We start from the raw sequence: 56145 nt of genomic DNA on the forward strand, positions 1-56145 counted from the left end.
CGAAGTCGAGCACATCGCCGGGCAGCGCCGTCGCGGGCACGCCCGCCCGCAGCCGGCGACCCGCCAAACGCGCCGATTGGCAGGCCCCTGCGACGGCGACCAGCGCGCGATCCCGGAACACCACCTGTGGGCCTGTTAATACCGCTTCGAGCGCGGCGGCACCGGGATCGTTTCCCACGGCCAGATTGGCCAGCGCGCAAGCGTAGTCGTCGAACGCCCCCGACGGTGGCACTCCGACGCCCCAAAGGCCGCGCCGGCCGGCCAAGTCCTGCACGGTGGTCTGCGTTCCGGGATCAAGGATCTCGATGGCCCGACCGCCGATTCCGACCGCCTCGGGCCGCGTGGGCGCAGCGGATGTCCGGCCGGAAGGCGAGGACGCGTACGTCAGCAACGTCACGGCGCGGCCCGGCCGGTGAGCTGAATCGGCGTCGGGTTGTAGCCGTTGCACGGGTTGTTCAGCTGAGGGCAGTTGGAGACCAGCACAAGCAGGTCCCGTTCGGCGCGCAGCTCGACGTACTTGCCCGGCGCGGAGACCCCGTCCTCGAAGGTCAGACCGCCTTCAGGGGTCAGCGGTACGTTCATGAAGAAGTTGACGTTGTGGGTCAGGTCCCGCTTGTCCAGACCTTTACCCCAGCCGATCGCCTGACGCAGGAACGTCGCGCGGCACGCGTGCTGATGCCTGGTGTGCTCGCCGTAACGCACGACGTTGCTCTCCTGCGAGCACGCGCCGCCGATCGTGTCGTGCCGTCCGCAGGTGTCGTCGACGATCGTGGCGAGCGCGTCGCCGTTGACCGTGCGCAGCACCGATCCGGTGGTGAGATAGACCGCGCCCTGCTCGCGGATCGTGTCCACCGCGCTGTACCGGTTGGCGTAGTCGCGGGCGTCGTAGAACAGCGTGTCTACCGCCTGATTCCCTTCCAGATCGGTGATCCGGAACGAGCCGCCGACCGGAACCTCGCCGATCCAGCCGTCTCCGGCGGCGACGGTCAGGTCGAACAGCAACTCGGCCTTGGTCACAGCAGGCTCCTCTCGGTGACGGCGAGGGCTCGGGCGGACTCGGCGCGGAACGTGCGGCTCGGGTCGCCGTCACCCGGCGCGGCGGCCTGCTCGACCGTCACGCGCACCGCGGCGGGCTGCCAGTGCTCGGCCGGATCGAGCGGATGCGGTGACGTGGAAAGCACGACCAGCAGGTCCTGTTCGGCGCGCAAGGTGACCCAGTCCCCCGCGACGGCGTGGCCGGGCACGAACGCGAGGGTGCCGCGCTCGTCTCCGGCCGGCTCGACCTTCGTGAACCAGTTGACGCTGGCGTGCAGGTCGCGCGCGCCGAGCCCGTGCTTCCACAGCTCGTCGAGCAACCCGGCGCGGGCGCTGCGCCGCCAGTCGTTGCCGTGCGCGGCGTAGTTGGAGGGGCCGTGCCGCTGCTCGACGTGCGCGTCGAGGCCGTGACCGGTGACCGCGTCATGCCAGTCGAGGCTGGAGCCGGTGACGCTGGCCAGCGCGCGACCCATGTCGGACATCAGCACCATCGGCGCCGTGATGCGCGCGGACATCTGGGCCTTGAGCGTGTCCGGGATGTTGAGTCGGTCCAACGGATTCTCGGCGCAGTAGATGAGCATTGACACGTTGGCGCCGTCGGCGAGGCAGGTCAGCGTCAGCGCCCTGTGACGCCGCAGCCGCAGCGAGTCCGCCGCCCCGCCGGGGATCTCGAAGCTGCGCGTCACTCCGCTCCCTCCAGCGTGGCGTCGCCGATGGCCAGCGGCGATACGGCTGCGGCCGCGGGCGTACGCGAGGCGTTGACCGCGCGGTACATCAGCCAGCCGATGAGACCGGCGCCGGCGCAGAACAGCAGCGCGAAGTACTTCAGGTACCAGTGGCCGCCGGCCGGGTCGTAGACCTCGGCACGCGGCCAGCCCATGTTGACCACCATGAACGCGCCGTAGGCCACGGCGAGGACGTTGACCGGCAGTCCGAGGCGGCCGAGCGAGAACTGGCCGGCCCCGGCTTCCGGCAGCCCGCGCAGGCGGCGCACCAGCAGCGGAACGGTCACCAGCAGGTAGGCGCAGTACACGATCACCACCGCGACGCTGGTCAGCGCGGTGAACAGCTGCGCCTGACCGACGTTGACGCCGAGCACCGCGATCGCGGCGACCCCGACGATCACGGTCGGCAGCACCGGCGTCGCGGTGCGCGGGGAAACGCGGGCCAGCCGCGTCGATCCGGGCAGCGCGCCGTCGCGGGCCATCGAGTACATCAGCCGCGACGCGGCGGTCTGGATCGCCAGCGTGCACACGCAGATCGCGATCGCGACGTCGACCAGCAGCGCCTTGCCGGGGCCGGTTCCGAGCCTGCTGGTGACCACGTACGGCAGACCGCCGGTCGCCAGGTTGCCGTCCGTCAGGGAGGGCGCCGCCATCAGCGCGCCGATGAGCAGCAGCGCGCCGCCGACGCCCGAAGCCCCCAGCGCGCGCAGGATCGCGCGCGGAGCGGTCTTGCGCGGTGAGCGGGTCTCCTCGCTCAACTCGCCGGCGCTGTCGAACCCGTACATCACGTATGCCGCCATGAGCGCCGAGACGAGGAACGGCCAGACGTACGCGCTGTGCCCCTGGACGCCCTCGGTGTGCAGCACGACGCTGGGCCCGCGCTTGGCGTGCGCGAACAGCATCGCGATCAGCACTGCGACGCCGACGAGTTCGCAGGTGACGCCGATGCTGTTGATCAGGGACATGACGCGCACGCCGATGGCCGAGATCACAGTGGTCAGCGCGATGAGGATCGCACCCACCAGAACCGCGTTGGTCGCGCCGGTGCGGGTCGTCAGCGTCGGGTCGCCGCCGACCAGCTGGAAGCCGGACCAGACCGATGGCAGCACCACCTGCAGCGCGATCGCCGCCGCCGAGACGCTCACGATCTGGCCGATCAGCATCGTCCAGCCGGCGAAGTGGCCGGTCAGGCCGGTGGAAAGCCGCCGCGACCACTGATACACGCAGCCCGATATCGGGTAGCGGGCGGCCAGTTCGGCGAAGCACAGCGCGACGAGGAACTGCCCGGTGAACACCAGCGGCCAGGTCCAGAAGAAGGCCGGGCCGCCGAAGGAGTAGCCGAAGGAGAACAGCTGGAAGACGGTGGTCAGGATCGAGACGAAGGAGAAGCCGGCGGCGAAGGAGGCGTAGGAGCCGAGCCTGCGGCGCAGCTGCTGCGGGTAGCCGAATCCGGCGAGGTCCTCGGCGTCGTGGACGTCGGAGGCGCCGGACGCCGGGACGCCGCCCGGCGGTTGGAGGGAGACGGTCGCGGTCACGGCGTTCGCCTTTCTGAGCGCAGGGCGGAAGAGGGCGGGACGTGGAAGAGCGGTGCGACGCGCGTCACTGCGCGCTCGGAGCGAGGGAGGAGGGGCCCGGCTGCCTGTGCGTCATCGACAGCACCGGGCCGAGTATCAACTTGTTGCAAATGTGCGAGTGCTGCGGATGCTGTCACGGCACGCTCCGGGACCGGGATCCGGCGTGCCGGATCGACCTGGCCTCCCGGGCTTTTCTCCCGCCGTGGAACGACACGCAATGTGCCGCCTGCGTCTCTCGGACCAGGCCCGGCTGCGGCGGTGTGCCGTGCGCCGGCGGAACCCTAGACGCGCCCCGCCTGACTAGCGGGTCGCCAGTGAGCAAAGCGCCGGTGCGTCACCGTCGTCGAACGAGTCTGTTACCGCGAGGTCAATCCGAGCGCACAGGTAAACGGAAACGATGCGCGTTCATAGAGCGGACCGTTGGTGAGGTAATTGGTGCAAGCCGGTAGCATTCCGTACCATGCCCACCTCTGCCGCTGCGCCAACAGCAGAGATACCTGAACCGTCGGCTCACACCGCTACCGCATCAAGTGCTGCGTCTGCCACGGCGGTCGCCGACGCGCCCGGCCGCCCGCGCCGCGCGTTCTCCCGGTTCGCCATCGATACTCGGCCGCTGCGGCACCCGGCATATCGGCGGTTGTGGTCGTCGAACGTGATCACCAGCGTCGGCAGCCAGCTGACCGCGGTCGCCGTACCCAAGCAGATCTATGACGTCACCGGTTCCTCGACTTGGATCGGCATCGCAAGCTTCGCCGCGCTCGCGCCGCTGGTGGTCTTCGGGCTGTGGGGCGGGGCCGTGGCCGACGCGGTGGACCGGCGCAAGCTGCTGCTGACGACCAACGTCGGCATCGCGGTGACCTCGATCGCGTTCTGGGCGCAGGCGGCCGCCGGGCTGCACTCGGTGTGGCCGCTGATCGTGCTGCTCGCCGCGCAGCAGGGCCTTTTCGGCGTCAACTCGGCGGCACGCGGCTCGGCCATCCCGCGGCTGGTGCCGGAGGAAGAGCTGCCCGCGGCTAACTCGCTCGGCGCGACGGTGATGCTCGCGGGCGCCTTGTTCGGACCCATGGTCGCGGGCGCGCTGATTCCGATCATCGGCCTTTCGACGCTCTACCTGCTCGACGCGGTCGGGCTGACCGCGACGCTGTGGGCGGTCTACCGGCTGCCCGCACTGCCCCCGTTGAAGGCTGGGGACTCCCCCACCTCCGGCGCGGCAGAGGCGAGCGCGCCGGTCGAAGCCCGCCGCACCGGCTGGGCCCAGGTGGCCGACGGCTTCCGCTTCGTCGCGGCGAACCGGCTGCTGCTGGGCTCCTTCGTCGTCGATCTGATCGCGATGGTGTTCGGGATGCCGCGCGCGCTCTTCCCGCAGATGGCCGCGACCACCTACGCCTCCAACCATCTCGCGCTCGGGCTGCTGTTCGCCGCGATGCCGGCCGGCGCCCTGGTCGGCGGGCTGCTGTCCGGGACGTACACGCGCGTGCGCCGGCACGGAGCGATGACCATAGGCGCGGTCACGGCGTGGGGTCTGGCGATGCTCGGGCTCGGCCTGTCCGGCTCGATCCTGCTGGCCTGCCTGTTCCTGGCGATCGGCGGCGTGGCCGACTTCGTCTCGATGGTCTTCCGCGGCTCCATCCTGCAGATGGCGGCGCCGGACGAGATGCGCGGGCGGATGCAGGGCGTCTTCACCGTGGTCGTCGCGGGCGGTCCGCGGCTGGCGGATCTGGTGCACGGCATCGCGGGCGCCGCGCTCGGCACCAGGACCGCGGTCGCGGCGGGCGGGCTGGCCGTGGTGGCGGGCGTAGTGATTCTCGCCACTTTCTCGCCCTCTTATTGGCGTTACCGCGCAAATTCCTAGCGTTATAACACGACGTCAGATCGCCGCGCCTGCTCCCGCGCGATGAAACGATCGTAAGAATTACCCCGGAACCGTCCCGGAAAACTCTTCGTTCTGTCATGGTGGTCGGTGTGCACCACTCGGCACGCGTTTCGCCGGGTGATCACCTTTTGTCCGAAGTCCATGAAACAAGGCCTCGTACATCAGGCTGCGCCGAAACGGCCGGCCCGCGCTGGCGCCGCGAAGCGCCCGCCCGTTCAACCGAATAGACCGCCGTTCTTCGCACAACAGCACGTTTCCGCACCACGCGCGACACTCGCTGTTCGACCCCGGGAGACACCGAGTGACCGCACTCGCGCGGTGGTGCCATCGGCACCGCCTGGCCGTAGTCCTGCTCTGGATCGCCCTGCTGCTCGGCCTCGGCGCGGCGGCGGTGGCCTCGGGCAGTAAGTACTCGAGTTCGTTCTCCTTGAAGAACACCGACTCGGCCAAGGCGTACCAGTTGCTTAGCGCGGAGTTTCCGGGGCAGAACGGGGATTCGGCCACCGTCGTCTGGCACGACTCGGCCGGCTCGGTCCGTTCGGCCGCGGTGCAGACGCGAGTCAATTCGGTGCTCAGCGCGATAGCCCGGATGCCCGGCGTGAACGCGGTGTCGAGTCCGTACGCGGACACCGGCATCGACAGCGGGGGCAGCGGCCAGATCAGCGCGGACGGGCACACCGCTTACGCCTCGGTCCAGCTCGCCGACGGCAAGGCGGCCCCCTCCGCCGCCGGGCTGCGCGCGCTGGTGCAGACCGCGCAGCGCGCCTCGACCGGGAGCCTGCAGGTCGAGGTCGGCGGCTCGGCGGTGCAGGGCACCGAGCAGAGCCCGGACTCCAACAGCGAGCTGGTCGGCATCATCGCCGCCGCGATCGTACTGTTCGCGGTGTTCGGCTCGCTGTTCGCGATGGCGTTGCCGATCCTCACCGGGGTCGCGGGCGTCGGCGGCGGCATCCTCGCGATCGGACTGCTCAGCCACGCGATGAACGTCGCGGACTTCGCCCCGACGCTGGGCGCGCTGATCGGGCTCGGCGTCGGGATCGACTACGCCCTGTTCATCGTCACCCGGTTCCGCTGCGCGCTGCGCTCCGGGCTGCCGGTGGGCGAGGCGATCGGCACCGCGGTCAACACCTCGGGCCGCGCGGTGCTGTTCGCGGGCGGGACGGTGTGCATCGCCCTGCTCGGGATGATGGTGCTCGGCCTCGGATTCCTCGACGGGGTGGCGCTCGCCGCCTCGGTGACCGTCGGGTTCACCGTGCTGGCCTCGCTCACCCTGCTGCCCGCGACGCTCGGCCTGCTCGGGCTGCGGGTCTTCGGCAGACGTGAACGGCGGCGGCTTGAACTCGGCGGCTGGAGCGAGGACACGCACGGCACCGAGGACAAGCGCGGGTGGTGGCGCCGCTGGGCCGGCTCGGTGGAGCGGCGGCCCCGGCTGATGAGCCTGCTCGCCCTGGCGATGATGGTGGTGCTCGCGGTGCCGGTGCTCACCCTGCGGCTCGGCGCTTCCGACTCCGGCAACGACCCGGCGGGCACGACGACGCGCAAGGCGTACGACCTGATGGCCGAGGGCTTCGGCCCGGGCGTGAACGGTCCGCTGACGCTGGTGGCCGACCTTCCGCCGGCGACCGGCGCCGGCGCGGTGAGCCAGTCGGCCCTGGCCGACGACAAGGCGGCGCTCTCGAACCTGGTGGTCGCGCTGGAACGGACCTCCGGCGTCGCGGCCGTCGAGGTCGGAGCGCAGTCGGCGGACGGCCGCGTGGAGGTGATCAATGTGGTGCCGGCCAGCTCGCCCGAGTCGAAGCAGACCACGGGTCTTATCAGCACGCTGCGCCAGCAGGTGATCCCCAAGGCCGAGGCCGGCAGCGGCCTGAAGGCCTACGTCGGCGGGCTGACCGCGGTCTACGCGGACTTCGCCGCGGTGCTCGGCGGCAAGCTGCCGCTGTTCGTCGGGCTGATCGCCGCGCTCGGCTTCCTGCTGCTCGTGGTCGCCTTCCGCTGCCTGCTGGTGCCGCTGACCGCCGCCGTGATGAACCTGATCGCCGCGGCCGCCTCCTTCGGCGTGGTCACCGCGTTCTTCGAGTGGGGCTGGGGCTCCGACAAGCTCGGCATGGGCGGCGCGGGACCGGTGGAGGCCTTCCTGCCGGTGATGATGGTGGCGATCCTGTTCGGCCTGTCGATGGACTATCAGGTCTTCCTGGTCTCGCGGATGCACGAGGAATGGGTGCGGCACCGGGACAACGCCCGCGCGGTGAAGATCGGCCAGGTGGAGACGGCCCGCGTGATCACCGCCGCCGCCACCATCATGATCTGCGTGTTCTGCGCCTTCGCCGTCGGCAGCCAGCGGGTCATCGGCGAGTTCGGGATCGGCCTGGCCACCGCGGTCGCGCTGGACGCCTTCGTGCTGCGGACCGTGCTGGTCCCGGCGGTGATGCACCTGTTCGGCCGGGCCAACTGGTGGCTGCCGGCCTGGCTGGACCGGATCCTGCCGCATCTCCACGTCGAATGTGACCCACATCACATCCCGCTTCCGGCGCCGCGCCGCAAGCCGCGGGTTGGAGTTATCGCCAACGGCCCGGCGCCGGCCGCGAGTTACGACTGAGCTAAGGCAGCATGCGGGCCGCGGCGCGCGGGTTCGCGCGGGCCGCACTGTAGAAACCGACGAATTCTCCACGCGGCGTATCGCCCTGGACACGAACCGTTCGCGAGGTCCGCGGGGGCCGTCAGGAAGATTTAGCGTTCGGCGTGGTTCGCCGATCTGCGGGATCGGGCATCATCTTGCCCTCCACCAGCAAGTTCGGCGCCGATCCGACCAGCGCCCCGGGCGAGCCGCCAGGGCGCCGGCCGAGCGCGCGCCGGGACGCTGGAGGTGACGGCTCCCCCGTCCCACTCGCGATCGGAGCACCCGCCGTGGCTTCTCTCCAAACCGAGGGCCAGGTCGAGCTCGCCGACCCGGGCGAACTCGCCGACAGCCCGTACGCCAACCCGGAACTGCTGCCCGTCCCGCTGGCCCAGCGCACCTGGTCCCTCTACAACTACGCGGCGCTGTGGATCGGCATGTCGCACAACCTGGTCACCTACACCCTGGCCGCCAGCCTGATCGCGGCCGGGATGAACCCGGTGCAGGCGCTGATCACGATCGCCCTCGGCAATCTGATCGTGCTGGTCCCGATGCTGCTCAACAGCCACGCCGGGACCAAGTACGGAATCCCGTTCCCGGTGTTCGCCCGGGCCTTCTACGGCCTGCGCGGGGCGAACCTGGCCGCGCTGCTGCGTGCGCTGGTCGCCTGCGGCTGGTTCGGCATCCAGACCTGGATCGGCGGCGAGGGCATCAGCGTCGTGGCCGGCAAGCTGTTCGGCTCCTGGTGGACGAACGCCTCCTCCGTGCTCGGGCAGCCGTGGACGCTGTGGGTGGCCTTCGCGGTCTTCTGGGTGATCCAGATGGCGATCATCTGGCGCGGCATGGACACGCTGCGCCGCTTCGAGAACTGGGCCGCCCCGTTCGTGCTCGTGGTCTTCCTCGCGGTCCTCGGCTGGGTGATCTATCGCGCCAACGGCGTCGGATCGCTGCTCTCGCAGCCGGCCGCGCTCGGCTGGGGCGGAAAGTTCTGGCCCGTGTTCTGGCCCTCGCTGATGGCGATGATCGCGTTCTGGGCGACGCTCTCGCTCAACATGCCGGACTTCACCCGCTTCTCCCGCTCGCAGCGCGGCCAGGCCTGGGGCCAGGTGCTCGGCCTGCCCACCACGATGACCTTCTTCTCGCTGATCGCGGTGATGATCTCCTCGGGCACCGCGATCATCTACGGCAAGGCGATCTGGGACCCCACGCAGCTGGCGGCCAAGTTCTCCAACCCCTTCGTGGTGACGCTCGGGCTGGTCACCCTTCTGGTGGCGACCGTCTCGGTGAACGTGGCCGCGAACGTGGTCAGCCCCTCCTACGACTTCTCCAACCTGGCGCCGAAGGTGATCTCGCGGCGGGTCGGCGGCCTGATCGCGGGCGTGGTCGGCGTGCTGCTCATGCCGTGGAAGCTGCTGAGCGACCCGCACGTGTACATCTTCGACTGGCTGGACTTCTACGGCGGCGTGCTCGGCGCGGTGGCCGGGGTGCTGGTCGCAGGGTACTGGTTCGTGCGGCGCACCCGGCTGGACCCGGCGGACCTGTACCGGCGCGGCGGCAAGTACTGGTTCGCGGCGGGCTGGAGCTGGCCGGCGGTGACCGCGACCCTGATCGGCGCGGTGCTCGCGGTCGGCGGGGCGAACACGGCGCCGGGCACCTCGGGGCCGTTCCCGGCGAACGGGCTGATCCCGTTCCTCAAGCCGCTGTACTCCTACAGCTGGGCGGTGGGCTTCGGCGCCGGCCTCGTGCTCTACCTGCTGCTCGCGGCCCTGCCGGGACGGGCCGGGGTGGCGGCGCGGCCAGCGGTGGCGGCGCAGCAGTGACGAGCTTTCCATGTAATGAGTGCGGACAGTACGGAAGGGCGTGGTGAGGGTGTCGGAGATCGTGCGGGCGGCGCTGGTCCAGCAGAAGTGGACCGGCGAGAAGAAGACCATGATCGAGAACGCGGTGACGCACGTGCAGGCGGCCGCGGCGCAGGGCGCGCAGGTGGTCTGCCTGCAGGAGCTCTTCTACGGGCCTTACTTCTGCCAGGTCCAGGAACCGGAGTACTTCGGCTACACCGAGGCGATCCCCGACGGGCCGACCACACGGCTGATGCAGGAGGTGGCGCGGGAGAACGGCGTGGTGCTGATCGTGCCGATGTACGAGCACGAACAGCCCGGCGTCTACTACAACACCGCGGCCGTGATCGACGCGGACGGCAGCTACCTCGGCAAGCACCGCAAGAACCACATCCCGCAGGTGCGCGGGTTCTGGGAGAAGTTCTACTTCCGGCCCGGCAACCTCGGCTACCCGATCTTCGACACCGCGGTCGGCCGGATCGGGGTCTACATCTGCTACGAGCGGCACTTCCCCGAGGGCTGGCGGGCGCTGGGCCTGGCCGGCGCGCGCATCGTGTTCAACCCCTCGGCGACCAGCAGGGGCCTGTCACAGTACCTGTGGCGCCTGGAGCAGCCGGCCGCCGCGGTCGCCAACGAGTACTTCGTCGGCGCCATCAACCGGGTCGGCGTGGAACCGCTGGGCGACAACGACTTCTACGGCCAGTCCTACTTCGTCGACCCGCGCGGGCAGCTGGTCGGCGAGGCGGCGTCGGACACCGAGGAAGAGATCGTGGTCCGGGACCTGGACATGGGCCAGCTGCAGGAGGTACGTGACCTGTGGGCCTTCTACCGGGACCGACGTCCCGACACCTACGGCCCGCTGACCGAGGCCTGACGGGAAGGGGTCTAGATGAGCATCCTGATTCGCGGTGGCACGGTCGTTTCGGCGACCGGTTCGGCGCTCGCCGACGTCCTGGTCGACGGCGAGAGCGTCGCCGCGCTGGCCGTCCCGAGCACTCCGCTGGCCGAGTCGTGGAGCGCGGTCGCCGGTACGGTGATCGACGCGACCGGGAAGTACGTGATCCCCGGCGGCATCGACGTGCACACGCACATGGAGCTGCCCTTCGGCGGCACCTTCGCCTCGGACACCTTCGAGACCGGGACGAGAGCGGCGGCCTGGGGCGGAACCACGACGATCGTGGACTTCGCGGTGCAGAGCAAGGGCGCCTCGCTGCTGGCCGGGATCGAGGCCTGGCACGCCAAGGCGGACGGCAACTGCGCGATCGACTACGGCTTCCACGCGATCATCTCGGACGTGAACGAGGCCGCGCTCAAGGAGATGGACGCCGCGGTCGAGGCCGGGGTGACCAGCTTCAAGATGTTCATGGCGTACCCGGGCGTGTTCTACTCGACCGACGGCGAGATCTTCCTGGCGATGCAGAAGGCCAGGGCGAACGGCGCGGTCATCATGATGCACGCCGAGAACGGCATCGCGATCGACCAGCTGGTCGCGCAGGCGCTGGCCGAGGGCCGCACCGATCCGGTGTACCACGGGCTGACCCGGCCGCCGGAGCTGGAGGGCGAGGCGACCAGCCGCGCGATCCAGCTGGCGAAGGTCACCGGGGCGCCGCTGTACATCGTGCACCTGACGGCGTCGCAGGCCCTGAACGCGGTGACCGAGGCGCGTGACGGCGGGCAGAACGTCTTCGCCGAGACGTGCCCGCAGTACCTGTATCTGGCCCTTGATGACCTGGCCAAGCCGGACTTCGAGGGCGCGAAGTACGTCGCGTCCCCGCCGCTGCGTCCGCGCGAGCACACCGAGGCGCTGTGGAAGGGGCTGCGCACCAACGACCTGTCCGTCATCTCCACCGACCACTGCCCGTTCTGCTTCAAGGACCAGAAAGAGCTCGGCCGCGGCGACTTCTCGAAGATCCCCAACGGCATGCCGGGCGTCGAGCATCGCATGGACCTGATCTACCAGGGCGTCGCCGCCGGGAAGATCAGCAAGGAGCGGTGGGTCGAGCTGTGCTCCACCACCCCGGCGCGCATGTTCGGGCTCTACGGCCGCAAGGGCGTCATCGCGCCCGGCGCGGACGCCGACATCGTGGTCTACGACCCGGACGCGCACCAGACCATCAGTGCCGCGACGCACCACATGAACGTGGACTATTCGGCGTATGAGGGGATGGAGATCACCGGCCGGGTCGACACCGTGCTCTCGCGCGGCTCCGTGGTCATCCGCGACGGCGAGTTCCACGGCAAGTCGGGGCACGGACAGTTCGTGCGCCGCGGCCTGTCCCAGTACCTGGTCTGAGAGGAAGCGTCATGGATTTCGGCGTCGTCCTGCAAACGGACCCCCCGGCCACCAGACTCGTCGACACGATGCGGCAGGCCGAGCAGCTCGGTTTCGGCTACGGCTGGACCTTCGACTCCACGGTGCTGTGGCAGGAGCCGTTCGTCATCTACTCGCGGATCCTGGCCGCGACCGAGCGGCTGCGCGTCGGCCCGCTGGTGACCAATCCGGGCACCCGCGACTGGTCGGTGCTCGCGTCCCTGTTCGCCACGCTCAACGACATGTACGGCAACCGTACGGTCTGCGCGATCGGCCGGGGCGACTCGGCGCTGCGCGTGATAGGCCGCAAGCCGGAGAGCCTGGCGACGGTCGGCGCGTGCATGCGCGCGGTGAAGGATCTGGCGGAAGGCAGGGAGACCCAGCTCAACGGCGTGATGGTCAAGATCCCGTGGGTGCGCGGCGGCCGGCTGCCGATGTGGATGGCGGCGTATGGGCCCAAGGCGCTCAAGCTGGTCGGCGAGCAGGCGGACGGCTTCGTGCTGCAGTGCGCGGACCCCGACATCGCGCGCTGGACGATCGGCACGGTGCGCGACGCCGCGAAGGAGGCGGGCCGCGACCCGGACACGATCACGATCTGCGTCTCAGCACCCGCATACGTCGGCGAGGATCTGGCCCACGCGCGCGAGCAGACCCGCTGGTTCGGCGGGATGGTGGGCAACCACGTCGCGGACCTGGTGACGCGCTACGGCGCGGACGGCCCGGTCCCCCGGGCCCTGACGGATTACATCAAGGGCCGTGACGGCTACGACTACTCACACCACGGCCGAGCCGGCAATCCGTCGACCGACTTCGTCCCCGATGAGATCGTTGACCGCTTCTGCCTGCTCGGCCCGGCTTCCGCGCACCGCGACCGCCTCACCGAACTGGCCGAGCTCGGCGTCAACCAGTTCGCGCTGTACCTGATGCACGATCAGCCGGAGCAGACGCTCTGGGCGTACGGCCAGGATGTGATCCCCGCCCTGAGGTAACTCGACAAGCAGCAGGCAGTAGGCGGCAAGCGGCGAGCGGCTGCACCTTGTCTCGCCCAGCTGGACAACAGCGCGGCCCGGCGGGCGAAGGTCGGCGGTTGTCTCGCCCAGCTGGACAACCACCGAACTGTCCTGTGCAGCGAGACAGACCGTTGACTGTCTCGTTGAGCGGGACAGCCGTGTAGTTGCCGCGTGCTCCGCCGCCTCGCACTTCGCTCGGCGTCTCCGCGCGCTGAAGAGCACCCACCCGCCCACCCTACTCCGCGATCGGCGCCCGCCTTTTCGCCGCGCCTTTCCTTCCCAGACGCAGACCAGCGCCAGCCCGCGCGCGGTGCGCGAGCGTCGAGGACCCTGTGGTCACAGTGCACACTTCGGCCCGACGGGAGAGGACAGCGATCGGGTCGGCGACGGGTCGCAGCCGCCGAGCGTCAGCGAGGCGGCGTGCGCCGCAGCGCAGCGCAGCGTCCCAGAGGATCCGCGCGGCGTTCAGCGCGCAGCGCGTGCGCGGCAGCGCCCTGATTCGCGTAGCGGCCGAGCGCCAGCGAGGACGCGGAGCAGGGTGGGCGGGTGGGGGCTTTTCAGCGCGAAGCGCGTTAGCCGTAGACGTAAGCTTAATTCGGCGAACCGCGCAGACCGGTTGTCCGCTCAGCGAGACAGGTCAGGCGCGCGACGAGTTCACTGCGTCGCCGGGGCGCCCGGAACCATGCCGAGGCCGGGCAGTACTTCCGCGCCCGGCAGCAGGGTGAGCGCGAGGCCCGGCAGCCAGAGCTTGGAGCCGCGGATGCCGGAGCCGACCACGACGCGGGGCGCGGCGGCGACGGCCGCGTCGATGAGGATCGGCCAGTCGGCGGGCAGGCCGACCGGGGTGATGCCGCCGTACTCCATGCCGGTGAGCTCGACCGCCTCGTCCATCGGCGCGAAGGAGATCTTGCGGGCGCCGAGGTGGCGCCGGGCCAGCCCGTTGATGTCGGCGCGGGTGGTGGCGAGCACGAGGCAGGCCGCGTAGGTGGTCTGGCCGGCCCGTTTGGCCGCGACGACGACGCAGTTGGCGGACTCGTCGAGGCCGACGCCGTACTCGGCGCAGAACGCGGCGGTGTCCGCGAGCGCGGGGTCGATCGCGCCGACCTGGATCTCGGGCAGCGGGAGGGTGGCGGCGTGCTCGGCGAGGGCCTTGGCGGTCGGCGCGGCGAGCAGCTCGGGGTGATCGGCGGCGGGTTGCAGGACGACGTTCACGGTCACGGGTCCCAGCATGCCACGCGGCGGCAGGCGGATATTGCGGCGGCGGTGTCAGATCGAGCGACGGTGAGATTCGGCGACTGCGCGAGGGACTCGTGACGGGTGACGGGTGAGATCGAGCGACGCGGTGAGATCGCGGGACGGGGTCAGAGCTTGCGGAAATCGCGGGCTTCCTCGGCCGCGGCGCGGACGGCGTCGAGGTCGGCCCCCGAGGCGGCCGCTACCGCCGCCGAGACCGCGCCCTCGACCAGTGGCGCGTCGGCGAGGACGACCGGACCGGGCAGGTCGGCCGCGTCGTCGAGCAGGAGCTTGACCGTGAGCACGGCGCTGCCGAGGTCGGCGAGTATCACCACGCCGGCGCCGCGATCGGCTGCGCGCACCGCCTGCTCGATCAGCTCGATGCTGGTGCCCAGGCCGCCCTCCGGCAGGCCGCCGGCCGGTTCGACCGGGGCCTCGCCTCCCAGCTGCCGCGCCAGCTCAGCGGCGCCCTCGGCGAGGCGCGCGCTGTGTGAGACCAGGACGAGTCCGACGACCGGCGCGGACGCTGCCGGGCCAGAGTTCTGCTGGTCAGTCACCGCTTGGCTCCTCCCGGCCGTCGGTGGGGCCGCCGCTCGCCGCTGAGTGGCCGTCAGACGCCGCGGCGATAGCGGCGTCGAGCAGCGCGGTGAGGATCACGACCGTGGACGCCGCGCCCGGATCCTCGTGGCCGATGCTGCGCGGGCCGAGGTAGCTCGCGCGGCCCTTCGAGGCCTGCATCGGGATCGTCGCCTCGGCTCCCGCGCGCGCCGCGTCGACCATTGCCGAGAGCGCGTCGAGCAGCGGCGTCGCCTTCGACGCCGCGTCGTTCAGCGCGGCGACCGCCGGGGCGAGCGCGTCGACCATGGTCTTGTCGCCGTCGCGGGCCGCGCCGAGCTTGCGGATCGCGGCGAGCGCCGCGTCGAGGGCGGCGGCGAGGCCGGGCAGGTCGGTCTCCGGGGTGTCGCCGAGGGCGCTGCCCGCGCGGCGGAACGCGGTGCCGTACAGCGGTCCCGAGGCGCCGCCTACCTTCGAGATCAGGGTGGTGCCGGTGAGCGAGAGAACCGTGGCAGGCGTGCGCGGGCTCGTGGTGTCGAGCACGCGCATCACGCCGGCGAAGCCGCGGTCGAGGTTCGTGCCGTGGTCCCCGTCGCCGATCGCCGCGTCGAGTTCGGTCAGGCGAACCCGGTCGGCCTCGATCGCGGCGGCGGCGCGGGTGATCCACGCGGTGAAGAAGGCGGTGTCCAGGGCGGGCGCGGCCGGTGATGTGGTCACCGGCTACCGTCCCCAACGCAGCGCGGGCGTCTGAACCGGTGCGTCCCACAGCTCGGTGAACTGCTCGGTGAGCCGGCAGACCGTCAGCGAGAAACCCTGCATCTCCAGGCTGGTGATGTAGTTGCCGACCAGATTGCGCGCGATCGTGACGCCCCGGGCCGCCAGCAGCCGTTGCACTTCGCGGTAGACGATGTAGAGCTCGATCAGCGGGGTTCCGCCCATGCCGTTGACCATGACGAGCACGTTGCCGCTCAACGGCATGTCGTCGCTGATCGCGTCGAGTGCCGTCTCCGCGAGCCGCGCGGCGGAGGCGATCGGGCCGCGGCGGCGGCCGGGTTCGCCGTGAATGCCGACGCCGATCTCGATCTCTGATTCGTCGAGCGTGAAGCCGGGCTGGCCGGAGGCCGGAGTGGTCGCGGGGCTCAGCGCGATGCCGAAGGAGCGGCTGCGGGCATTGACCTCCTCGGCTACGGCGGCGACGGCGGCCAGGTCCGCGCCCTGCTCGGCGAGCGCCCCGGCGATCTTCTCGACGAACACGGTGGCGCCGGTGCCACGCCGCCCGGCCGTGTAGAGCGAGTCCTCGACCGCGACGTCGTCGTTGACGAGGACGGAGCGCACCTCCACGCCCTCGTCCGCGGCCAGTTCCTCGGCCATCTGGAAGTTGAGCACGTCGCCGGTGTAGTTCTTCACGATCTGCAGCACACCGGCGCCGCTGTTGACGGCCTTCGCGGCGGCGAGCATCTGGTCGGGCACCGGGGAGGTGAACACCTCGCCCGGGCAGGCCGCGTCGAGCATCCCGTAGCCGACGAAGCCGGCGTGCAGCGGCTCGTGCCCGGAGCCGCCCCCGCTGACCAGGCCGACCTTTCCGGGACGCGGCCCCTCGGCGCGCGTGACCACCCGGTTCTCCAGGTCCACGGCGAGCGAGGGATGCGCGGCCGCCAGGCCCTCGAGCGCGTCGGCGACTACCTTGTCGGGCGCGTTGATCAGCTTCTTCACGCCTCCAGATTATGCCCGCACCCGATCGCCGCGGCGTGACGCGGGCCCGATGCGGGGGTGGCGCGCGCCGGTCGGGGATACGGCGGCGCGACGGTATTGTCTGGGGATTGCTACTTCCCGCTGGTGACCACCGCCGAGGACTCCCGTTGACCGATTCGCAGACGCCGCATGCGCCCGCTCCGGCCAGCGGCGGGCCGCAGCGCCCACCCGAGCGGGTGGGTCTGGGCACGATCGCGCGCGAGTGGGGGCGGATCGGCTGCATCGGCTTCGGCGGCCCTCCGGCGCACATCGCGCTGCTGCGGCGGCTGTGCGTCGAAGAACGCTGCTGGATGGGCGCGGAGGAGTTCGAAGACGCGATCGCCGCGACGAACCTGCTGCCGGGACCGGCCTCGACGCAGCTGGCGATCCTGTGCGCGTGGCGGCTGCGGCGCGTGCCCGGCGCGATCGTCGGCGGGCTCTGCTTCATCCTGCCGGGCCTCGCGATCATCATCGGGCTCTCGGCGCTGTTCCTGTCCGGGCATCCGCCGCTGTGGGTTCGCGGCGCGGCAGCCGGCGCGGGTTCGGCCGTGGCGGCGGTCGCGCTGAACGCGGCGGCGATGCTGCTGCCGGCCAGCCGGCGCCGGACGCATCGTCCGGGGCAGCGGCGTCGGTGGACCGCGTACCTGGTGATCGGCGCGGCCGCAGCGATCGTGCTCGGGCCCTATCTCGTGCTGGTGCTGCTCGGGTGCGGCATCGTGGAGACGCTGTGGCGCAGGCGGGCCGCGCTGCCGGCGCAGGTGTCGTTGTGGCCGCTCGCTGCCGGTGCGGTGCCCGCGGCCGCCGGGCTCGGCGGGCTGATCTGGACCGCGTTCAAGGTGGGGGCACTGTCGTACGGCGGTGGGTTCGTCATCATCCCACTGATGCAGGCGGACGCGGTGCACCGGTATCACTTCCTGACGGCCCTTCAGTTCACCACGGCGGTGGCGCTCGGTCAGATCACGCCGGGGCCGGTGGTCCAGACGGTCGCGGTCGTCGGGTACGGCGCCGCCGGGGTGCTCGGCGCGCTGCTGGCCGCGGCGGTCGCGTTCTCGCCGTCGTTCCTGTTCGTCTTCTTCGGCGCGAGCCGCTTCGACCGGCTGCGCGGCAGCGAGTCCGTCCAGGCGTTCCTCGACGGCGCCGGCCCGGCGACGATCGGCGCCATCGGCGGGTCGGCGTTCACGCTCGGGAAGGCGCTGACCGAGCCGTGGCAGTTCGCGGTGCTCGCGGCGGCCGGGCTGTGGCTGCTGGTGCTGCGGCGCGGCGTGGTCAGCGCGCTGCTCGGCGCCAGCGCGCTGGGCGTCGTCGCCGCGCTGATCGGACTGGCGCTGTCCTGACCGACACCGCGTCGCTGGGCGTCGATTCGCAGAACCCGACCGGCGCGACCGGAGCCGCTCACTCGTTCGGCGCAGCTGCGTGGGCCGTCGGATCGGCTGGGTACTCAGACTGGTGAGGGTGGTTGACACCCGACCCGGCCCGCATCCGGCCGGTCCGTGCGGCGAATGGAGGCTCGGCTCATGTTCCAGATCCTGTGGTCGCTGATCGCCGGCTTGGTCATCGGCGGCCTGGCGCGGCTGCTGCTGCCCGGCAAGCAGGCCATCCCGGTGTGGCTGACGGTGCTGCTCGGCATCGCCGGGGCGTTCCTCGGCAACGGCATCGCCTCGTGGATCGGCGTGCGGCACACCGGCGGAGTGGACTGGATCCGGCACATTCTGCAGATCGGCATCGCGATGGCGCTGATCGCGGCCCTCGCCCCGGTCTGGGCGAACCGGGCCAAGAGCCACACCAGGGCGTAGCGCGACGCCGGCGCGGGCGCCCCCGGCGTGGCGAGGGTCAGGCAGTACGCCGCCGCAGCGTGACGGCGCCCAGCGCGAGCGCGACGACGGTGACGCCGGCGATGACGATCAGGTCCCTGACGACCAGGCCGCTGACGCCGCTCTGCGCGGTCAGCCGGTTCATCGCGTCGACCGCGTAGGACAGCGGCATGACATCGGAGAGCCAGCGCAGCACGGTCTGCATGTCCTCGCGGGGCGTGAACAGCCCGCACAGCAGGAACTGCGGCAGGATGAACGCGGGCAGGAACTGCACGGCCTGGAATTCGGTGGCCGCGAAGGCCGAGACGAACAGGCCGAGCGCGGTGCCCAGGATCCCGTCCGCGAGCGCCACCACGAACAGCAGCCAGGTCGGGCCGCTGACGTGCAGGCCGAGCGGGCCGAGGGTGAGGCCGAACGCGACGGCGGCCTGCAGCAGGGCCAGCGCGCCGAAGGCGAGGGCGTAGCCGAGCAGCAGGTCGAGCTTGGCCAGCGGCATGGTCAGCAGCCGCTCCAGGGTGCCGCTTGACCGCTCCCGCAGCGTCGCGACCGAGGTGACTAGGAACATCACGATCAGCGGGAAGATGCCGAGCAGCGGCGCCCCGGAGTGGTCGAAGGTGCGCGGCTGCGCGTCGAAGACGTACTTGAGCAGCACCAGCAGGACGCAGGGCACGACGATCAGCAGGCCGATCGTGCGCGGATCGTGCCGCAGTTGGGCGAGCACGCGGCCGGCCGTGGCGACGGTTCGCCGGATGCTGGCAGCCACTCGGCCGCCGGTCGCAGAGCCGTGATCCGGCGCCGGGACCGCAGCGGGCGCCGCGGCGGGCGTGACGGACGGCGAGTGCGCGGCTTGCTCGGACGCCGGGGCTGGAGTCGACTGGCTCACCGGGTTGCTCCCTTCACCGGCTCGGGCTGATCGGACAGCCTCGCATCAGAGCCCTGTTCCGCCGCGGGGCTCTGTTTCGCCACGAGCGCGAGGAAGGCCGCTTCGATCTCGCTCGCGCCGGTGCGGGCGAGCAGTGCTTCCGGCGTGTCGTCGGCGATGAACTCGCCGTCGCGCATCAGCAGCAGGTGTCCGCAGCGGGTGGCCTCGTCCATGACGTGACTGGAGATCAGCAGCGTGGCACCGTCCGCGGCGAGAGCGTGGAACAGGTCCCACAGCTCGGTCCGGAGCACCGGATCGAGTCCGACGGTCGGCTCGTCGAGCACCAGCAGCTCCGGGGTACCGAGTAGCGCGGCGGCGAGCGAAACGCGCGCCCGCTGCCCTCCGGACAGCCGCGAGACGAGGTCGCGTTCGCGGCCTTGGAGCCCGACCTGCTCGATGACGCGCTGGACATCGTCGCGCGGGACTCCGAGGATCGCCGCGAAGTACCGCAGGTTCTCGGCGATCGACAGGTCTGCGTAGACCGAAGGTGCCTGCGTTACGTAGCCGACCCGATGCCGCAGCTCTTTATCTCCGGCAGGGCGGCCGAGCACCCGGACCTCGCCGGCGGCCACCTTCTGCACGCCGACGATCGCGCGCATCAAGGTGCTCTTGCCGCAACCGCTCGGTCCGAGCAGTCCGGTGACCGTGCCGCGCGCGATGGTGACGCCGATGCCCTTAAGCACGGACCGCCCGCCGCGCACGACGCGCAGGTCGTGTACGTCCACGGCCGGTGCGGGCGCGGTCCGGGCCGCCGCGTCGGCGGTCGCGGAGGCGGCCGCTCCGGAGAAATTAACCATGCGATTAGTTTTGGGCCTGGGCGGCGCTCTGTCAAACCGCTGCGCGGGCTCGGCGCGGCGGGCTCGGCCCACCGGATTCAGCCCACCAGATAGCGCTGCAGGGTGGGCGCGACCAGCGTGACAAGTTCCTCGACCGGCGCCGAGGCCAGCGGTTCGACGGCGAGCAGGTAGCGCCCCATGATCAGCCCGACCATCTGAGTCATCGCCAGCTCGGCGCGCAGTTCGGGCCGCGGCGCGTCGAGGGCCGCGGCGATCGGGCCGGCCACCTCGCGGGCGATGAAGCCGCGCAGCAGCCGGGCCATCTGCTCGTTCGTGGCCGCCGCGCGCAGGACCGCGAGCACGCGTTCGCGGGCCGCCGCGTCCTCGAGCAGCCCGAAGGCGAAGCGGACCAGCCGCTCGCCGACCCGGCCGCGGTCGCCGTCGACCACCCGGACGACCAGCTCCCGCGGCTGCAGCGGGAAGTCGAGCGCGGCGAGGAACAGCTGGTCCTTGGTGCCGAAGTAGTGGTGCAGCAGCGCGGAGTTGACCTCGGCGGCGCGGGCGATCGCGCGCATGCTGGTGTTCTCGTAACCGCGCGCGGCGAACTCGGCGCGGGCCGCGACCAGGATGTCCTGCCGGGTATCCGCGCCCCCGGGCCGCCGGCCCGGCTTACGGCCAGCCGCCGGACGCGTCTTCGCGGCCTCGGCTGCGGTCCCCGTCGCGTCGGCGTCACGCTGTGCGTTCACCAGTTCATTATCGCCGCGCTGGCGAAGTCTGACGGATAAGATGATCGACATGGACGTACGCGGGCTGACTCACTCCTCCGACGCCTCCGCGCTCGAGGTCGCGCCGCAGGTGGCGCAGGCGCTGGCGGGGGGCGCCGCGGTGGTCGCGCTGGAGTCGACGATCATCAGCCACGGCCTGCCGCGGCCGGACAACCTGCGCATCGCGCGCGAGATCGAGGAGGCGGTGCGCGCCGCCGGCGCCGTCCCGGCGACCATCGCGGTCGTGGACGGGGTCGCCCGCGTCGGGCTCGACGAAGCCGCGCTGACGGCCATCGCCGAGCGCGACGACGTGGCGAAGGCCAGCGTGCGCGACCTCGGCTTCGTCGTGGCGAGGGGCGGCAGCGCGGCGACGACGGTGGCGGCGACCGCGCATCTGGCCGAGCGGGCCGGCATCCGGCTGTTCGCCACCGGCGGGCTCGGCGGCGTGCACCGCGGCGCGCGGGAGAGCTGGGACGAGTCGGCGGACCTGGTCGCGTTGGCCCGCACCGGCATCACCGTGGTGTGCTCGGGAGTGAAGTCGATCCTTGACGTGCCGGCCACCCTCGAACGCCTGGAGAGCCTGAACGTCCCGGTGGTCGGATACGGCACGAACGCCTTCCCAGGCTTCTACATCAGCGACTCCGGGCACCGGATCGACTGGCGGGCCGACTCGCCGGCCGAGGTCGCGGCGGTCATCCGGGCCCGCGACGCGCTCGGGCTCTCCCATCAGGGCCTTGTCGTCGCGAACCCGCTGCCGGAGGATGAGCAGCTCGACGCGGAGCTGCATGAGCGAGTCCTCGAGGAGGCGCTCGAGCAGCTGGACGCGCACGGCGTCACCGGCAAGGCGGTCACGCCGTTCCTGCTGGACTTCTTCCACCGGCACACCGCCGGCGAGAGCCTGCGCGCGAACGTGCGGCTGGTGCTGCGCAACGCCGCGCTCGCCGGGCAGATCGCCGCCGAGCTGGCGCGCGGCGCGACCGGCGCCGACCCGGAGTGAACCGAGCCGCCGCCGGCGCCGCCGCGCCCGATCAGGACCCTGCCGGAACCGAGCCCGCCGATCAGCCCGCCGCGAAGGCCGCCTCGGGGGCGCCGACCGTGGTGCTGCTCGGCGACGTCATGACGGACCTGGTGGCGCGGCTCGCCGGTCCGCTGGTCCCGGCGAGCGACAGTCCGGCCCGCATCAGCGTCGAGGGCGGCGGGGCCGCGGCGAACACGGCCAGCTGGCTGGCCAGCCTCGGCGCCCACAGCGTGCTGCTGGGGCGCGTCGGCGACGACGCGGCCGGCCGCGCGGCGGCGAACGGCCTGCGCGCGCACGGCGTCGAGACCCGGTTCGCGATCGATCGCCAGCGGCCGACCGGGACGGTGATCGTGCTGGTCGAGCCCGGCGGCGAGCGCACGATGGTGCCTGACGCCGGCGCGAACGAAGCGCTGACGGCTGACGACCTGCCGTACGACGTCTTCACGCCGGGCGCGCACCTGCACCTGTCCGGTTACACGCTGCTGCGCCCGAGCAGCCGCGAGGCCGCCCTGGCCGCCCTGGACCTGGCCCACGAGGCGGGCATGACCACGTCCGTGGACGCCGCGTCGGTCGGGCCGTTGGAGACGGCCGGCGCCGAACGCTTCCTCGACTGGATCGACGGAATCGACCTGCTGTTCGCGAATCAAGCCGAGGCGCGCACCCTCGCCTCGGCCGCGCACTCGGCGCCGCCGCCGATACCAGCGACCGATCAATCCCCGGCCACGATCCACCGGTTGAATTCGGTCTCTGCAGCACGCGCCATCGCCGAACACTGCGGCTTGGCGGTGGTGAAGCTCGGCGCATTCGGAGCTCTAGCCTGTAGCTCCACCGGCGACTACGAATACGTAGACGCCGTGCCGCTCGGCGCCGACGTCGCCATCGACAGCACCGGTGCCGGCGACGCCTTCGCGGCCGGGTTCCTCAAGCAGTGGCTGACCGCACCGTCGCTCGCCGAGGCGCTGCGCTCCGGATGCGTGCTCGCCGCCCGGGCCGTCCGCATGGTCGGCGCGAGATCCGTCTCTTAGGCCGCGGCCCGCGGGTACCGAATCGCAATCCACTTAATCTAGACAAAAATATCTATATGTGATATAGTGTCAGTTCCTCCATTTAGCATGTCGGCATGTGTTACGACGCAGACGCCGTTCCGCCGTTCTACGGCCCGCCGCTCACCCCGGCTTCCAGCACCGAGTTGCGGCTCACCGCGACCGACGGCGCCCCGCTCGCGGCCTTCCGGTCGCTGCCGGACACGCCGGCCGGCCCGGCCGTGCTGGTGCTGCCGGACAACCGCGGCCTGTCCCGCTTCTACGAGCAGCTCACCCGGCGTCTGGCCGAACAGGGCCTGCCGGCACTCGCGATCGACTACTTCGGGCGCAGCGCGGGACCCGGATACCGGGACCGCCCGGCCGAGTTCGGCGAACTGCCGAACCTCATGCCGCACCTGGCCGCGCTTACCCGCGACGGGCTCTTCGCCGACTTCGACGCGGCGCTCGCCCACCTGCGCGGACTGCCGGGCGGCCGGCGGCGCGCCGTGATCTCGCTCGGATTCTGCATGGGCGGGCGGTTCGCGTTCCTGACCGCGCACCGGCGCTTCGCGCTGGCCGGGGCGATCGGGCTGTACGGCTTCCCGGATTCGCTGCGCGGCGCGCCCGGGCCGATCCAGCTCGCGCCCGACCTGACGGCGCCGATCCTCGGCCTGTTCGCCGGAGCCGACGAGGGCATCCCGGCGAGCACGGTCGCGGCCTTCGACGACGCGCTCGCGGCCGCGGGCAACCAGCGCGAGATCATCACGTATCCCGGCGCCACGCACGGCTTCTTCGAAGCCGGAGCCGGGGCGTTCGAGCAAGAGTGCGCCGACGTCTGGCGCAGGGTGCTCGGCTTCGCGCACGAGCACGCGGATCTCGGCGGCGACTGAGCGGCGGCGGCGCGCCGCGACCCGCCGCGGCGGCATCGGCCCGGCTTATGCTGGGCCGATGCCGAGCACTCCGATCCGCATCACGGCCCGCGAGTTCCAGCTCGTGCTGCTGCGCCGGATGGCCGACTACCACCCCGAGCTGGTCGAGCAGGCGCGCCGCGAGCTGGACGCCAGCGTCACCGAGATGCGCGAGGTCAACGCGCACTGGCAGCGGATGCAGCGGTCCCGCTCCTATCGTGGCGGCCTGTCCGCGCTGCGCGGCTTCCTCGGCGCTCCGCTCGTCGAAGAGGAGCAGCGACTCGGCGATGTCACCTGCCGGATCAGCCGCTGGAAGCTGCCGCTGTGGCCCGACTTGCTGTTCGAGGCGCTGACGGGGATCGGCACAACGGTGCTCGCCGAACAGCTGGTACGCGATCCCGCGTGCCCGCCGCCACGGCTGGAGAACATCGGCGATCTCACGCCGTGGTCCTGCGTCATCGGGGACGTGGAACGGGCGTTCGGTCCGGTGCGGCATCGCGACGGTTCCGCGCCGAGCCGCTGGACCACGGATTTCACCGCGCCGGACGCTGAGGGCAAGCCGGTCGCGGCGAGCGCCGAATTCGTCTGGGGCCTGCTGCAAAGCGTCCGCGGCATCGACGGGAGAGAATTGCGATGAATGATCAGACCGGGCCGGCTTCAGGCGCCGGCGCGAACTGCGCACCGACGATCGGCGTCACCGAGTTGCGTCTGGTGGTCACCGCGGAGGATTACGAGGCGGCACTGGCGTTCTATCGCGACGCCCTCGGATTGCCGCAGCGCGCGGCCTTTTCCTCTCCCGGCGGCCGGGTCACGATCCTGGAGGCGGGCCGGGCCACGTTGGAGATCGCCGACCCGCCGCACGCCCGGTACATCGACGAGGTGGAGGTGGGTCACCGCGCCGCCGGCCACATCCGCGTGGCATTCCAGGTCGCGGACGCGGAGAGCGCTACGCACGCCGCGGCTGAGGCGGGGGCCAGCGTTGTGGCGCGTCCGGTGCTCACTCCGTGGAACTCGCGCAACGCGCGCCTCGACGGGCCGGCCGGATTGCAGCTGACCCTCTTCGAGGAACTGGACGGATAGCGGGCCGAGCCGGACCGTTCGGGCCGTTCGGTTCGAGCGGTTCGGTTCAGACGCCCTTGATCCAGCCGCGCTCGACCGCGCGCGCCCCCGCCTGGAAGCGGCTGCGCGCGTTCAGGCGGGCCGTCAGTTCGGCGGTGATGCGGCGGCTTGTGCGCACCGAGACGCCGAGCTTGCGGGCTATCACATCGTCGGTCCAGCCCTCGGCGAGCAGGGTGAGCACGGCCATCTCCTGGCTGGTCAGGCCCTGGTCGTCGCGGGTGCGGTCCTCGCCGACCGGCTTGGCGGCCTGCCAGATCTGCTCGAACAGCGCGCACAGCGCCGCGACCATGCCTGGTCCGCGCTGCACGACGGCGCCGGTCTTGCTGTGCTCAGGGTTGACCGGTATGAGCGCCTGCTTGCGATCGAAGATCACCATGCGCAGCGGCAGCGTCGCGGTGGTGCGCACCTGGGCGCCGGTCTCCACTAGCCACCGCAGATGGTTGAACGTCGGCGGGTGGTTGCGCGCGCTGTCCAGGTATAGCGACCGTATCGCCGTGCCGCGGCCGAGCGCGTCCTCGTCGAGGGGCCGGGCGGCCGCGATGCTCTGCTCGCTCATCGCCCCGGACGGCGAGAAGGTCATCACCTCGGTCAAGCCCTCGTGGGTACGTTCCTCCATCCACGCCCGCACCGCGTCGACCCCGACGAGCTGCTCGATGTCCGAGTGGTGGCGGGAGGGATGCAGGTCCGCGTAGTCGGCCACCACGCGCGCGACCGCCGCGCGGCTGGCCGCGATCTGCCGCTGCTCTTCAAGCAGCGCGGCCTCGCGTTTGGCCAGCAGCGAGGAAAGCCCGACCTCGGGGCTGACCAGGCGCATGGCGCCGGGGTTCTCGTCGGAGGGCCGCAACAGGGAGAGCCTGGCCAGCTCGTCGAGGCCCTCGCGCACCCGTTCGGCCGGCCAGTCCAACCGCTGCGCGAGCTCGAGGACGCCGAGGCGCGGCTCGGCGAGCATGGTCTTGTACACCCGCTCCGCGTCCGAATTGACGCCGAGCGCGTCCAAACCCAGTGCTTCCAGCATGGCAAGCCCCCAACGATCGGTTGCTCCTCAGTGAAGCGTGCAGGTCCCTGCACCGCAAGATTCTGCCACACGGAAATCCTGGTACACAGCCTCCGTCTGACGGAACATCGGGGATATGTACCTCATCAATTCACGTCTAAGCACTGAGGATAGAAGCATTAACGCCGCCGATCTTCGCCGTCTTTTCACGAATATCGCAGACCCCGACGATCGGCTGGAACACCTCTACGCGGAGACCGACAGCCACGAGGCGCGCCTCGCGCTGTTCCTGTGTCACCCGGATCTGGCGGCCGCGGAGTCCGCCGCGGCAGGACTTTGCAAGCGGGCACTGGAGCGCTGCCCTGAACTGCGGGGCTGGTCGATGGAGTACTGCGGGGCCGGGGTGGTACCGGGGGCGGAGAAGATCCTTCTGGGGGTGTGAGGCGGGGCAACAACTTGCTGCCACCGCAGGGTCATGTCAGCACGGAACGGTGACAGGGGCCGCCGGACTCCGGCAAAATCCTGCCTCGGATAATGGTTCTCCGAGGCACCGCGGGCTTCGAATTACCCACTGTTCCGCCCTATTCCCCGCACTGGGTTTGACCCTGCACGAAAGAGGCTTTCCCATGAAGCGTGCCATCCGTCCCGCGTGCCTGCTCGTCGCCGCCGCCGTCGTCTCGGCCACTCCGGTGCTCGCCGTCTCGGCCCTCGCCACGACCGCGCCCGCCACGGTCGTCACCGCCACGACCTCGCAGGTGACCACCGCCGGCGACCTCATCTGGGACTGACCATGACCGAAACGCTTTCCGCTCCCGTCCGTCTGCGCCGCCGCGAGCCCGTCCCCGCGCGCCGCGCCTGGACCGAGGCCACGGCCGGCCACCTCGCCGGTCCGGCCCGCGGCGCCGCCGCGCTGCTCGGCGCGGAACTCGAGGAGCTGACCCGGGATGAACTGATCGCCCTCGTGCCCGAGCCCTGGCTGTTCGACCGCATGGTGCCGTCCGGCCTGTTCTCCAAGCTGCTGCGCCAGGGCCTGACGGTCCGGGTGCTGCACGGCCCGGCGCGTCCGGGCGACCCGGCGCCGTTCCCGGCGCTCACCCGGCTCGGCACGGCCGCGCCGACCACGTTCAGCCTGCCGTACCCGGTGATCGTCCGGGACCGCTCGGTGCTGTACATGCCGCACCCCGACCCGCGCCACCCGATGGCCGGCCGGCTCGCCCCGCAGCCGCACGTGGTCGCGGCCCGCTCGCTCGCCGTCGCCTTCGACCTGGCCTGGGCCGCCGCCTGCGGCCAGCCGCCGAACAGCCCGCCGCCCGGGCAGGTCACCGCGGAGCAGCGGGAGATCCTGCAGGTGCTCAGCAACGGGGTCACCGACGACCACGCGGCCGCGCAGCTGCACATGAGCCGGCGCACCTTCGCCCGGCGGGTGGCGGCGCTGATGGACAGCCTCGGCGCGACCAGCCGGTTCCAGGTGGGAGTGCAGGCGGCACGCCGCGGGCTGGTCTGACCTGCGGTTCGCGAGCAGCCGGCGGCCGCGCTGATCTGCTCCCGGCCGCGCATTGCGAGATGAAAGCACCGCGGGATCGATGCACTGCGGGTTGGAAGCGCAGCGCGGATGAAAGCGCAGTGTCGATCAAAGCGCAGTGTCGATCAAAGCGCAGTGTCGGCAAAAGCAGTGGGGATGAAAGTAGTGAAAGGCCGCGTTCGGTGCTCACGCCGCCGGTCCGGCACCGGGACCGGCGGAGCGCCGGCTGAGGTCAGCCGGCCGACCGGGCCGGTAGCGCCGTAGAAGCGCCGTACGGACCGGCAGGCGCCCGGAAACACGCAAGGCGCCCCGACGCCGTCGTCGGACCGCCTTAGGTGCTTCAGAGTGTGTTCAGGCTCAGCCGTAGCGCCGAGTAGCGTCCAAGAGGCTGAGTACGTTGCGGTGCGAAGCCATGATGGTCGGCGCCGCGCCCGGGCCCGCGGGATAGCTCAGGTATGCCAGGTCGTCCGGGCCGGCGGCCCACGGGTCGTCCTCGAACAGGCCGGCGGTCTCGGGGTCGGTCAGCACGGCGGGATCGGAGTCGACGATCACGGTGCGCACCACCGCCGGGCGGTAGGGCCCGCCGGGCAGCTCGATGCCCGCCTGCGCCACGATGACGCGCAGGCCGATGTCCTGCCGCATGAAGTTCAAGCGCTCGGCCGAGTAGCTGGGGTCCAACGGGACGTAGGCGCCGCCGGAGCGCAGGATGCCGAGCATCCCGATGACCAGTTCGATCGAGCTTTCGCAGCACAGGCCCACCGGGTGGCCGCGGCGCACGCCGGCCAGCCGGAGTTTGGCCGCCACGCCCCCGGCGCGGGTCCACAGCTGCGCGTAGCTCAGTTCCTCGCCGTCGAAGACGACGGCTGCCGCGTCCGGATTGATGCACACCTGTTCGGCGATCAGCTGCGGGATGCTGGCCTCGACCGGGAAGTCGTCCCAGTGCGCGTCGGCGCAGGCGGTCAGCAGGGCCCATTCCGCGTCGGGCAGGCTCGACAGCTCGCCGACGGGCTCGTCGTGCCGGTACTGCCTGATCCGCTGTGCGCGGATCACGCCGGCCGGCGGTCCGTCGGTACGGTCGGTGAATCGGATGAACATCCCCATCCCTCCGCTTGGCTGCCCCGAGGAACCCGGAACTCGGGAACGCGGTGCTCAGGAAGCTAACAGTCCGGGTTCGGCCGCTCGCATTGCGTGGAGGAAAGTGGCAAGAGTGTGCCAGTGACGGCGTTTCGCCACCCGAACGCGTTGACGGAGCGGTAAGGGGTCTGACGCGTCAGCATTCTGCTCGGCCCACGCGCAGGTGGGACCGATCGCATAAGACTTAGAACAGGGTCGGTTGCAAGGAACCTTCAAGGGTGAGCAATCGGCGCTTGGTCTCCAGTCCGCCGCCGAAGCCGCCGATGCCCCCGTCGGCCGCGATGACCCGGTGGCAGGGCACGACGATCACGATCGGGTTGCTGCCCATCACCGTGCCCACCAGCCGGGAAGCGCCCAGCGTGCGGCCGGACAGCAGCGCGAGGTCGCCGTAGCCGATGGTGTCTCCGAACCGGACCTTGGCGTGCAGGGTGCTGAGGATCGAGCGCTGGACGCCAGAGGTGAGCGACCAGTCCACCGGAACCGTGAACTCGGTGAGCGTCCCGGCGAAGTACTCCTTGAGCTCGGCGGATATCAGCGCGCCGAACTCGTGTTCCAGCAGCGGCGCGGGCTCCGGCCCGCCCTGCGCTTGGGGAGCCGGGCCGGCCAGCTCGTCCGAGAAACCGGCGAGCGGACCGAAGGTCAGCCGCAGCAGCCCTCGCGGGGTCACCACGGCGCCGAGCGGGCCGACCGGCGAGTCGACATCGCCCCACGCGGATCCGGCAGGCAGCCGGTAACGCGAGCCAGGTCCTGGCAACATCCGGCTCCTCCTCTCCGCGGGCCTCACGCACGCCCCTCCGCGTGCGCTGCGTTCGCGTGCACTGCATTCGCGTGCTCTGTGTCAGCTGGGTCCAGCCTAGGCGGCGGCACCGACAAGTTCGCTCGCTTTGCCGCAGAACCGGGTCGCGACGATCGAGCCGGCCGGGCATCGGATGGGACATCAGGCCGCCTTCCCGGTACTGAGCCGCTTCGCGGGGCTCGCCGCAGCGTCGATCGCCGCCTCAGCGGCCAGCTTCAGGTCATGCAGGGCCTTGCTGAGCGGCGAACGGGTCCGTCTGCGGCCTGGAGCGCGGCGAGCAGAGCCTTGGACGGTCCGCTCCATTGCCGCCGCGAGATCTCGAACGGCTTCGCACAACTGGCCCGCGTGACGCCGCTGCGCCGCTCCGAAGTGCTCCGCGTCCCGCAGATCCCGTAAGGCATCCATCAGCGCCCGTATACGTCGCCAGTCCTGGCTGAACGCCAGTGAGGCGGCGCTCAGGGCGACCGCGTCGTACGCCTGGTCCATGGCCCGCAGCGCGGCGACGATTCGCAGGTCGGCCTGAGCGCGCGGCGACTGCCGGTTCGGGCGCTTCGGCGCCTGGTTCGCGCCATCTGACGGCCGGTCACTCGATGCGCGAGCCGCGTTCGGCGCCGATTGAGCGAACACGATCCGCACCGCCGAGCTTCGGGCGTCGGGCCTGCGGCGGGCCGGGAACCGCGGCCGGGCGATGCCCGCGCCGAGGCCGGAGGCGAGCGTCGAGGCGCATTCGCGGGCCGGCAGTCCGGCCTGGCGCGCCGCGTGGAACAGCTCCGAGGCGGCGAGGTCGCGGTCCAGCAGGCCGGCGCCGATCAGGCGGCCGAGCGCGTAGGCGGAGCGGTTGAGCGTGTCGTTGCGCGTGCCGATCCGCGCGGTACGCATGCGCTCGACCTCGTTGCGCAGCGCGGCCGCGCCATACGCAGCCGCCGCGGCACTCGGTATGCGAGAGCCGGCCACGTCGGAGCGGTTGACGGCGAGGGGAGGCAGCGCCGGGGCCGTCTGACGTGACCTTGCCGCGAGTTCGCGCACGATCCAGCGCGGGACCGGCGCGACGGGTGAGTCGTCCACGATCTCGTAGCGTTTGCGGCCGATCGTCGAGCCCGGCCCGACCACATAGCCCCCGGCTGCGCGCGTGTCGATCAGCGGGCCGAGCCGGGCCACGGTGTTGCGCAACTGAAGGCCCTTCGGGGCGCGGAAGTAGAGGTGGATGCCGCCGGACGGTGTCACCACGGTGAACGTGCGCGGTATGGGCCGGCCGGCGGCCAGTTCGCGCAGCACGTGCGCGCCGTCGCGCGGCTCCTGGTGCGTGGACGCGGGCGTGTCGGCGCCGCGCTGCCCTTCGGCATCGCGCGGCTGCTTCGGTACATCGAGGTCGAGCACGAACAGGGCGCTCGGCCCGCAGGCTATGCCGAAGTTCGCGTGAGGCGGCCAGCCAAGTTCGCGCAGGCGCCGCGGATCGCGGACCGCCAGGCCCTCCCAGTCCTCGCGCACCGCGGGGATCTTGCTGCCGGGGCGCAGCGGGAAGACCGCGAAGCCACGCTCGGCCAGGGCGATCGCCGCGCCGAGGCGGTCGGTCGCGGCGCCGGTGCCGCTCTGTGCCGCGGTCGCCATCGTCGACATGTTCGACCCTCCTTCGCGCATCGCTCGTACTTATGTTCTATACCCAGCCACCGACAGATTCCGCTCCGCTGGCCCGTCCGTGGCACGATCTGCCGCATGCGAGCAGTCGTGCAGCGGGTCACCGAGGCGGCGGTGCGGGTCGAGGGCGAGGTCGTCGGGCAGATCACCCAGCCCGGCCTTTGCGTGCTGGTCGGCGTCACGCACGAGGACACCAAGGAACATGCCCGGCGGCTGGCGGCCAAGCTGTGGACGCTGCGGATCCTGCGCGAGGAGAAGTCCTGTTCGGACCTGGGCGCGCCGATCCTGCTGGTCTCGCAGTTCACCCTCTACGGCGACGCGCGCAAGGGCAGGCGGCCGACCTGGAACGCCGCCGCTCCCGGAGCGGTCGCGGAACCGCTGGTCGAGGCGACGGCCGCGGCGCTGCGCGAGCTGGGCGCGCACGTGGAGCTCGGCGTGTTCGGCGCGAATATGCAGGTGTCGCTGGTCAACGACGGTCCGGTGACGCTGATCCTCGAGGTCTGAACGCGACCGGCGCCAGCGCGGATACCGGACGGGACGGGACGGGACGGGACGGGACGGGACGTCAGCCGATCCCGAGCTTCGCGTGCATCTCCCACACGAGGATCTCGGACGCCTCGATCGCCGTCACCCGCTGGCCGTCTCCGGCCGTGATGCGGGCGGCAGCGCCCGTTCCAAGCGCTCCTGCGCCTTCAAGCTCCACCGTGCCGCGGGCTACGAACACGTGCAGGTACGGGGCCGCAGGCAGCGTGACGGAGCCGCCCGGCTCCAGCCGGGCCGCGTGCAGCGCGGCGTCTTTCTGCTTGATCCGGATCGCCGCCGCGCCGTCGTGCCGGTCCATGCCCGAGGCGACCGGGACGAGCCCGCCGCGCAGCAGTTCGTCGCCGATTTCGAGCTGCTCGTAGCCGGGATCGATGCGAGCCTCGTCCGGCACCACCCACATCTGCACGAAGTGCACGGGCTCGTCGTGCTCGGCGCCGCCGGTCAGCCGCCAGGAGTCGTTCTTCTCCGAGTGCAGGATGCCGCGGCCCGCGCTCATCCGCTGCGCGAGACCCGGATAGATGACGCCGCTGTGCCCTTCGGAGTCCTGGTGCACGAGCGCGCCGCGCAGCACCCAGGTGACGATCTCCATGTCCTCGTGCGGGTGTGTCTCGAACCCGGTGCCCGGCCGCACCACGTCGTCGTTGTTGACGAGCAGCAGGCCGAAATGGGTGTTGCGCGCGTCGTAGTGGCGGCCGAAGGAGAAGGAGTGCTTCGAGTCCAGCCAGGACAGCCGGGTGGCGAAGCGGTCGCCCGGATCGCGCAGGTCGAGTGACGGCTTCAGGTCCTGCGCAGCCCTGGTGATCGGGAATGTCGGCATGGGGCCTCCGTCGTCGATGTTCGTACCGCACACGCTACGCCGAGCTTATGCGGGCATACGCGCAATACTGGTCCCAACGATCAAGATCAAAGGAAGGCGCGCATGAGCGACCGCGTCAGGCTCTTCATCGGTAGGTACACGCAAGACGACCCGTCACCGCACCCCGCGCCCGGTATCATCGTCGCCGAGTTCGATCCGCAAGCGCTGACGATCGAAGCCATCGGCGGCGCCGACCTGCCCGAGGCATCTTTCCTCGCGCTGGGGCCGGCTGGAGACGTTCTATACGCGGTGCAGGAGGACGAGCACGACGGCCAGGTCGCCGCGTTCTCGATCGACGCGAGGAGCAGCGCACTCACGTTCCTGGGCAAGCAGTCGACGCACGGCGGATTTCCGTGCCACATCCTCGTGGAACCCGGCGGCAGTTACCTGCTGGCCGCGAACTACGGGACCGGCAACGTGTCCGTGAACCCGATCGAGGCGGACGGCAGCCTTGGCGCGTCGTCAGATGTCTCGCAGCACAAGGGTTCGGGGCCGAACGTCGATCGTCAGGCAGGCCCGCACGCCCACATGGTCGTGGCGGCGCCGGACGGTCAGGTGGTACTTGCTGTGGATCTGGGCACTGACAGCGTCTACGCGTACTCGCTCGACGCGCTGTCGGGCCGCCTCACGCTCATCGCACAGAACCGGATGCGACCGGGCAGCGGGCCGCGTCACCTGGTTTTCCACCCCTCCGGCGAACACTTCTATCTGGCAAATGAGCTGGGCAATACGGTCACGGTGTGCGCGTACGACGCGGCGACCGGCTCGGCGAAGGAGCTGGCGGAGATCCCGGCGGTGCCCGATCCGGAGGGTGGGGAGAACGCGCCCGGCGGGATCCTGCTCTCCGCCGACGGTCGGTTCGTGTACGTCTCGAACCGCGGGGACGAGTCGATCAGCGTCTTCGCGGTCCGCGACGGCGGTTCACGGCTTGAGCCAGCCGGCCGTTGGTCGTGTGAAGGAAGCTGGCCGCGGGACATCGCGTTCAGCCCGGACGGGCGGTTCCTGTTCGTGGCGAATCAGCGTTCACATAGTGTGGCGGTGCTGCGGGTCGATCAGACCACTGGCGCGCTATCTGCGACCGGGCTTTCATACCCGGTCCACAGCGTCGCCCATACGCTCTTCGGATAGGACGGTCACTTTTCGAACAGCACAGTCGCTCTTCGGCTGACGGTTCAGCGAGGCCAGCCGGGTGCGTCGGGGCGGGACTGCCAAGGCAGCGGTCCCGACGCGCGCCGGTACTCGACGCCGAGCGCGTCCAGCCTCCGTTCGTGCACTGCCAGGCGTCGCGCGAAGTCGCCGAAATCCCGGTCCCGCGAATCGCTCCACACGGTTTCGGCGAAGGCCGTCAGCCGGGGAAAGGCCATGTAGTCGACGGCGCGGGCCGAGTCGATGTGCTCGGTCCAGATGTTGCACTGCGCGCCGAGTACGTGCCCTGCTTCGCTCTCGCTGAGCGCCGCGGGAATGGGTTCGAAGGTGTAGACGTGCTCGAGCGACGAGACCTTGCCGATGGGGGTCGGCTCGCCCGGGTCGTCGGACTGGCGCCAGTCGAGATAGACCTGGTCCTCGGGACAGAGCACCACATCGTGTCCGCGCTTGGCGGCCGTGATCGCTCCGGTGATTCCGCGCCAGGAGGCGACGACCGCGTCTGGCGGCAGTTCGCCGTCGCAGATCTCGTCCCAGCCGTAGAGCACCCGGCCGTGGGCCGCGAGGTGCTCGGCGAGCCGGGCGACGTACCAGAACCGCAGCGCGTCGGCGTCCGGGAGTTCGCGTTCTGCGATGCGTTGCTTGGCGCGCGGGCTGGCCTCCCAGGGCCCGGTCGGGCATTCGTCGCCGCCGACGCCGATGTGCTTGGACGGGAACAGCTCGACGACCTCGTCGAAAACGTCGCGGAGGAACTGGAGGGTGGATTCCTCGGCGTTGAGTACGTTGTCGAGGATGCCCCAGCGCGTCGCGACCTCAGGCTGGTCGGGCTGGCTCGGCGAGTCGGTGTTGCCCAGGTGCGGATACGCGGCGATCGCGGCTCCGGCATGGCCAGGCACGTCGATTTCGGGCACGACGGTGATGTGCCGGGCCGCCGCGTAGGCGACGATTTCCCTGATGTCGTCTTGGGTGTAGTAGCCGCCGTGCGGGCGGCCGTCGAACCGCTGGTGCCGCCGGTCACCGAGCGGGCTCTCCCGCCGCCAGGAGCCGACCTCGGTGAGACGCGGGTGGCGGCGGATCTCGAGGCGCCAGCCTTGGTCGTCGGTCAGGTGTAGATGCAGGACGTTGAGTTTGTGCTGCGCTATCAGGTCGATGAAGCGCAGCACGTCCTGCTTGGGCAGGAAGTGGCGGGCCACGTCGAGCAGCGCGCCGCGCCAGCCGAACCGGGGCCGGTCAGTGATCGTGACCGCCGGGACGTCCCAGGGGCCTGAGCTGATCGGCGCGCGGCGGAAGACGGCGGACGGCAAGAGCATGCGGAGTGTCTGTGCGGCGTAGAAGAGCCCTGCGGTGGTCTCCGCTTCGAGCAGGGCGCCGGTCGTGGTCACCGTCAGGCGGTAGCCCTCGGGGCCGAGGCTGGCGGTGCTCGTCGTGGGATCGGTCACGCGAAGGGTGATGGCGTCGGCTGGGCCGTGGCCGTCGCGTAGCGGAAGGCCGGTCGCTGGGCCGAGCGTACCGCGAAGCCAAGCGGCGACTTCGGCGCTGCGTTCGTCGGCATCGAGAACGGTGGTCGCGGTCAGCGTGAAGCGAAGCCGCACCGCCACGTCTATTTCCTGCGGCTCCGGGATGAGCCCCAGATCCGAAAGGTCGTCGATCACTCCAGGCGTCGTCATATTCAGTCGTCCAGCACCGCGAGCGCATCGATCTCGACGAGCATCCCGGCGGGCAGGCCGACGTACACGGTCGTGCGCGCCGGGAACGGTGCGCTGACGAACGTGCTGTAGACCTCGTTCATCGCCGCGAAGTCCGCGACGTCGGTGAGATAGACCCGCATCATCATCACGTCGTCGAAGTCCGCGCCGGCGGCGCGCAGGATGGCCTGGACGTTGAGCAGCGTCTGCCGGGTCTGCTCGGCGACCGTCGTACCCGCGAACTGCCCGGTCGCCGGATCGACCGGGCCCTGCCCGGCTACCTGCAGGATGTTGCCCTTGCGGACGGCCTGCGAATACGAGGCGACTGGCGCCGGCGCGTCCGCCGTGGTGACGGCGATCTTGGGCATCGCTAGTTCTCCTGGTCGTGGTGCGGGGATCGGGCGGTCCAGCCGAGTTCCGCGGAGGCGGCGTCGGCGGCGGCGAGTAGATCAGGGAGCAGGGCGAGCACGCCGGAATACGTGAGCGTGGGTTCGGGCACTGAGAGCGACGCAGCGGCCAGGACGGTACCGGCGGCGTCCCGGATCGGAGCCGCCACGCAGTTGATGTAGTCCTCATGCTCGGCGCGGTCTTCGGCGTGGCCTTGGGCGGCAACCTTGGCGAGCTCGGCCTCGAAGACGCCCGGGTCGGTGATGGTGTTCGGCGTGTAGCGCTCGAAGCCGAGCCTGCTGATCGCGCCCTTGCGGCGCGGTTCGGGCAGCCCGGCGAGCAGGACCTTGCCGACCGCGGTGCAGTGCGCGGGGGCGAGTGCGCCGATGCGCGAGTTCATCCGTACGGGATGTCTGCTGTCGTACTTGTCGATGTAGACGACGGTGCCTTCCACGTACGCCGCGAGATGCACCGTGTGGCCGTGCTTCTGGTTGAGCGCGGCGAGGTGGGGCGCGGCGAGCCGGCGTATATCGAGATCGTCGAGGGCTTGGTGGGCCAGCGCGAACAGGCGCGGTCCGAGCCGGTACCGGTGTTGCTCGTCGTGGCGGGCGAAGCCCTGTGACTCAAGGGTCTGAAGCAGCCGGAGCACGGTCGACTTGTGCACATCGAGCAGCGCGGCGAGTTGGTCGAGGGTCTTCGGGCCGCCGCCGAGGTCGGTCAGGATGCGCAGGGCGCGATCCACGGTCTGGCTCATGCGGCGCCTGCCTTGATCTCATTGATCTCGGCGCCGGGTGCCAGTTCGGCTACGCGGTCCGGTAGCTCTCCGGTCGCGAGAAAGCGCTCGATCGCCGCCTGGTCCGGCATCGTCCCGAGGTCGCCGCGCACCCGGAGGGCGCAGGACGCGGCGAGCGTGCCGAGCCGCAGCCGGTCTCGCAGCGGCAGCCCGCGTAGTGTCCCGGCGATGAATCCGGCGGCGAACGCGTCCCCGGCCCCGGTCGGTTCGGCGATCTCGACCGGCAGCGCGGGCACGTCGACCCGCTGGCCCGCCTCGAAGCCGACGGCCCCGTCAGCCCCCTGTTTCACCACGAGGGTGCGCGGCTCGGGCATCAGCCGGCGCAGCTCGTCCGGATCGCCGACGCCGCAGACCGCCTCGGCTTCGTCGGCGCCGATGAAGACCAGGTCGGCGCGGCGGGCCAGGTCGATCAGCACCGCCGGGTCGCGCCCGGCCCACAGTGCGGGACGGAAGTTCACGTCGAAGGCGACGATTCGGCCGGGCTGCGGCGAGTCCAAGAATGCCGAGGCGAGTGCGGCACAGGAATCCGAGATCGCTGCGGTGATGCCGCTGAAGTGCAGAAGCGGTGTATCGCGGACGGCAGCGGCGTCAGCCAGGGCCGGGCTCATATCGCAGGCCGCTGATCCGGCGCGGTAATAACGCATGACGGTGGACGGCGAGCCCCCAGCCGTATCCGCGCGGGAATCGACGATTTCCTTGACGTACAGGCCGGTTTGGCGACGCGGATCGACTTCGACATCTGACACGTCCACGCCGTGCCCGGCGAGCGTGCGCAGGATTACGCGGCCGAAGTGGTCGTCGCCGACCCGGCCGACCCAGCGGGCCTGAATGCCGAGCGCCGCGAGCGTGCACGCGACGTTGGCCTCGGCGCCGCCGACGGTTAGCGCGTATTCGGTCGCGTCCTCGTCGGGGATGAGCACCGCCAGGGCCTCACCGACGCAGGTCACCGCCCGATCAATCACGTGCCGCCGCCCTCCCGCTCCGCGTGGTCATGCCTTGCCGTACCGCGCTGCCGGATGCTACAACCGGTTGAGCAATATGCGCAATCACGTTGCATATGTTGCAACAAGGCGAGCTTATTCGCGAGGAGGGTCGTGGACGGCGCAGCACTTGGGGCCTTGGCCGCTGAGCGGATCGACTGGCGATACAAGGGTTTTCCGGCGCGATTCGACGGGCTGACAGTGGGCGACCTCGTCGCGACCAAGCCTGCGCTCACGCAGTTCGGCACTCCCCTGCTCGTCCTCGATGGTCCCGCGCTCAACCACAATCTGACCCTGATGGCCCAGTACTGCGCGAAGCACGGGGTCGACCTCGCACCCCACGGCAAGACCACGATGGCTCCGCAGCTGTTCGCCCGCCAACTCGACGCCGGCTGCTGGGGAATCACCGCCGCGACGATCGCGCACCTGCGGACCTACCGGGCGTTCGGGGTCGCGACGATCGTGCTCGCCAATCAGCTCGTCGACGCCGACTCGCTGCGCTGGGTCGCCGGCGAGCTGCGCCGCTCGCCGCGGTTCCGCCTGCTGTGCTTCGCCGATTCGGTCGCCGGAGCGCAGCTGATGCAGGCGGCCCTCGCCGAGGCGGACGCGCCGCGCCCGGTGGAGATCGTGATCGACCTCGGCGCACCGGGCGGCCGGACCGGCTGCCGGAACCTGGACGAAGCGCAGGCTGTGGCGCGTGCGGTTCGCGCGGCGGATCGGCTGCGGCTCGTCGGCGCCGGCGGCTTCGAGGGGGCATTGGCTCCCGATCGCGCGCCGCAGAGCGTCGAGCACATCCGTGAGTATCTTCGTTCTCTGCGCCAGCTCGTGGTCCGGCTCGACGAGGCGGGGTTGTTCGACGAGACCGAGGAGATCATCGCGACGGCCGGCGGCAGCGCGTACTTCGACGATGTGGTCGAGATCCTCGGCGGTGAGTGGAAGGCCTCCCGGCCGGTGCGGACCGTGTTGCGCAGCGGCGCCTATATAACGCATGACGACGGCCACTATCGAAGGCTGACACCGCTTGCCGCAGACGCCGGTTTCCGGCCCGCGCTCAGCGTCCGCGGTCGCGTGCTCTCGACTCCCGAGCCGGGTCTCGCGCTGCTGGACTTCGGTAAACGCGACGCGCCGTTCGACCTGGGCCTGCCCGAGCCGCACACCGTCGAGCGCGCGGACGGCTCTACGCAACGACTGACCGGCTGTTCGATCGCCGCACTCGCCGACCAGCACGCTTTTCTGCGGCATGGCGACGACACGCGGTTGCGCGTCGGCGAGGTCGTCGCCTGCGGCATCTCGCATCCGTGCACTGCTTTCGACAAGTGGCAGCTGATTCCGGTCGTCGAGGAAGGGCACGTCGTGGACGTTATCCGCACGTTCTTCTAGACAGCACCGACCTCTGAACACCGGCAAGGCGAGAGTGTGAGCGCGATGGAAAACAAGGGCACGGATACGGCGCCGAGAGTGCTGTTCCGCGGCTGCCACGTGATCGACGGTACCGGCGCGCCGCGGACACGCGCCGATGTCGCGCTCGCGGGCGGAAGGATCGCGTCCGTCGGCGAGGAGGCCGCCCAGTTCGAAGCCGATCGCGTCGTCGACGCCTCAGGGCTCATACTCGCTCCCGGGTTCATCGACATGCACGCGCACTCGGACCTGGCGCTGCTCGTCGACAAGGAGCATCTGGCGAAGACGTCCCAGGGCGTCACGCTCGAAGTCCTCGGCCAGGACGGCCTGAGCTACGCCCCGGTGGACGACGGCGCGCTGAAACAGTTGCGCCAGCAGATCTCCGGCTGGCACGGCGACCCCGAGGACCTCGCCTGGGACTGGCGCACCGTCGGCGAGTACCTGGACCGGATCGACGAGGGCTGCGCCGTGAACGCGGTCTACCTCGTGCCTCAGGGAACACTGCGAATGCTGTGCGTCGGCAATGACGATCGTCCGGCGACTGAGCCTGAGCTGGCCGCGATGCGACGCCTGCTCGCCGAGGGGTTGCAGCAAGGCGCGGTCGGCATGAGCAGCGGTCTGACATACACGCCGGGCATGTATGCGGACACTGACGAGCTGATCGAGCTGTGCCGCGTGGTCGCCGAGCACGGCGGCTATTACAGCCCGCACCACCGCAGCTACGGCATCGGCGCCATCGAGGCCTACGAGGAGATGATCCGGGTCAGCGAACAGTCCGGCTGCCCGCTTCACCTCGCGCACGCGACGCTGAACTTCTCCGTCAACGCGGGCCGGGCGCCGGACCTACTGGAGCTGATCGACGAAGCCTCCGCGCGCGGCGTGGACATCACGCTCGACAGCTATCCCTACCTTCCCGGGGCGACGACGCTCGCCGCGTTGCTGCCCAGCTGGGCGGCGATCGGCGGCCCGGACGCGCTCGCGGCCCGGCTGCGCGACCCTGCCGCCCGCGCGCGGATGACGGCGGACCTCGAAGTCACCGGCTCGGACGGGTGCCACGGCGTACCGATCGACTGGGCCGCGATCCAGATCAGCGGCACGCGGCACGCGTCCAACAGCGCGCTGGCCGGCCTGACCGTGGCCGAGGCCGCCGCGCGGGCCGGCCAGCCGCCCGCAGAGTTCTGCTTCGACCTGCTGCTCGCCGACGACCTGGGCGTCTCCTGCCTGCTGCACGTCGGCAACGAGGAGAATGTGCGCACCATCCTGCGGCACCCCGCGCACCTCGTCGGCAGCGACGGTCTGCTGATCGGCGAGCGGCCGCATCCGCGCGCGTGGGGCACCTTCCCGCGCTACCTCGGGCACTACGTGCGGGAGGAAGGACTGCTCACGTTGGAGGAGTGCATCGCGCAGATGACCGGCCGGGCGGCGCGCCGACTCGGACTTACCGACCGCGGAAGGGTCGCGCCGGGACTGGCTGCCGACGTAGTGTTGTTCGACCCCGAGAAGGTGGCCGACCGGGCGACGTTCGAGCAGCCGCGTCGAACCGCGACCGGCATCCCCTACGTTCTGGTCGGCGGAGAATTCGTGATCGACGACCATCGGCGCACTCAGACCACACCGGGGCGGGCGCTGCGGCGCGGCGCGCGGCGGCGGAACCCATGACGGACGCGGAGGTACGAATGCAGGCATCGCAGGTTCACGGGTCGGCGCACGCGCAGGCACTCGAACACCCCACACGGCGTCCCGACCCGCTGGATCTGCTGGCCCGCGACCGCGTGCTGTGCATCGTGCGCGCCAACCAGGTCGCCGACGCGGCGGGGCTGGCCGCGGCGCTGGCCGCAGCGGGCATCCGGCTGGTCGAGTTCACCTTCACCATCCCCGGCGTGCTCGAGGCGATCGAAGAGGCGGCCGAGGTGCCCGGCAGCGTGATCGGCGCGGGAACGGTGCTGACGGCGAGTCACGCCCGCGACGCGGTGGCCGCGGGCGCGCGCTTCCTGCTGACGCCCGACATACGGCCGGACGTCGCGACGGCGGCGCAGGCGTGCGGCGTGCCGCTGATCATGGGCGCGCTCACGCCGACCGAGCTGAGCCGGGCATTCGAGCTCGGGGCGGCGGCGGTCAAGGTGTTCCCGGCGCGGATCGGCGGCCCGGCTTACCTGCGCGACCTGCTCGGACCGTTCCCCGGCGCCCGGCTGATCCCCACCGGCGGGGTCAACGCGGCGAACGCCCGAGGGTTCCTCGACGCCGGAGCGGCCGCGGTCGGCGCGGGGACCGACGTGGTGCCGCCGACCCTGGTCGAGCGCGGCGACCACGAGGCCATCGCCGAGAAGGCGCGGGAGTTCGTGCGGGCGCTCGAGCCGGAGCCGCAACAGTAGCGCTCCTGGGCCCGGCCGCGCTCAGCGCGTCTCAGGGTCCTTCGTCGTCTCCGCGGCGATGAACCGGACCAGTCCGCGCTGGCCGGAGTCGGCCAACGCAGTGCGCTGCCGCTGGCTGCCGTTGCCCTCCTGCAGGGTCCGCTCGACCAGCGCCGTCACCTGATCGGCGTCTCCGTGCTCCGCCAGGGCGGGGTGCACGTGCCGCAGCAGGGCGCGGGCAGCCTCCCGCGCCGCGATCGGCCTTCCCTCGGCGCCGATCAGTGAGCCGTCGAGGCCGTGGCGCGCCGCGTGCCAGCCGGCCGCAGAGGCGATCTCCGGCAGCGTCTCGGGCTCCGGCTCGCCGGCCTCGTGCCGCCAGATCGCCGTCTGCGTCAGGCCTCTGATCAGGCCGGCCAGCATGACGGCCTCCTCGACGCGCAGCTGCACGTCCGAGGCGCGCACCTCGACCGTGGAATAGCGTTCGGACAGCCGCGCCTGCCAGTAGACCTGGTGCACGTCGCGGATCACTCCCCCGGTCACGAGGCCGCGCACGCGCCGCTCGTAGTCGGACGCGTCGGCGAAGGCCGGGGGCGGCCCGCTGACCGGCCAGCGGCCGAAGACCACGGTGCGCCAGCTGGCGAAGCCGGTGTCGCGGCCGCCCCAGAACGGGGAGTTGCCGGAGAGCGCGACCAGCACCGGCAGCCAGCGCCGCAACCGGTTGAGCACCGCGACGCCGGTGGCCCGGTCCGGGATGCCCACGTGCACGTGCATGCCGTTGATCAGCTGTTCGTCGACGAGTTGCGGCGCATCCTGGTAAAGGCCGCGGTAGCGCGGGGTGTCGGTGATGACGGCCGGCCCCTCCTGCCGGAACGGGGCCGCGGCGGTGGCCGCCAGCAGGCAGCCGACCTGGCTCGCGGCCTCGCCCAGGCAGTGCCGCAGCCGCAGCAGGTGGCCGCCCACCTCGTCCAGCGTCTCGCAGACCGGGGTGGCCACCTCGAGCTGGGCGAGCAGCAGCTCGTGCTGCACCTCGGCGCTCGCGAGCCCGGGTTGCATCCCGGCCGCCCGGCAGACCTCGTCAGCCGCCGGCGCGGGGTAGCCGCTGGCCTCATCGAGCAGCAGGTACTCCTCCTCGACCCCGAGCGTGATCACCCCGACCGGATACCCTCCGACGGCGCTCAAAACCGCTCCGCACGAGTGGTTCACGCCGCACCGACGTGGGCGGTCACCTGCGGTCAAGTCCCGGCAATGGCCGGGCCAAGCCGGCCGCGATCCGGGCCCGCGACCGCCGACAGGGGCCTGCGTTTCCCGTACCGTAAGCAGCGCCGCCCGTGTCGAGCGCGGCGGGCGCGCGCGGAGCGCTGTGACGACCCCGGGGAGGGCCGGATGACGGCATTGATGTGGATCTGCTCGGTGCTGTTGATCGCCGAGTTCGTGATGGCGCCCATCAACCTTTGGACTGGCCGGACGATGCCGAACTTCACCCGGTTCACCGGCCTGTCGCCGCAGCTCGCGACGACGGTCTTCGCGCCGGTGAAGCTGCTCGCCGCGCTGTTGGTCGCGATCGGGCTCGCGGTGCATCCGCTCGCAGTGGCCGGCGCGGTGGTGCTCGCGGCGGTGTGCGCGGTCTACCTCATCCGTCTGGCGGCTCCCGGACGCCGTGACCCGGCAGGGGTCGCCGCCTTCGGCTTAGGGTTGATCTTGGCCGTGGTGCTGGCGGTGGTCCAGGCGGGCCGCTGACGGGACGTGGCGGGCGGCGGGACATAACGACTCGGCGCTAATTGCGGACGGGCGCTTGCCAAGCGGCTGATTTGAACGTGCCATGCGACATGGGCACCTCAGACCGGGGTGCCCGCTCGATGCCCGTCCGAAGGAGTTCGACTTGCGACACACCCGTAAGCGCAGATCGATCCCGGTGCTCGAGGCCGGCGCGGCGGCGCTGCTCATCGCCCTCGCGCAGTCCTCCGCGGCCGCGGCGGCGCAGACCGCGCCCCGGGCCGCCGGTTACGGCACGGCCACCCTCGCGGCCCATCCGGTCAAACCGGTGCCGGCCGTCACCGACCACGTCGATGCCAGGACCCTGACCAGTCCGCTGCCCACCTCGCAGTGCCTGACGCAGCTTGGCATCCACTGCTACTCGCCGCTGCAGTACCACACCGCGTACGGGCTCGACAGCCTGTACCGGTTCCACATCAACGGAGCCGGCCGCACGATCGTGCTCGTCGACTCCTTCGGCTCGCCGACCATCCAGCACGACCTGCAGGTCTTCGACGCGCAGTGGGGCCTGCCGGACACCACCGTGCAGATCGTGCAGGCCGGCACCATCCCGCCCTTCGACCCGAGCAACCCGGACATGACCGGGTGGGCCGCGGAGAGCACCCTCGACGTCGAATACGCGCACGCGATCGCGCCCGGCGCGCACATCGTCCTGGTCGAGACGCCGGTCGCGGAGACCGAGGGCGTCACCGGCTTCCCGGAGATGATGACGGCCGAGAAGCAGCTGATCGACGCAGGGGTCGGCGACGTCATATCGCAGAGCTTCGGCGCCACCGAGAACACCTTCCCCGGCTTCGACAAGGGCGATTTCAGCAGCCTGCTGAACCTGCGCTACGCGTTCAAGGCCGCGGCCCGGCACCACGTGACCGTGCTGGCCTCCTCCGGCGACGACGGCGCGACCAACGCGACGCTCGACGGCTCCGGGCTGTACCCCATGCCGGTCAACTCCTGGCCGTCCTCGGACCCGCTGGTCACCTCGATCGGCGGAACGCAGCTGACGCTCGACGACTCCGGCAAGCGGCTCTCCCCCGACGTGGTGTGGAACGACGGCTATGGCGCGGGCGGCGGCGGCCTGTCTGCCGTGTTCGGCCGGCCCGATTTCCAGCACGGCGTACGCGGCGTGGTGGGTACCCACCGGGGCACCCCGGACATCTCGGCGAGCGCGGCGGTCAACGGCGGCGCGTGGGTGTACTTCAGCTACCAGCCCACCCGCGTCGGCTGGCACATCATCGGCGGCACCAGCGAGGCCTCGCCGATCTTCGCGGGCGTCGTGGCGCTGGCCGACCAGGTGGCCGGGCACCGGCTTGGCAACATCAACGACGCGCTGTACGAGCTCGGCGCCGGCCGGCACTCGGCCTTCGCCGGGGTCGTCGACGTGACCAGCGGCGACAACTCCTTCGGCGGAGTCACCGGCTACACCGCCGGACCGGGTTACGACCTGGCCAGCGGCCTGGGCACGTTCAACGCCAACCTGGTCTGGTCGCTGGCGTTCACGGCCCGGTAGTCACTCCCCGCCGGTCACCTCCCGCCGACGCCGGCCGCGCGACCGGCGCGGCACGTCCGAGGCGCGCTCGCCCGGGGTCCGCGCAACCGCCAGAGGTTGCCGCTATCCCTGGACGAGCGCGCCGAGCGGTTTGTGCGCCGGCGCGACGTAGGCGAGCAGCGGCACGGGGCGCAGGCCGTACCTGCGCTTGAATTCCCCGTTGCGCCGGCCGCATTCGAACCTTGCCAGGCCGAGCCCCGCAGCGTATTCGAGCGCCTCGTAGAACAGCAGGTAGAAGGGGCTGAAGTCCTCCGCGCCGCGCTCGACCCCGCAGGTCCACAGGTGCAGCCGCACCCCGTCGAGCAGGCAGAGGCCGAGGCCGACGACCCGGCCGTCGACGCAGACCTCGATGATGCGCGCGGCCTGTCCGAGCAGCCGCCGGAAGTGCTGGAAGCCGCCGGGGGCGAACCGGCCCGGCACGCTGTGCTCGGACTCGATCATCCGCTCGATCCTGGCGAGCCGGTCCGGTTCGGCCGATCCCGGCTCCAGCACGCGGGTCACCGCTCCGGCCCGTTCGGCGCGCCGCTGGTGCATGCGCAGGGTGTTGCGCTGGTGTCCTGGCAGGCCGGCGAGGTAGTCGGCGGCGGCGAATCCCGGCGGCAGGTCCAGGATGTAACGCTGGTCGATCGGCAGGCCGTGGGCGCCGAGGGCGGTGAGGGCGGCGGCCAGCGGCCCGGTCGCGTCGACGTTGACCAGGCCGTACCAGGGTGCGGCGAAGTCGGCGGCCAGGTGCTGGAAGGCGGTGAGCACGGCGCGGATCGCGTCCAGGTCGCCCGGCCCGCCGCGCGAGGGCAGCCAGGTGTCGTAGCAGTGCCAGTTGTGGCTGATCAGCCCGCGCGGTTCGGCGGCGATGGAGGGTTCGTATACGGCCAGCGAGCCGACCGGGTCCATCTGCGGCAGCAGGGTGACCGGCAGGCAGGCGCGGGCCGTCTGATCCGCGTCGCGCAGCACGAGGTAGGCGAAGGCGTCGGCCGGCAGCAGCTCCGACTTGCGGTAGGCGGTGAGGAAGGCGCTGCTGTAGAAGACCGGGGCCCCGCTGCCCGCGGCCAGCTCGTCCCAGTCGGGGATGGCCGCGACGTCGTCGTATGCCTCGACCGTTGCGATCACGCAGCGTCCATCTTGCACGCCGGCTCAGTCAACTGTTCGAACTCTGCGTCCACTCGGCGGTCCCTTGCAGGCGGCGACGGCGGTAGCTTGGACGCTAAAACAGTGTTCGAAGACTGTCAAGGTTGAAGATTCATCTGCCCGGCCGCGCGGCAGGCCGGGCCCGCAGCACAGCGCCGGCCGCGCCGGAGCAAGAGCTCTGCGACGCGGCCGGCGCGTACTCGGTCAGCGCACGCCGAGCAGGTGGTCCATCGCGAGCTGGTCGAGCTGCTCGAAAGCCATGCCGCGCTCGGCGGCGGCGTCCGGGTCGAAGTCCTCGAAGGCGCTGCGGTCGGCCAGCAGGTCGGTGATCGTCTCGCCCTCGGCCAGGGTGCTCTGCGCGAGCTGGTCCAGCCTGGAGGCGCGCAGCGCGGCCTGGACCTCGGGGTCGGCGCGGAAGGCGGCGGCCTTCTGCTTGAGGATCAGGTAGTTGCGCATGCAGCCGGCCGCCGAGGCCCAGACCCCGGCGTAGTCCTCGGTGCGCGGCGGCTTGAAGTCGAAGTGCCGCGGACCCTCGTAACCGGCCGATTCCAGCAGGTCGACCAGCCAGAACGCGGCGCGCAGGTCGCCGGCGCCGAAGCGCAGGTCCTGGTCGTACTTGATGCCGGACTGGCCGTTGAGGTCGATGTGGAACAGCTTGCCGTGCCACAGCGCCTGGGCGATGCCGTGCGGGAAGTTGAGCCCGGCCATCTGCTCGTGGCCGACCTCGGGGTTCAGGCCGACCAGCTCGGGGTGCGCAAGCCGCTCGATGAAGGCCAGGCCGTGGCCGACCGTGGGCAGCAGGATGTCGCCGCGCGGCTCGTTCGGCTTGGGCTCGATCGCGAAGCGCAGGTCGTAGCCCTGGTCCAGGACGTACTGCCCGAGCAGGTCGAAGGCCTCCTTCAGCCGGTCGAGCGCCACCCGCACGTCCTTGGCCGCCCCGGACTCGGCGCCCTCGCGCCCGCCCCAGGCGACGTAGATCTTGGCGCCGAGCTCGACGGCCAGATCGATGTTGCGGATGGTCTTGCGCAGCGCGTAGCGGCGTACGTCCCGGTCGTTGGCGGTGAACGCGCCGTCCTTGAAGACCGGGTGGGTGAACAGGTTCGTGGTGGCCATCGGGACCTTCATCCCGGTCTCGTCGAGGGCGGCCCGGAAGCGCTTGATGTGCGCCTCGCGGTCGCTGTCCGAGGAGCCGAACGGGATCAGGTCGTCGTCGTGGAAGGTCACGCCATAGGCGCCGAGCTCGGCGAGCCGGTGCACGGACTCCACCGGGTCGAGCGGCTTGCGGGTGGCGTCGCCGAACGGGTCGCGGCCCAGCCAGCCGACCGTCCACAGGCCGAAGGTGAACTTGTCGTCCGGTGTGGGGGTAAGGGACTGCGTCATTGCTTGCTCCCAGAGGTCTCGGAGGGCTAGCCTCATTCGTAAACGCGGAATACAAATTCCGCCACCCAACCTACTCCTTCGCGGCCCCGGGCGGTATCCACCCCCCTCGGAAGCCTTCCGCGCCGCGAACCGACCGAGGGGACGAGGATGTCGCCCACCGCAGCGCGCATTGTCATCGGCGTGGACAGCTCCACCCAGTCGACCAAGGCCCTCGCGGTCGACGTCGACTCCGGCGCGGTGGTCGGGCAAGGCAGGGCGACGCACACGGTGAGCGGCGGCGCCGGGCGGGAGAGCGATCCGGAGCAGTGGTGGGAGGCGCTGGTCGCCGCGCTGGAGCAGACGGGTTACGCGGACACGGCGCAGGCCGTCGCGATCGGCGGGCAGCAGCACGGGCTCGTGGCGCTCGACGAGAAGGGCGTGCCGGTGCGGCCGGCTCTGCTGTGGAACGACGTGCGCAGCGCACCGCAGGCGGCGGCGCTGGTGGAGCGGTTCGGCGCGCAGTGGTGGGCGCAGCGGATCGGAAGCGTGCCGACCGCGTCGTTCACGATCGCGAAGTGGGCCTGGCTCCGGGAAAACGAGCCGGAGGCCGCCGAGCGGGCCGCCGCGATCAGGCTGCCGCACGACTATCTGACCGAGCGGCTGACCGGAAGCGCGACGACGGACCGCGGGGACGCGTCCGGCACCGGCTGGTGGACGCCGGAGGGTTACGACACGGACCTGCTTGACCACGTAGGCCTTTCCCCCTCGCTGCTGCCGCAGGTCGTGCAGCCGGGGCAGCCAGCAGGGCAGGTGCGCGCGGCCGGAAGCGGCACCGGTCGCGGCAGCGCCGTGCCGCTGCGCGAGGGGACGCTGGTCGGCGCGGGTACCGGCGACAACATGGCCGCCGCGCTCGGGCTCGGCCTTGAGACCGGCGCGCCGGTGCTGAGCCTGGGAACTTCAGGGACCGTATACGCGGTGACGCGCGGCCGCCCCGCCGACCCGACCGGCACGGTGGCCGGTTTCGCGGACGCGCTGGGCGCCTGGCTGCCGCTCGCCTGCACGCTCAACTGCACGCTCGCGGTCGACCGGATCGCGGCGCTGCTCGGCCTGGACCGCGAGGCGGTCCAACCCGGCGGAAGCGCGGTGGTGCTGCCGTACTTCGACGGCGAGCGCACCCCGAACCTGCCGTTCGCGTCGGGCCTGCTGACCGGGCTGCGGCACGACACGACTCCAGGGCAACTGTTGCAGGCCGCCTATGACGGAGCGGCGTACTCGCTGCTCGCAGCGCTCGACGATGTGTTGCGGGCAGGCGGCGAGGAACTGGCGGCGGACACGCCGCTGCTGCTCATCGGCGGAGGCGCGCGCGGGAAGGCCTGGCAGGACACGGTACGGAGGCTCTCCGGGCGAGCGGTGCAGATCCCGGCGGCGGAGGAGATCGTCGCGCTGGGCGCCGCGGCGCAGGCGGCCGGGCTGTTGACCGGTGAGGCGGCCGACGCGGTGGCGCGCCGGTGGGGTACCGCGGCCGGACCCGTGTTCGAACCGTTGCCTCGTGACGACGCCGCTCGTGTCCTTATCGCGGCTACTCTGCAACGAGCCGAACGCGGCGGGCTGTTCGCACAGGGTGACGGACTCGGAAACGATTCCGCGTCGACATGAAACCGGCTGCTGAGACACGCGAGGAGGGGCGGCGTGAGCGACTCGACCGGCGATCATGATGAGACCGGGAATCGTGCGACGAATGCCGGTGATTCGGCTGGCGGGAGCGAACGTGCCGGAGTGGATGAGGGCCGTCCGGTAACGCGGCGGGACGCGCGCACTCACCGAGCCCCGACGCACCGAACCGCCGGACCGGCTTCGCAGCAAGGCATGCGCAGGCAGAACCTCGCGCTCGTGATGGCCGCCCTGGCGGCGCACGGGCCGAGTTCGCGCGCGGAGGTCGCCGAGCGCACCGGCCTTACCCGCGCGGCGGTCGGCAGCCTGATCAACGAGCTGGCGGCGGCCGGGCTGACCACCGACCTCGGCCTCGCGCCGAGCGGCCGGGTCGGCAGGCCGGGCACCGCGCTGGCGCTCAGCGAGCAGGGTCCGGCCGGCCTCGGCCTCGAGATCGGGGTCGACCACCTGGGCGCCTGCGTTCTCGACCTGCACGGGACCGTGCGCACCTGGGTGGAGATCGAGGCGCCGAACCGGGGCCGCGCGCCGCGCGACGTGCTCGCCGAACTCGGTGACGTGGCCGCTGCCGCGCTCCAGCACGCCGCCGCCCAAGGACTTCATCCGGTCGGCGCGGTGGTCGCGGTGCCCGGCCTCGTCGACGCCGCGCACGGCACCGTCGAGCAGGCGCCCAACCTCGGCTGGCACGCCGTGCCGGTCGCCAAGGCGCTGGCCGAATGGCTGCCCGCGCCGCTGCGGCCGGTCCCGCTCGAGGTGGAGAACGAGGCCAATCTCGGCGCCCTGGCCGAGCTCTGGCACGCGGCCTCCCGGCCCACGGACTTCATCCACGTCTCGGCCGAGGCGGGCATCGGCGCGGCCGTGGTGATCGACGGCCGGCTCTTCCGCGGCGCGCGCGGATTCGCGGGCGAGCTCGGGCACGTGCCGGTGCACCCGGACGGCCCGCAGTGCAGCTGCGGCGCCCGCGGCTGCCTGGAGCAGTACGCCGGCGAGCAGACCGTGCTGCGCGCCTGCGGCCTTTCCGATGCGGGCGGCGACCGGATCAAGGCGCTGACCGATCAGGCCCTCGGCGGCAATCCGCGTGTGCTCGGAGCGCTGGAAGAGGCCGGCCGCGCGCTCGGCACCGCCCTCGCCGGCGCGGTGAACCTGCTGGATCCCTCCGCGCTCGTGCTCGGCGGCGCATACGCCGAGCTGGGCGAATGGCTGCTGCCCGGGATGCGCAAGGAGCTGGCGGAGCGGGTCACCGTGCGGCCGTGGAGCCCCGAGGCGTTGCAGCTGTCGGAACTCGGCCGCCGCGGCCCGCTGCTCGGCGCGGCCACGGTCACGATCCGGCGCATTATCGAGAACCCGGCGCGGTATGCCGACTGGCGTAATACACATGAGCGCAACGCCGTCGGTCGTTAGTGTCCGGAGGTATGCAGGCAGAAGCGCAGAAGGCGGACGGCTACGACCCGGCCGCCGTGAAGTTGTCCGGATCGATCGTCACCTTGCGTCCGGCGCAGGAGGGCGACATACCGGCGCTGGCCGCGATCCGCGCCGATCCCGCGGTGTACCGGTGGTGGCGCGGCGGCCCGGATCTGCACGCCGCGGTCGCCGAGGAGCTGGCCACCGAGGACGAGCACGGTTTCGTCGTCGAGTACGAAGATCGGACCGTCGGCTTCATTCAGTGGTGGGCCGAGGAGGAGCCGGACTATCGGCACGCCGGGATCGACATCTACCTCGACGCATCCATGCACGGACGCGGCATCGGCACCGACGCGGTACGGATCCTCGCCAGACATCTGATCCACGACCACGGGCACCATCGGATCACCATCGATCCGGCCGCGGACAACGAGGCGGCGATCCGCTGCTACACCAAGGTCGGTTTCCGGCCGGTCGGCGTGATGCGGCAGTACGAGCGCGGCCCGGACGGCACCTGGCACGACGGTCTGCTGATGGACCTGCTCGCGAGCGAACTGATCGGTTGATTGGCTCGTGGGCTTAGCCTGACTGACGGATGCGGCGCTAGAGATTGGAGTCCGCTGTGACAGTACGTGCGACGTGGAACGGCCAGGTGCTGGCCGAGAGCGACCACACGATCGTCGTCGAGGGCAACCACTACTTCCCACCGGAGGCGGTGAACCGCGAGTTCTTCGCACCGAGCACGACCCACACGACCTGCCCGTGGAAGGGCCTGGCCAGCTACTACACGGTGAACGTGAACGGGGAGAGCAACCCCGACGCGGCCTGGTACTACCCCGAACCGAAGGACGCGGCCGCGAAGATCCGCGACTACGTCGCGTTCTGGCACGGCGTCACCGTGGAGAAGGCGGACGACTAAGCCTGAGCGGTGAAAGGAGCACGTCCGCAGGCTGCGTTGGAAAGGGCTGAGGCGTGAGGGTCATCGTCCTGTCGGATACGCATGCACCTAGGCGGTGGCACGGTTGCCCGCCGAAAGTCGCCGAGTATTTGCGTGACGCGGACCTGATTCTGCACGCCGGCGACGTGTGTACTGCGGACGTGCTCGCTGAACTGGCGGCCTACGCACCGGTCCGTGCGGTACTTGGCAACAACGACGGACCGGATGTCGCGGGCTGGGGTGCGCCAGTGGAAGACCGGTTCGAGCTCGACGGGCTCCGCGTCGGAATGATCCACGACGCCGGAGCGGCGGTCGGCCGTACCGCGCGGATGCACCGGCGCTTCCCGGACGCTGAGCTGGTCGTCTTCGGCCATTCGCACATCCCGCTCGACCAGAGCGGCGACGGCGTTCGGATCTTCAATCCGGGATCGCCGACCGACCGGCGGCGCCAGCCGCAGGGCACCATCGGCGTCCTGGAGATTTCGGACGGCCGCCTGCTAGCGGCGCAGATCGTGCCCGTGACTTGAGATCGGCCCCGTAGCCGACATCGACTCCGCACCCGGCGTCGGCTCCGCGGCGAGACCGAGCAGAGCGTCGAGCGTGTCATCCACGAGCCTGTACCGCATGATCCGGCCGTCCTTGCGCGCCGCGACGGCGCCGGCCACGCGCAGCAGACGCAGCGCCTGGGACACGGCCGTGTCGTTCATGCCCGCGGCGATCGCGAGGTCCGAGACGCTGATGTCGGGCACGGCCCGGATCGCGCGCAGCAACGTCAGCCGACCGGGATCGGCCAGCAGCGCGAAACGGTCCGCCCAGGCGCGGACCGCGGCCTGGTCACCGATGCCTTCGATCGCCTCGCACACCAGGTGCTCGTCGATGGTGCGGCGATGGGCGTGTTCGGCGGGCACGAGATGCATGGGCCCATTCTCTCCCCGGCGCGCGACCGGCGTACAACATCTGCATACCTGATGAGACTTGCAGCGCGGCTGTTGCGCCAGTACGTTGAGCGAGCCGTGGTGATCGGGAAGACCGGTGAGCGGCGGGCGCACGGACCCCATCCCGCGCCCGCTTCGAGTCCGGAGCGGCCCTCGCCACTGTGATCGGGAAGTCCCCGCTCCTTCGCCCGCGAGTCTCAACAAGCCGAGGGCGAGCCACTGGACGCGCGCGTCCGGGAAGGCGGAGCCGGGACGTTTGACCCGTCAGCCAGGAGACCGGCCACGGCACGTTACTCGACCATCCACGAGGTGCTGGAGGCGGTCGCGCGTGAGCGTGCCGGAGCAGTCCGCGAACAGAGCAGTCCCCCGATCCGGGTCGCCGGGTCCCCCGACCGGCGGCGCCGCGCGGCCCGCGCCGTGGCAGCGCGCGGACACCTACCGCGTCGCGGCCCTCGCCTTCATCATCCTGTTGATGCACGTGCTGGCGTTCGGCGTACTCGCGCTGCTCGTCGCGCCGCGCCACTTCGCCATGGGCAAGCAGGTCTTCGGCCTCGGCCTTGGCGTCACCGCGTACACCCTGGGCATGCGGCACGCCTTCGACGCCGACCACATCGCCGCGATCGACAACACCACGCGCAAGCTGATGGCCGACGGCAAGCGCCCGGTGTCGGTCGGGTTCTGGTTCGCGCTCGGCCACTCGACCGTGGTGGTCCTGCTCGCCGCGCTCATCGCGGCCGGGGCGCGCGAGGCCGCCGCGCTCACCGGCGACGCGTCGCACACGCATCAGATGCTCGAAGTTGTCAGCACCGGCGCCTCGGGCCTGTTCCTGTACCTGATCGGACTGCTCAACCTGGTCGCGCTGGTCGGCATCGCCAAGCTGTACCGGGCCGCCCGAGCCGGTCGTCACGACGATGCACTGCTGGAAAGCCAGCTGGCCAGGCGCGGCCTGCTCAACCGGCTGCTCGGCCGGCTGACCCGCTCGATCAGCCGGCCTGGGCAGATGTACCCGATCGGATTACTGTTCGGCGTCGGTTTCGACACCGCCTCCGAGGTGCTGCTGCTCGGCATGGCCGCGGGCTCGGCCGCGGCCGGGCTGCCGTGGTACGCGGTCCTGTGCCTGCCGCTGCTGTTCGCCGCGGGGATGTCGCTGTTCGACACGCTCGACGGCACCTTCATGAACTTCGCCTACCACTGGGCCTTCGCCAACCCGGTGCGCAAGATCTACTACAACCTGGCCATCACCGGGCTGTCGGTCGCGGTCGCGCTGATCATCGGCACCATCGAGCTCGTGGGCGTCGCCCACGACCGGTTCGGGCTGCGCGATCCGATCACCGGCTGGATCGCCGGGCTCGACCTCAACAACGTCGGGTTCGTGATCGTCGGGGCGTTCGCGGCGGTCTGGGCGGTCGCGCTGGCCTACTGGAAGCTGGCCGGAGTCGAGCGCCGCTGGGCCGGAGTGACGGGCGATCAGTGACGCGCCCGCACGCGTCAATGACGGGTCACTGATTCAGTGACGCAGCCCGGCGGCGTCCAGGGCGGCCTGCAGGGAGCTCATGTAGGCCTGGGAGGTGTACGTCGCGCCGGAGACGATCTGCACGTTAGCGCTCTGCTTCGCGAGGACCTCGCTGCGCAGCTTCGGCGCGGCGTAGGTCCCGCCCGCCCACGAGTGCGGGTTGTCGTGCGGCAGGGAGAGGGCCTTCACATCCACGATCCGGCCGCTGACGATCTTCGCCTGCACCTGCACGATGCCGTGTGCCAGCACCACCTGCGGACCGGTCACGGTCATGGTGTCGTTGCTGCGCACCACGCTCGCGGCGACGCCGGAACGCACCCCCTGCTTCATGCCGAGGAGCGCCAGCATGGCGAGCACGGTAGCGACGATGAAGACGGCGGTTCGGCGCACGGTCCCGGTTCCTCTTTCCACTAGGCGGGCAGGCGGCGCCAGACTCCGTGATCTCGAGGCGCGCCCGACGCCGGTGCACACGTGGATGAGGCCGCTGCCGCTCGCCCGGCGCGGAAATCTTGACCGAGTCTTTGCGGTTCGCACGCAACCCGGCCGACCCGTACCGGTCGGCGCCGGGCGCTCAGGACTGGGCTATCGGCGCGTCGAAGTCGAGGCCGGAGAGCAGTTCGCGGTGGTGCGGCAGCCAGCGGCGGCGGCGCACCTCGATCGCCATCTGCGGGCCCGGCACGATCAGCACCGGGCAGTGCGCCTTGCGCAGGCACTCGCGGCTGATCGACCGGGACCACAGCCCGTGCCAGCGGCCGGCCCCGTCGGTGCCCACGATCAGCACGTCCTCGGGATTGCGGGCGCGCCTGGCCAGTGTCTCGGCGACCGCGCCGACCAGCAGCTCGCGGTGCACGGTCACATCCGCGGGAAAGCCGCCAAGGGCCTCGGCGAACGCCGCGTCGATCTCCTTGGTCTCCGTGAGCGTTAACACGCTGGCGACGCGGACCGCGTGCAGATCCGTGCCGCGCCGCCTGGCCTCGGCGACCGCGAAGCGCAGGGCGGCCAGTCCGGGAATCGAGCGGTCTACGCCCACGAAAACCCGCGGGCCGGGACGGTTGTCCATTGCCGCTCTCCTTCCCCGGCGCAGCGGGTGCGCCTGCGGCTCCCGCTTTCCACGGTACCGGCCACCGTGCCTGCTGGTGGCCGCTTTCCCGGGATTCAGCATGATGCGATTGCACGTGCAAGCGACTGTTGCGGCGCATTCGATCCTGGGTTCGAGGCCCCTCCGAGTCCAGTGTCCGGCACCGCCGCCCCGAGCGCATCAGCGGCCGGGTTCGGGGAGGGCCGGATGTACACGGCGCACTGCCAAGAGGCAGACTGACGGCCATGGACACCAGTGACCAGCTGCCGACGCTGACCCCGGCGGACATCGAGCGGCCGAGTCCCGCCCGCATCTACGACTACTGGCTCGGCGGCAGCAACAACTTCGCCGCCGACCGGGAGGTCGCGGAGCGGGCCGCGGCGGCGATGCCGACGCTCAAGGCGGCGATCTGGGCCAACCGGGCGTTCCTGCGCCGCGTGGTCAAAACCCTGGTCACCGAGTACGGCGTGACGCAGTTCCTCGACCTGGGCTCGGGGGTGCCCACGGTCGGCAACGTGCACGAGATCGCGCAGGCCACGGATCCATCCTCCCGGGTGCTCTACGTGGACATCGACCCGGTCGCCGTCGCGCACGGGCACTCGCTGCTGAGCGGCAACCCGCAGGCCTCGGTCATCCACGCGGACCTTCGACATCCCGCCACGGTGCTCGAGCACCCGAAGACGGCCGAGCTGATCGACTTCGGCAAGCCGGTGGCGGTGCTGATGATCGCGGTGCTGCACTTCATCCCGGACGACGAGCAGCCCGACCGGATCGTGCGCTCGTACCGCGACGCGCTGTCGCCCGGCAGCTTCCTGGCGCTTTCGCACGCCGCGCCGGACCTGGAGCACCCGGCGGAGCAGGCGGGCATGGTCGACGACTATCAGCGCTCGACGAGGGTGCCCTTCATCCACCGCACGCCCGAGCAGCTGGAGGCGTGGCTGGGCGGCTTCTCGGTGCAGCCGCCGGGCGTCGTGCAGGTCAACGAGTGGCGCCCGGACGGCGAGAGCACCCAGCACATCCTGCGCACCTACGGGCTGCTGGCCCGCAAGGACGGCTGAGGGTTCCCGGCGGCGCCGCGCCGTCGGCTACGCCGTGGCTCAGTCGAGCTGGAAGCCGGTTACCCAGCCGTGCATTCGCGCCGTGAAGCCGAGGGACTCGTAGACGCGGATGGCGCCCGCGTTCGCCGAGAGAACGTTGAGGAACGCACGGTCGCCGCGTTCGTTGATGCCCGCGACCACCGCGCGCACCAGCCGGGCGGCCAATCCCTGCCCCCGGAACGCAGGATCGGTGCACACCGCGCTGACCTCGGTCCATCCCGGCGGTTGCTGCCGCTCGCCCGCCATCGCGGCGAGCCTGCCGTCGCGCCGGATGCCGAGGTAGGCGCCGAGCTCGAGGGTGCGCGGCAGGAACGGTCCCGGTTTGGTGCGCGCGACCAGGTCGAGCACCTCGGGCAGGTCGTCCGGGCCGAGCACGACCGCCTCGGGGTCCGGCTTCGCGTCGGCGGACGTCGCGACGAACTGAGCGCACGGCTCGCCGAAGACCTGGCTCCAGCCGGCGGGCGCGCGGGCGGGGCCGGGCAGCAGGATCACGGTGCCCTTCGGGCCGACCAGTTCGGCCGCGTCGGCCCAGCACCGCTCGTCGTGCGGGTCTTCGAGCGCGGCGAACGGTGAGACGTCCGGCTGGTACCGGACGGCGCGGCCGTGCCGTTCCGCGAAGCGGGCATGCGGTCCGGTCAGCGCCGCCCAGGTCACTTTGTC

General features: G+C 71.2%; 56 protein-coding genes, 1 pseudogene and 2 riboswitches (1 of these 59 only partly in view). Of the genes and pseudogenes, 30 read left to right on the plus strand and 27 right to left on the minus strand.

The window, feature by feature from the left end; genetic code table 11:
• The 4 genes and pseudogenes from VFA06_RS21900 to VFA06_RS21915 form a co-directional block, all read right to left on the minus strand.
• Positions 1 to 397: pseudogene (locus VFA06_RS21900) on the minus strand (urea carboxylase); the annotation flags it as partial.
• Positions 394 to 1017 (minus strand): urea amidolyase associated protein UAAP2, encoded by a 624-nt coding sequence (locus VFA06_RS21905; protein ID WP_324842545.1) that lies wholly within the window; start codon positions 1015 to 1017, stop codon positions 394 to 396. The pseudogene VFA06_RS21900 and the gene VFA06_RS21905, both read right to left, overlap by 4 nt.
• Positions 1014 to 1721 carry an urea amidolyase associated protein UAAP1 gene (locus VFA06_RS21910; protein WP_324842546.1) on the minus strand — a complete coding sequence of 236 codons (708 nt, stop codon included), beginning with the start codon at positions 1719 to 1721 and terminating at the stop codon, positions 1014 to 1016. The genes VFA06_RS21905 and VFA06_RS21910 overlap by 4 nt, the downstream gene beginning before the upstream one ends.
• On the minus strand, positions 1718 to 3295 hold the full coding sequence (locus VFA06_RS21915; protein WP_324842547.1) for an amino acid permease: 1578 nt from the start codon (positions 3293 to 3295) through the stop codon (positions 1718 to 1720). The genes VFA06_RS21910 and VFA06_RS21915 overlap by 4 nt, the downstream gene beginning before the upstream one ends.
• A gap of 218 nt (positions 3296 to 3513) precedes the next feature.
• Positions 3514 to 3630: riboswitch (guanidine-I (ykkC/yxkD leader) on the minus strand.
• 164 nt (positions 3631 to 3794) lie between these two features.
• Here VFA06_RS21915 and VFA06_RS21920 point away from each other — a divergent pair.
• The 6 genes from VFA06_RS21920 to VFA06_RS21945 all read left to right on the plus strand — a co-directional run bounded on the left by VFA06_RS21920 (position 3795) and on the right by VFA06_RS21945 (position 12959).
• Positions 3795 to 5186 carry an MFS transporter gene (locus VFA06_RS21920; RefSeq protein ID WP_324842548.1) on the plus strand — a complete coding sequence of 464 codons (1392 nt, stop codon included), beginning with the start codon at positions 3795 to 3797 and terminating at the stop codon, positions 5184 to 5186.
• Between the two features lie 322 nt (positions 5187 to 5508).
• A complete protein-coding gene (locus tag VFA06_RS21925) occupies positions 5509 to 7803 on the plus strand; it encodes an MMPL family transporter (RefSeq protein WP_324842549.1) in 2295 nt (764 codons plus the stop codon).
• 308 nt (positions 7804 to 8111) lie between these two features.
• Complete coding sequence (locus tag VFA06_RS21930) at positions 8112 to 9641, plus strand: NCS1 family nucleobase:cation symporter-1 (protein WP_324842550.1); 1530 nt, start codon at positions 8112 to 8114, stop codon at positions 9639 to 9641.
• A gap of 49 nt (positions 9642 to 9690) precedes the next feature.
• Complete coding sequence (locus VFA06_RS21935; protein WP_324842551.1) at positions 9691 to 10533, plus strand: nitrilase-related carbon-nitrogen hydrolase; 843 nt, start codon at positions 9691 to 9693, stop codon at positions 10531 to 10533.
• A gap of 15 nt (positions 10534 to 10548) precedes the next feature.
• A complete protein-coding gene (gene hydA, locus VFA06_RS21940; RefSeq protein WP_324842552.1) occupies positions 10549 to 11952 on the plus strand; it encodes a dihydropyrimidinase in 1404 nt (467 codons plus the stop codon).
• Positions 11953 to 11963: 11 nt separating this feature from the next.
• Positions 11964 to 12959, plus strand: coding sequence for a TIGR03842 family LLM class F420-dependent oxidoreductase (locus VFA06_RS21945; RefSeq protein WP_324842553.1), 996 nt, complete (start codon positions 11964 to 11966; stop codon positions 12957 to 12959).
• A 675-nt stretch (positions 12960 to 13634) separates the two neighbouring features.
• On the opposite strand, the gene VFA06_RS21950 is transcribed toward VFA06_RS21945, so the two are convergent.
• The 4 genes from VFA06_RS21950 to dhaK form a co-directional block, all read right to left on the minus strand.
• Positions 13635 to 14210, minus strand: a complete 576-nt coding sequence (locus tag VFA06_RS21950; protein ID WP_349260290.1) for a YbaK/EbsC family protein — start codon at positions 14208 to 14210, stop codon at positions 13635 to 13637.
• Positions 14211 to 14341: 131 nt separating this feature from the next.
• Positions 14342 to 14770, minus strand: a complete 429-nt coding sequence (gene dhaM, locus VFA06_RS21955) for a dihydroxyacetone kinase phosphoryl donor subunit DhaM (protein ID WP_324842555.1) — start codon at positions 14768 to 14770, stop codon at positions 14342 to 14344.
• A complete protein-coding gene (dhaL, locus tag VFA06_RS21960) occupies positions 14763 to 15485 on the minus strand; it encodes a dihydroxyacetone kinase subunit DhaL (protein WP_324842556.1) in 723 nt (240 codons plus the stop codon). Before dhaL ends, dhaM begins: the two co-directional genes overlap by 8 nt.
• A gap of 3 nt (positions 15486 to 15488) precedes the next feature.
• Entirely contained in the window at positions 15489 to 16481 is a 993-nt protein-coding gene (gene dhaK, locus VFA06_RS21965) for a dihydroxyacetone kinase subunit DhaK (RefSeq protein WP_324842557.1), read from the minus strand.
• A 146-nt stretch (positions 16482 to 16627) separates the two neighbouring features.
• Between dhaK and chrA the strand changes: the two genes are divergently transcribed.
• Positions 16628 to 17833, plus strand: a complete 1206-nt coding sequence (gene chrA, locus VFA06_RS21970) for a chromate efflux transporter (RefSeq protein ID WP_324842558.1) — start codon at positions 16628 to 16630, stop codon at positions 17831 to 17833.
• 180 nt (positions 17834 to 18013) lie between these two features.
• On the plus strand, positions 18014 to 18292 hold the full coding sequence (locus VFA06_RS21975; RefSeq protein WP_324842559.1) for a GlsB/YeaQ/YmgE family stress response membrane protein: 279 nt from the start codon (positions 18014 to 18016) through the stop codon (positions 18290 to 18292).
• Positions 18293 to 18329: 37 nt separating this feature from the next.
• Here the strand turns inward: VFA06_RS21975 and VFA06_RS21980 are convergent, their stop codons facing one another.
• The 3 genes from VFA06_RS21980 to VFA06_RS21990 all read right to left on the minus strand — a co-directional run bounded on the left by VFA06_RS21980 (position 18330) and on the right by VFA06_RS21990 (position 20754).
• Complete coding sequence (locus tag VFA06_RS21980; RefSeq protein ID WP_324842560.1) at positions 18330 to 19193, minus strand: ABC transporter permease; 864 nt, start codon at positions 19191 to 19193, stop codon at positions 18330 to 18332.
• Positions 19190 to 20029: an ABC transporter ATP-binding protein gene (locus tag VFA06_RS21985; RefSeq protein WP_324842561.1), complete on the minus strand. Its 840-nt coding sequence runs from the start codon at positions 20027 to 20029 to the stop codon at positions 19190 to 19192. Before VFA06_RS21985 ends, VFA06_RS21980 begins: the two co-directional genes overlap by 4 nt.
• Before the next feature lie 77 nt (positions 20030 to 20106).
• Entirely contained in the window at positions 20107 to 20754 is a 648-nt protein-coding gene (locus VFA06_RS21990; RefSeq protein WP_324842562.1) for a TetR family transcriptional regulator, read from the minus strand.
• A gap of 49 nt (positions 20755 to 20803) precedes the next feature.
• Here VFA06_RS21990 and VFA06_RS21995 point away from each other — a divergent pair, with 49 nt between their 5' ends.
• From VFA06_RS21995 to VFA06_RS22015, 5 genes are all read left to right on the plus strand, one after another.
• Positions 20804 to 21769 (plus strand): pseudouridine-5'-phosphate glycosidase, encoded by a 966-nt coding sequence (locus VFA06_RS21995; RefSeq protein ID WP_324842563.1) that lies wholly within the window; start codon positions 20804 to 20806, stop codon positions 21767 to 21769.
• A complete protein-coding gene (locus tag VFA06_RS22000; RefSeq protein WP_324842564.1) occupies positions 21766 to 22815 on the plus strand; it encodes a carbohydrate kinase family protein in 1050 nt (349 codons plus the stop codon). The genes VFA06_RS21995 and VFA06_RS22000 overlap by 4 nt, the downstream gene beginning before the upstream one ends.
• A 95-nt stretch (positions 22816 to 22910) precedes the next feature.
• A complete protein-coding gene (locus tag VFA06_RS22005; protein WP_324842565.1) occupies positions 22911 to 23702 on the plus strand; it encodes a dienelactone hydrolase family protein in 792 nt (263 codons plus the stop codon).
• 58 nt (positions 23703 to 23760) lie between these two features.
• Entirely contained in the window at positions 23761 to 24357 is a 597-nt protein-coding gene (locus VFA06_RS22010; protein ID WP_324842566.1) for a hypothetical protein, read from the plus strand.
• Complete coding sequence (locus VFA06_RS22015; RefSeq protein WP_324842567.1) at positions 24354 to 24800, plus strand: VOC family protein; 447 nt, start codon at positions 24354 to 24356, stop codon at positions 24798 to 24800. The genes VFA06_RS22010 and VFA06_RS22015 overlap by 4 nt, the downstream gene beginning before the upstream one ends.
• Positions 24801 to 24846: 46 nt before the next feature.
• Here the strand turns inward: VFA06_RS22015 and VFA06_RS22020 are convergent, their stop codons facing one another.
• Positions 24847 to 25854: a helix-turn-helix transcriptional regulator gene (locus tag VFA06_RS22020; protein WP_324842568.1), complete on the minus strand. Its 1008-nt coding sequence runs from the start codon at positions 25852 to 25854 to the stop codon at positions 24847 to 24849.
• 115 nt (positions 25855 to 25969) lie between these two features.
• On the opposite strand from VFA06_RS22020, the gene VFA06_RS22025 reads away from it, so the two are divergent.
• The 3 genes from VFA06_RS22025 (at position 25970) to VFA06_RS22035 (ending at position 27337) form a co-directional block, all read left to right on the plus strand.
• Entirely contained in the window at positions 25970 to 26275 is a 306-nt protein-coding gene (locus VFA06_RS22025) for a hypothetical protein (RefSeq protein ID WP_324842570.1), read from the plus strand.
• Positions 26276 to 26459: 184 nt separating this feature from the next.
• Positions 26460 to 26621, plus strand: a complete 162-nt coding sequence (locus tag VFA06_RS22030) for a hypothetical protein (protein ID WP_324842571.1) — start codon at positions 26460 to 26462, stop codon at positions 26619 to 26621.
• Positions 26622 to 26623: 2 nt separating this feature from the next.
• On the plus strand, positions 26624 to 27337 hold the full coding sequence (locus VFA06_RS22035; protein WP_324842572.1) for a hypothetical protein: 714 nt from the start codon (positions 26624 to 26626) through the stop codon (positions 27335 to 27337).
• Positions 27338 to 27712: 375 nt separating this feature from the next.
• On the opposite strand, the gene VFA06_RS22040 is transcribed toward VFA06_RS22035, so the two are convergent.
• The 3 genes from VFA06_RS22040 to VFA06_RS22050 all read right to left on the minus strand — a co-directional run bounded on the left by VFA06_RS22040 (position 27713) and on the right by VFA06_RS22050 (position 30902).
• Entirely contained in the window at positions 27713 to 28450 is a 738-nt protein-coding gene (locus VFA06_RS22040; RefSeq protein ID WP_324842573.1) for an AMP-binding protein, read from the minus strand.
• 223 nt (positions 28451 to 28673) lie between these two features.
• The gene (locus VFA06_RS22045) at positions 28674 to 29246 is read right to left on the minus strand and encodes a methylated-DNA--[protein]-cysteine S-methyltransferase (RefSeq protein WP_324842574.1); all 573 of its coding nucleotides are present in this window, start codon (positions 29244 to 29246) and stop codon (positions 28674 to 28676) included.
• Between the two features lie 180 nt (positions 29247 to 29426).
• A complete protein-coding gene (locus VFA06_RS22050; RefSeq protein ID WP_324842575.1) occupies positions 29427 to 30902 on the minus strand; it encodes a bifunctional DNA primase/polymerase in 1476 nt (491 codons plus the stop codon).
• 96 nt (positions 30903 to 30998) lie between these two features.
• Between VFA06_RS22050 and dtd the strand changes: the two genes are divergently transcribed.
• On the plus strand, positions 30999 to 31424 hold the full coding sequence (gene dtd, locus VFA06_RS22055; RefSeq protein ID WP_324842576.1) for a D-aminoacyl-tRNA deacylase: 426 nt from the start codon (positions 30999 to 31001) through the stop codon (positions 31422 to 31424).
• A 61-nt stretch (positions 31425 to 31485) separates the two neighbouring features.
• Here dtd and VFA06_RS22060 read toward each other — a convergent pair whose 3' ends face one another.
• Positions 31486 to 32280, minus strand: coding sequence for a pirin family protein (locus VFA06_RS22060; RefSeq protein ID WP_324842577.1), 795 nt, complete (start codon positions 32278 to 32280; stop codon positions 31486 to 31488).
• Positions 32281 to 32382: 102 nt separating this feature from the next.
• Between VFA06_RS22060 and VFA06_RS22065 the strand changes: the two genes are divergently transcribed.
• Entirely contained in the window at positions 32383 to 33447 is a 1065-nt protein-coding gene (locus VFA06_RS22065; protein WP_324842578.1) for a lactonase family protein, read from the plus strand.
• Positions 33448 to 33491: 44 nt separating this feature from the next.
• On the opposite strand, the gene VFA06_RS22070 is transcribed toward VFA06_RS22065, so the two are convergent.
• From VFA06_RS22070 to VFA06_RS22085, 4 genes are read right to left on the minus strand one after another with little or no spacing between them, the layout of a single operon-like run.
• On the minus strand, positions 33492 to 35129 hold the full coding sequence (locus VFA06_RS22070) for a beta-N-acetylhexosaminidase (protein ID WP_324842579.1): 1638 nt from the start codon (positions 35127 to 35129) through the stop codon (positions 33492 to 33494).
• A 2-nt stretch (positions 35130 to 35131) separates the two neighbouring features.
• Positions 35132 to 35515: a Rid family detoxifying hydrolase gene (locus VFA06_RS22075; RefSeq protein WP_324842580.1), complete on the minus strand. Its 384-nt coding sequence runs from the start codon at positions 35513 to 35515 to the stop codon at positions 35132 to 35134.
• Between the two features lie 2 nt (positions 35516 to 35517).
• Entirely contained in the window at positions 35518 to 36288 is a 771-nt protein-coding gene (locus tag VFA06_RS22080; protein WP_324842581.1) for an IclR family transcriptional regulator, read from the minus strand.
• Complete coding sequence (locus VFA06_RS22085; RefSeq protein WP_324842582.1) at positions 36285 to 37289, minus strand: sugar kinase; 1005 nt, start codon at positions 37287 to 37289, stop codon at positions 36285 to 36287. Before VFA06_RS22085 ends, VFA06_RS22080 begins: the two co-directional genes overlap by 4 nt.
• Between VFA06_RS22085 and VFA06_RS22090 the strand changes: the two genes are divergently transcribed.
• From VFA06_RS22090 to VFA06_RS22100, 3 genes are read left to right on the plus strand one after another with little or no spacing between them, the layout of a single operon-like run.
• On the plus strand, positions 37290 to 38687 hold the full coding sequence (locus tag VFA06_RS22090) for an alanine racemase (protein ID WP_324842583.1): 1398 nt from the start codon (positions 37290 to 37292) through the stop codon (positions 38685 to 38687).
• Positions 38688 to 38732: 45 nt separating this feature from the next.
• The gene (locus tag VFA06_RS22095) at positions 38733 to 40364 is read left to right on the plus strand and encodes a D-aminoacylase (RefSeq protein ID WP_324842615.1); all 1632 of its coding nucleotides are present in this window, start codon (positions 38733 to 38735) and stop codon (positions 40362 to 40364) included.
• Between the two features lie 17 nt (positions 40365 to 40381).
• Entirely contained in the window at positions 40382 to 41077 is a 696-nt protein-coding gene (locus VFA06_RS22100; protein ID WP_324842584.1) for a bifunctional 4-hydroxy-2-oxoglutarate aldolase/2-dehydro-3-deoxy-phosphogluconate aldolase, read from the plus strand.
• A 21-nt stretch (positions 41078 to 41098) separates the two neighbouring features.
• Here VFA06_RS22100 and VFA06_RS22105 read toward each other — a convergent pair whose 3' ends face one another.
• On the minus strand, positions 41099 to 42235 hold the full coding sequence (locus VFA06_RS22105; RefSeq protein WP_324842585.1) for a carboxylate-amine ligase: 1137 nt from the start codon (positions 42233 to 42235) through the stop codon (positions 41099 to 41101).
• A gap of 231 nt (positions 42236 to 42466) precedes the next feature.
• Between VFA06_RS22105 and VFA06_RS22110 the strand changes: the two genes are divergently transcribed.
• Both VFA06_RS22110 and VFA06_RS22115 read left to right on the plus strand, forming a co-directional pair.
• The gene (locus VFA06_RS22110) at positions 42467 to 42793 is read left to right on the plus strand and encodes a hypothetical protein (protein WP_324842586.1); all 327 of its coding nucleotides are present in this window, start codon (positions 42467 to 42469) and stop codon (positions 42791 to 42793) included.
• 142 nt (positions 42794 to 42935) lie between these two features.
• A complete protein-coding gene (locus VFA06_RS22115) occupies positions 42936 to 44333 on the plus strand; it encodes a S53 family peptidase (protein WP_324842587.1) in 1398 nt (465 codons plus the stop codon).
• A gap of 102 nt (positions 44334 to 44435) precedes the next feature.
• On the opposite strand, the gene VFA06_RS22120 is transcribed toward VFA06_RS22115, so the two are convergent.
• Together VFA06_RS22120 and xylA are read right to left on the minus strand one after the other, a co-directional pair.
• Positions 44436 to 45479, minus strand: coding sequence for a GNAT family N-acetyltransferase (locus VFA06_RS22120; protein WP_324842588.1), 1044 nt, complete (start codon positions 45477 to 45479; stop codon positions 44436 to 44438).
• 222 nt (positions 45480 to 45701) lie between these two features.
• Entirely contained in the window at positions 45702 to 46877 is a 1176-nt protein-coding gene (gene xylA, locus VFA06_RS22125) for a xylose isomerase (protein WP_324842589.1), read from the minus strand.
• 147 nt (positions 46878 to 47024) lie between these two features.
• Here xylA and xylB point away from each other — a divergent pair, with 147 nt between their 5' ends.
• From xylB to VFA06_RS22150, 5 genes are all read left to right on the plus strand, one after another.
• Entirely contained in the window at positions 47025 to 48512 is a 1488-nt protein-coding gene (gene xylB / locus VFA06_RS22130) for a xylulokinase (protein ID WP_324842590.1), read from the plus strand.
• A 210-nt stretch (positions 48513 to 48722) separates the two neighbouring features.
• The gene (locus tag VFA06_RS22135; RefSeq protein ID WP_324842591.1) at positions 48723 to 49925 is read left to right on the plus strand and encodes an ROK family protein; all 1203 of its coding nucleotides are present in this window, start codon (positions 48723 to 48725) and stop codon (positions 49923 to 49925) included.
• A gap of 56 nt (positions 49926 to 49981) precedes the next feature.
• A complete protein-coding gene (locus VFA06_RS22140) occupies positions 49982 to 50491 on the plus strand; it encodes a GNAT family N-acetyltransferase (RefSeq protein ID WP_414639946.1) in 510 nt (169 codons plus the stop codon).
• Positions 50492 to 50547: 56 nt separating this feature from the next.
• Complete coding sequence (locus VFA06_RS22145; protein WP_324842593.1) at positions 50548 to 50844, plus strand: DUF427 domain-containing protein; 297 nt, start codon at positions 50548 to 50550, stop codon at positions 50842 to 50844.
• 53 nt (positions 50845 to 50897) lie between these two features.
• Positions 50898 to 51389 (plus strand): metallophosphoesterase family protein, encoded by a 492-nt coding sequence (locus tag VFA06_RS22150; RefSeq protein ID WP_324842594.1) that lies wholly within the window; start codon positions 50898 to 50900, stop codon positions 51387 to 51389.
• On the opposite strand, the gene VFA06_RS22155 is transcribed toward VFA06_RS22150, so the two are convergent.
• Entirely contained in the window at positions 51360 to 51779 is a 420-nt protein-coding gene (locus tag VFA06_RS22155) for a metalloregulator ArsR/SmtB family transcription factor (RefSeq protein ID WP_324842595.1), read from the minus strand. The genes VFA06_RS22150 and VFA06_RS22155 overlap by 30 nt on opposite strands.
• 80 nt (positions 51780 to 51859) lie before the next feature.
• Positions 51860 to 52096: riboswitch (cobalamin riboswitch) on the plus strand.
• A gap of 35 nt (positions 52097 to 52131) precedes the next feature.
• Between VFA06_RS22155 and VFA06_RS22160 the strand changes: the two genes are divergently transcribed.
• Positions 52132 to 53271 (plus strand): HoxN/HupN/NixA family nickel/cobalt transporter, encoded by a 1140-nt coding sequence (locus VFA06_RS22160; RefSeq protein ID WP_414639947.1) that lies wholly within the window; start codon positions 52132 to 52134, stop codon positions 53269 to 53271.
• 33 nt (positions 53272 to 53304) lie between these two features.
• Here the strand turns inward: VFA06_RS22160 and VFA06_RS22165 are convergent, their stop codons facing one another.
• On the minus strand, positions 53305 to 53700 hold the full coding sequence (locus VFA06_RS22165; protein ID WP_324842597.1) for an FMN-binding protein: 396 nt from the start codon (positions 53698 to 53700) through the stop codon (positions 53305 to 53307).
• Between the two features lie 181 nt (positions 53701 to 53881).
• Positions 53882 to 54370, minus strand: a complete 489-nt coding sequence (locus tag VFA06_RS22170) for a universal stress protein (protein ID WP_324842598.1) — start codon at positions 54368 to 54370, stop codon at positions 53882 to 53884.
• Between the two features lie 263 nt (positions 54371 to 54633).
• On the opposite strand from VFA06_RS22170, the gene VFA06_RS22175 reads away from it, so the two are divergent.
• A complete protein-coding gene (locus VFA06_RS22175) occupies positions 54634 to 55446 on the plus strand; it encodes an SAM-dependent methyltransferase (protein WP_324842599.1) in 813 nt (270 codons plus the stop codon).
• Positions 55447 to 55485: 39 nt separating this feature from the next.
• Here VFA06_RS22175 and VFA06_RS22180 read toward each other — a convergent pair whose 3' ends face one another.
• Positions 55486 to 56145, minus strand: partial view of a GNAT family N-acetyltransferase gene (locus VFA06_RS22180; protein ID WP_324842600.1) — the 3' portion only. 66 nt of this gene lie beyond the right edge of the window; only the last 660 of its 726 coding nucleotides appear in the window; its start codon lies off the right edge, out of view — the gene reads right to left on this strand; its stop codon occupies positions 55486 to 55488.

The organism is Actinocrinis sp. (assembly GCF_035653575.1).
In the GTDB taxonomy this organism is placed as follows: Bacteria; Actinomycetota; Actinomycetes; order Streptomycetales; family Catenulisporaceae; genus Actinocrinis.

What these genes read in the sequence shown, in the direction of transcription:
- VFA06_RS21920 (WP_324842548.1), top strand. Translation starts at nt 3,795, where the DNA reads ATGCCCACCTCTGCCGCTGCGCCAACAGCAGAGATACCTGAACCGTCG.
- hydA (WP_324842552.1), top strand. Translation starts at nt 10,549, where the DNA reads ATGAGCATCCTGATTCGCGGTGGCACGGTCGTTTCGGCGACCGGTTCG.
- VFA06_RS21945 (WP_324842553.1), top strand. Translation starts at nt 11,964, where the DNA reads ATGGATTTCGGCGTCGTCCTGCAAACGGACCCCCCGGCCACCAGACTC.
- VFA06_RS21950 (WP_349260290.1), bottom strand. Translation starts at nt 14,210, where the DNA reads ATGCTGGGACCCGTGACCGTGAACGTCGTCCTGCAACCCGCCGCCGAT.
- VFA06_RS21975 (WP_324842559.1), top strand. Translation starts at nt 18,014, where the DNA reads ATGTTCCAGATCCTGTGGTCGCTGATCGCCGGCTTGGTCATCGGCGGC.
- VFA06_RS21985 (WP_324842561.1), bottom strand. Translation starts at nt 20,029, where the DNA reads ATGGTTAATTTCTCCGGAGCGGCCGCCTCCGCGACCGCCGACGCGGCG.
- VFA06_RS21995 (WP_324842563.1), top strand. Translation starts at nt 20,804, where the DNA reads ATGGACGTACGCGGGCTGACTCACTCCTCCGACGCCTCCGCGCTCGAG.
- VFA06_RS22005 (WP_324842565.1), top strand. Translation starts at nt 22,911, where the DNA reads ATGTGTTACGACGCAGACGCCGTTCCGCCGTTCTACGGCCCGCCGCTC.
- VFA06_RS22010 (WP_324842566.1), top strand. Translation starts at nt 23,761, where the DNA reads ATGCCGAGCACTCCGATCCGCATCACGGCCCGCGAGTTCCAGCTCGTG.
- VFA06_RS22015 (WP_324842567.1), top strand. Translation starts at nt 24,354, where the DNA reads ATGAATGATCAGACCGGGCCGGCTTCAGGCGCCGGCGCGAACTGCGCA.
- VFA06_RS22020 (WP_324842568.1), bottom strand. Translation starts at nt 25,854, where the DNA reads ATGCTGGAAGCACTGGGTTTGGACGCGCTCGGCGTCAATTCGGACGCG.
- VFA06_RS22025 (WP_324842570.1), top strand. Translation starts at nt 25,970, where the DNA reads ATGTACCTCATCAATTCACGTCTAAGCACTGAGGATAGAAGCATTAAC.
- VFA06_RS22030 (WP_324842571.1), top strand. Translation starts at nt 26,460, where the DNA reads ATGAAGCGTGCCATCCGTCCCGCGTGCCTGCTCGTCGCCGCCGCCGTC.
- VFA06_RS22035 (WP_324842572.1), top strand. Translation starts at nt 26,624, where the DNA reads ATGACCGAAACGCTTTCCGCTCCCGTCCGTCTGCGCCGCCGCGAGCCC.
- VFA06_RS22040 (WP_324842573.1), bottom strand. Translation starts at nt 28,450, where the DNA reads ATGTTCATCCGATTCACCGACCGTACCGACGGACCGCCGGCCGGCGTG.
- VFA06_RS22045 (WP_324842574.1), bottom strand. Translation starts at nt 29,246, where the DNA reads ATGTTGCCAGGACCTGGCTCGCGTTACCGGCTGCCTGCCGGATCCGCG.
- VFA06_RS22050 (WP_324842575.1), bottom strand. Translation starts at nt 30,902, where the DNA reads ATGTCGACGATGGCGACCGCGGCACAGAGCGGCACCGGCGCCGCGACC.
- dtd (WP_324842576.1), top strand. Translation starts at nt 30,999, where the DNA reads ATGCGAGCAGTCGTGCAGCGGGTCACCGAGGCGGCGGTGCGGGTCGAG.
- VFA06_RS22060 (WP_324842577.1), bottom strand. Translation starts at nt 32,280, where the DNA reads ATGCCGACATTCCCGATCACCAGGGCTGCGCAGGACCTGAAGCCGTCA.
- VFA06_RS22065 (WP_324842578.1), top strand. Translation starts at nt 32,383, where the DNA reads ATGAGCGACCGCGTCAGGCTCTTCATCGGTAGGTACACGCAAGACGAC.
- VFA06_RS22070 (WP_324842579.1), bottom strand. Translation starts at nt 35,129, where the DNA reads ATGACGACGCCTGGAGTGATCGACGACCTTTCGGATCTGGGGCTCATC.
- VFA06_RS22075 (WP_324842580.1), bottom strand. Translation starts at nt 35,515, where the DNA reads ATGCCCAAGATCGCCGTCACCACGGCGGACGCGCCGGCGCCAGTCGCC.
- VFA06_RS22080 (WP_324842581.1), bottom strand. Translation starts at nt 36,288, where the DNA reads ATGAGCCAGACCGTGGATCGCGCCCTGCGCATCCTGACCGACCTCGGC.
- VFA06_RS22095 (WP_324842615.1), top strand. Translation starts at nt 38,733, where the DNA reads ATGGAAAACAAGGGCACGGATACGGCGCCGAGAGTGCTGTTCCGCGGC.
- VFA06_RS22100 (WP_324842584.1), top strand. Translation starts at nt 40,382, where the DNA reads ATGCAGGCATCGCAGGTTCACGGGTCGGCGCACGCGCAGGCACTCGAA.
- xylA (WP_324842589.1), bottom strand. Translation starts at nt 46,877, where the DNA reads ATGACGCAGTCCCTTACCCCCACACCGGACGACAAGTTCACCTTCGGC.
- xylB (WP_324842590.1), top strand. Translation starts at nt 47,025, where the DNA reads ATGTCGCCCACCGCAGCGCGCATTGTCATCGGCGTGGACAGCTCCACC.
- VFA06_RS22135 (WP_324842591.1), top strand. Translation starts at nt 48,723, where the DNA reads ATGCGCAGGCAGAACCTCGCGCTCGTGATGGCCGCCCTGGCGGCGCAC.
- VFA06_RS22155 (WP_324842595.1), bottom strand. Translation starts at nt 51,779, where the DNA reads ATGCATCTCGTGCCCGCCGAACACGCCCATCGCCGCACCATCGACGAG.
- VFA06_RS22170 (WP_324842598.1), bottom strand. Translation starts at nt 54,370, where the DNA reads ATGGACAACCGTCCCGGCCCGCGGGTTTTCGTGGGCGTAGACCGCTCG.
- VFA06_RS22175 (WP_324842599.1), top strand. Translation starts at nt 54,634, where the DNA reads ATGGACACCAGTGACCAGCTGCCGACGCTGACCCCGGCGGACATCGAG.